The sequence below is a fragment of the Brasilonema sennae CENA114 genome (assembly GCF_006968745.1).
GTDB lineage: Bacteria > Cyanobacteriota > Cyanobacteriia > Cyanobacteriales > Nostocaceae > Brasilonema > Brasilonema sennae.
In genome coordinates this window covers 6,734,997-6,792,667 of sequence record NZ_CP030118.1, presented here as the reverse complement: position 1 = coordinate 6,792,667, position 57,671 = coordinate 6,734,997, and the positions used below count along the sequence as shown (strand labels likewise).

Sequence of the window (57,671 nt, the reverse complement as noted above, 5' to 3'; positions counted from 1 at the left end):
TGATTAGCTGTGCGATACACTCTGCGTCAAGCCTCTGACTTATCGCTTGCTATAGCTCTAGATAATCTTGACTGACGCTAATTCTCTACTCATACTTTAATATCGCTGAAATTAATTTCTAAAACACTATTACCTTACTATTCATTATATATCCCAATTGGCAATGCTATAATTAGCGGTAAATTAATAATCTGGTTTTTTTTAACAGGAATATTAAAATGAGCAATTTATCCGTGAAAATGTTATTAAAAGAGATTGATAATTTAAGCCGAGAAGAAAAGATACAATTAATCTATTATTTGACTAGAGAAATAGAAAATCAATACCTCACAATCGAATCAAAAAATTTAGTTGAATTCTTTCAAAACTCTCCTCTAGTTGGTGTGGATATAGATTTAGAACGTCAAAGAGATATTGACAACCGCCAAGTAGAATTATGAACTATATTTTAGATACAAATATTATTTCTGAATTAATATCTGTCCAGCCAAACCAAAAGGTAATCGGGTGGCTTAAAGGTGTAGATGCAAAACGAACTTTTTTGAGTGTAATCACCATTGGTGAAATTAGAAAGGGAATTGAAAAACTACCTGAATCATTGCGAAAAAAGAATATTCAAGATTGGTTTGAGAATGAATTACTTGTGCAGTTCGAGGAGAGAATTTTACCCTTAGACTTATCCGTAATATTGTTATGGGGTGAGTTGGTAGGAGAGTTAGAGAAAAAGGGGCGAAAGTTACCTCCTTTAGATTCCCTTATTGCTGCTACAACAAAATATTATAACTATACTTTAGTGACTCGTAATGAAAAAGATTTTGATGGGATAGAGATTGTGGTTTTTAATCCTTTTGAAGAAACACGAGATTAAAACATTGTCAATTGCTATAGAAATCCTAATCTAGCTAAATATTCAAAACTCCTAACTCAGCACTGACTACCGTAGCCGCCAAATTTTGATGGTCTTGTCAAAACTACCACTAACAAGGGTTTTGCCATCTGGGCTAAAGACGACGGAATCAACCGAGCCAGAATGCCCTGTGAAAGTACGGATTTGCTCTCCCGTTGCCAGATTCCACAGTTTGATGGTACTGTCAACACTACCACTAACAAGGGTTTTGCCATCTGGGCTAAAGACGACGGAATCAACCGAGCCAGAATGCCCTGTGAAAGTACGGATTTGCTCTCCCGTTGCCAGATTCCACAGTTTGATGGTACTGTCAACACTACCACTAACAAGGGTTTTGCCATCTGGGCTAAAGACGACGGAATCAACCGAGCCAGAATGCCCTGTGAAAGTACGGATTTGCTCTCCCGTTGCCAGATTCCACAGTTTGATGGTACTGTCAACACTACCACTAACAAGGGTTTTGCCATCTGGGCTAAAGACGACGGAATCAACCGAGCCAGAATGCCCTGTGAAAGTACGGATTTGCTCTCCCGTTGCCAGATTCCACAGTTTGATGGTACTGTCAACACTACCACTAACAAGGGTTTTGCCATCTGGGCTAAAGACGACGGAATCAACCGAGCCAGAATGCCCTGTGAAAGTACGGATTTGCTCTCCCGTTGCCAGATTCCACAGTTTGATGGTACTGTCAACACTACCACTAACAAGGGTTTTGCCATCTGGGCTAAAGACGACGGAATCAACCGAGCCAGAATGCCCTGTGAAAGTACGGATTTGCTCTCCCGTTGCCAGATTCCACAGTTTGATGGTACTGTCAGCACTACCACTGGCAAGGGTTTTGCCATCTGGGCTGATGGCGACGGACATAACATCGTTAGAATGCCCAATGAGAGTACGAATTTGCTCTGCTGTTGCCAAATTCCACAGTTTGATGGTTTTGTCATCACTACCACTGACAAGGGTTTTGCCATCTGGGCTGATGGCGAGGGACATAACATAGTTAGAATGCCCAGTGAGAGTGCGGATTTGCTCTGCTGTTGCCAGATTCCAGAGTTTGATGGTCTTGTCATAACTACCACTGGCAAGGGTTTTGCCATCTGGGCTGATGGCGATGGAATTAACTTCATCGGAATGCCTGGTGAGGGTGCGGATTTGCTCTGCTGTTGCGAGATTCCACAGTTTGATGGTTTTGTCTTTACTCCCACTGGCAAGGGTATTACTATCTGGACTAATCGCGACGGAATAAACCCCACCAGAATGCCCTGTGAGGGTTCTTTTTAAGAAAACATCGCTATCTTTGCTAGCAATTACAGATATGGGATTAGTTGGAAATAAGCTATAACGAACATAGCCATAGATTTGAGTTGTAACTTGCGACGAATGATATTCTCTGGCTTGATATCGCGGTGAATGACTTTGTATTGATGAACTGTTTTGAGAATATCTAACAAATCAAGCAATAATTCTCTGACTTTTTGCTCGTTGAAAATTCCCTGCTGTTGTAATTCAACTAATAAATTCTGCCCGTCGATAAACTCCTGCACTAAATACAGGCGATTATCTTGCTCAAAATACGCCAACAGTGCGGGAATTTTGAGATGTTTTCCTAACTGTTGCAGTCGCTTTGCTTGTTGCTCAAATAGTTCTGTGGCTTTGTTTAGTGCGCCTGTTTCCTGGACTTGCGGTGCAAATTGCTTGATAACACAATGCTCATTGAGTTTATCAGTATCTTCTGCCAAATAAGTTTTACCAAATCCCCCACCACCTAATGATTTAATTGGGCGATAGCGGTTTCTTAGCACTACTAGCCCTGTACCGCAGTTAGAGCAAAACATTGTGCCATCAGGATTCGGCGGGTTGTCGCAAGTTGGATTGAGGCAACAGAACATGACCTGCATCCACTGACAGATAAATGTATTATCTACTATTTACCAAGATTTTTAAGTAAATAACTTTTAACATCAAGTGGTTGATGAGTGCTTTTTGAAATGTCATCTGTTTATAATTAAGCTCTGTAAGCATGAAGCGACTTGAAGTTGTTGCTGATAGTTGAACCCATGAACTTCATAAATGTGTTTCGTAATGCCACACCAAAAGGATGATCTAATTCACCCATTTTCCCTGACCGCAAGGATTGTTCAACGATTAACTTCGTGCGAGGAAACCGCAAGGACTCATACTGTTGGAAAGCAGCTGTCGGATTTGCTTGCTCTTTCAGACACTTAGCGACTACAAAAGCATCTTCTAATGCTGTACATGCTCCCTGTCCCATAGTTGGTAGCATTGGATGTGCAGCATCACCTAACAGTGTAATATTCTGCTTGCTCCAAGATTGAGTCGGGGCACGATCATACAAATTTGTTGTCAGAATATTGGCTTCATCCGTCGTTGTAATTAACTCAGGAACCGACGCAAACCAATCTTGAAACATGGTTTCAAGCTCTTTTTTACGACCAATTGGGGCATCCGGCTGTGCTAAGGGTGCAGTTGCTGCTCCATACCAATACATCCGTCCCTTGCCCAGCATCATGAAACCGAAGCCTTTGCCACGCCCCAAGAATTCCTGAATGTAGCCGGGACGATATCCTCTAGGAACGTAATCTGTTAAACCACGCCAAGTCTTAAAGTTGCGATAGATGGGTGGTTGCTCACCGAGGAGGGCGGTTCGTACGCGCGATCGCAAACCATCAGCCCCAATCAAAGCATCCCCTTCGACTGTTAAGCCAGAACTGAAGTAAGCGTGAACTTTCTCTCTTTCTTGCTCAAATCCAAGGAAAGTTTGTCCTAAAACAAATTTTTCATGCGGTACATTACGCCAAAATAGCTGATGTAATTCAGCCCTATGGATGCCAATAACAGGCAACTCAAAGGTATCAATGGGTATATTAACCAACTCCTTGCCGCTTTGGGAATTGAATTGATAGTTTGTTGTCAGATAGCCAAGGCGCAGCGCCTCCTCCAACAAGCCTAAATTTTTCAGGATGTGTGTCGCATTTGCCCAAAGTGCAATACCAGCCCCTACCTCCCGTAACTCCTTTGTTCGCTCATAGATAACTGGTTCAAAACCAACTCTATGTAGAGCAAGTGCAGTCGCAGCACCGCCAATTCCGCCGCCGATAATGATGATTTTCTTTGGTGTTTGCATTTTTCTTGTCTAATCGACCGACTTGTCAGTTGACTAATTTCTATCAGAACAGATTTTTGGCTCTCTTGTCAACTGACTTTTTGGTCGATAAAAGCTTATAATGAACTCGGCAAAAGCAATACAGGCTATACTAACTGACAACTCTGTTGACGAACTAATGACGAACTAAAAACCGTGGCACGTCAAACAAAAGCTGCAAAGTCTTTGAATACTAAACAAGTCCGAGATGCCGAGGCAACTCAAGCTGTGATTTTGGCAGCAGCCCAAGAGGAATTTGCTCAGCATGGTTTCACCGCCGCTAGGACAGAAGCAATTGCCGCTAAAACGGGTGTGGCAAAGTCAATGATTTATTACTATTTTAAGGACAAGGAAGGCTTGTATCAGGCGGTGTTGGAGCGATCGCACTCAGATCTTGTGCAAACAAGTCTTCAATTAGATTTAGATCATCTTTCTCCTGAAGCTGCCTTGGAGACATTTCTCACAGCATTGCTTGATTGTGTATCGCGCAATCCAAAGTTACCGATGATTATGTTTCACGAAGCAGTGCAAAACCAAGGGCAATATTACAAACGCAGTAGTTCTCTTAATATTGACAAAGTATTAGTCGAAATTTTAGAACGAGGAGTCACCACAGGTGCGTTTCGTAAACTCGATCCTTTCCAATCAGCCATTAACATTATGGGAACTTGCTTATTCTACTTTATTGGCATTGGAAATATTCAGCATTATCCTCAAGGCAAGAGGCTTTTGAGTAAAGCAATGTTAGGACAACATTCTCAAGAGGCGATCGCGTTGATTTTGGCTGGCGTGCGAAAAGCCTGAAAAGCAGCAGAACAAATCGTTATTCAGGATAACCTGTCATATCAAGTCCGGATGATCACTTGTCATTGCGAGCGGAGCGGTAGCGTAGCGTGGCAATCTCAAACCCCTGTGATTGCTGAGTCTCAAGGGGACACGCTGCGCGTTCGCTCTTAGCCTGCGCTTTGCGCTTACGCTCCACTTCGTTCCACTCGCAATGACATATCACAAGTATTTTACCGGAGATTATATCAAATCATTATTTTGCTTCGCTTGTAAAGCTCAAGGTATTCTCAAAGCTCATTAGAATTGCCCTTGGGTGTTTTGGCAAAATTGGATGTTCCTAAATAGAGACACAAGAAAACATTCCATTACGAGGATTACCTTGTGAGAAAATCAGTTTTCTTTCCCTCAAATTCATAACAACCGTTGATACAGTTCCATAGGTGAGTCCATCAAAGATATTTCTCTCTGACTGGCGACATATTGGTAAGTTTCCTTCTTGATCAAGAAGAATTTTTAACATATCAGCTTCATATCGTCCCGATTGAGTGGACGTAAGAGACTTTGCTCGGACAATTCGCGCAGCTGAACTTTCAGTTTCTTCTGGGAAGTCAATCTTTTCTCTTTTTGAAGTGAGAAATCCATTCGTGTGAACAACAACATTATTCACTTCAACTTCGTTTTCATTGAGAGTAAATAATTCGTTCCCAGCAAGTTCAAGATTCACATACCTACCTAAATCATCAGCGATCAGAATGTTACTCATCGTTGCTCGCTCAGCAGCAATGATTGCATGATACGCTTGATTGAGTGAGGTAGAATCTAAAACTTTTCGCAAAAGTATATGTACAGGAATTCCTCCTGTACTTGCTCGACATTTAAGAATGTTGAGACAAACTCCAATACCCGCAGTATTGAAGCCGATTTTGACAAAACCTGGCTCTCCTAAAGCAACAAAGCGGAAACCATCCTGTCGTGTTACATCAAAAATGACAGCTAAGTTTTCAAACTCTTCTACCCAATCCCAATTTTGCCCGAGAATACGACTCTGTTTGAAGTAGATAGAGGTACATTCATTAGGTGCACTAGAGCGAAGTATTTCGGTTCGGGACATGAGCATGACGACTTCCCAAAGTTGTCGCCCTGCGTGAGATGCTATCGCCTCTAGTTCAACAGCATACTCCTGTGAAAATTCTTGAATCCGCTCAAAAAATGCTAACGAAGTCGCCTTGAGCGAAGCATCAGTCCATTGGGCAAAAAGTTTTGCTCTGTAAAGTTCAAAAGCTTTTTCAATGCGGTGACTAAGCTTAGTACCATGTTCTGCTCCGATCTCTTCTGGAGAACCTGTTAAACGAACTAAGGGTAATTTTGCTGTTGGATGTTCTTCAATAAGATTTGGGGGAACAATCTTTAAGCCTTGAGCGGTAAGTAATTCAACAATTGAATTTTGACTTATATCAGGGTGAGGTGACACAACAGTCGTCTCCCACTACATTAGTTTGTATAACAGGACAGAGTTATCAGTTACCAGTTACCAGTTATCAGTTATCAGTTACCAGTTACCAGTTACAACAGAAAATACGGAGGGAGCATCCCAAATATGTAAATTCCCCTCAGACTGGAAGTCTGGACGCCAGGTGCTACCCTGCGGGAAGCCGCCTCCGGCGTCTACAAGCCGGGAAACCCGTCCAACGCAGTGGCTCGGCTATACAAACCAAGTCCCTTCGGGTATCTCCTGCGGAGACGCTACGCGTTCGCCCTTGGCGTACGCTTTGCGCTTACGCAGTCGCCTAGGTCGGGAAACCCTCCTGCAGCGCTGTCTCACCGCCTGCGCGGACTAATACATCTAGCCTGCGGAGGCAGGCTTTGTCTGTATAGCCGCGAATTCTATTCGCCAGGTGTTTTTGCTTTTGTTAACTGTTAACTGTTAACTGTTCACTGTTTTAAGCACCATCGAAGCTCGCCATCTTAATATCAGTGTTGTCCCGGCTGTTAATAATATACCAAGCAACAGACCTTTTAGGCTGAGACTTTTACCGCCGTCAGTTACCAAAATACTTTCCAGTATCACAGAGGGTAATAATATCCCACTCGGAAGCAATAACCTATTAAAAGTTAACTTTCTTTTCGCTAAAGTCGTTAAGAGCGCTAAGCAAAGCCCTAAAGGGATAAAAGTTAGTGCATAATAAAATAATTTCTGCTCTTTCGGAAACCATTCCAAGAGATTCAAAGAATAAGAATTTGATTTATCTATATAAACTTGAACAGTCGCTCCAGAATAAGTGATGATTATATGATGAGAATTAGTATCTGCAAAAACATTAGGAATCGTTAATTTTGTATCAGCCCCGTTTGCTCCAGTCATTGGTGTTCGTATTCGCAAGTCTAAGTCAGTTCCCTGCTGTCCTAGTGTAAAATTGCGATGAAGAGAATCACCTGAAAGTGAGATGATGCGTGCAGGTCCAACCTGAGCGGTATCAGCAGTAGCAACGGTAGTAATTATTGTAAATTGAGAAGTTTCACGTATGCTTTTACTCAATAAACTTACAGGTTCTGTTGTTTTCAGCCAATGGTTGGAACTTAAAACAACACCTTTTTCATCTTTGACATCTGGTGACTGACCTTGGGATAATAGTTCGGGGAGTTGACCAGTACGATCCTGATAAGTTTCTGTTCCACTCAATGAATAGGAAGCTAGCAAAGACTTACCAAAAATTTCACTGTAATTCTTTTGACTAAAAAGTTCTGATACTTCATGCTTAGAAATGGCTTTATCAGCAATATAAACATCTGAAACCTGTCCCTGCCAAGGTCTATCACCTGTTCTCTCATTGCCAATCAAGAGTGGATAGTTCAAAGACCAATTACTCAGATTAGTTGTATTCTGCCAGAGAACAGAAAAAAGAAATGATACAAGTATGTATCCAATAAAGAATACAGTAAGTTTTTTAATAGAATTCTTCTTTCTACTATTTTCTAAACGTATTAAGGTGTAGATAAAGCTTTCCAAATTCCACAGACAAAAGCAGATTAGACCCACTAATCCACCTATAGTATTGTTACAAATATCAGCAGGAGTCGGTGTTCTAGAAGGGAGAAACACTTGCAGAGCTTCAACTGTTGATGATAAGCCAGCACTCAGAAGTATCACTATTATAAATTGATTGATTGGCTTCATCTTCCTTCTCTGTAACAGACTAGCCAAACCGAAACCGAAAGGCGCAAATAGTAAAATATTGTTTACCTGGTCTTTAAAAAAACTGGTGTTATCAAAACTGGCAACAAGGGCTGGTAGCGAAAAACTTTTTGGAAAATGAAAATTAAACGGGTAAAGTGTAGCTATTAACACTATGATAACGCTCAAAGTTATCAGAATTACATCTCCTGGAATACCCAATTTATTAGAAAGGAGGCTAACAATTTTGCGTCTGTTCATAATACTCCACGTTCTTTGTTTTTTTAGGAATCGATAATTGAACTGCTGATGACTGGTAGACGCTTAAATAAGAGTCAAAAACATGTTTGTTAATAAACACTTTTATTCATGTTATTTATTTGTAAAAGTAGGTGTGTAAACAAATGTATTTTTTTTATAAATTTTTAGAAAAACGTCATAAAAATAGGTTTTTGTAAAATTCATATATAGGAATCCGGTTTTTTTTGGTGAGACCAGTGCTGCAGGAGGGTTTCCCTCCGTAGGCATCTGGCGTTCGCCGTAAGGCGTGCGCTCTGCGCACACCCGATAGCCGTAAGGCGTGGCGTTAGCCATAGGGTGAATTGACAAAGTAGAAGTAGGGAACAGAGAACAGAGAACAGGGAACAGGGAACAGAGAACAGGGAACAGAAAGTGTACCTAGCTTCGTCAAAAATCAAATACGAGTCCTATATACTAACTACATTAGGAGATCAGGTTTTTCCAGATTTCAAAGCATCTCGTACCAATCATTTATACTGAGTAAGTTTTATACTTTAAAAGCTTAAGGAAAGGCTATTTAACTCACTTACCTAAGATCTGTGAAGGCAACTTGACAAAGAAACTAGTTATACCGTATTGTGGTAAGTATTTCGCAAAATGAGGCGAGAGCGAAAAAATTCCCAGGAGTTTGCTAAATGCTTAGAATCTTGAATATGAAATCAATGCCTATACGCTTGCCGATTGTTATTGGTGCAGGATTAGTGATGTCTCTAAGTTTGCACACACCAGTAATATCGAAATCCCCTATAGTCGTAGCACAATCATCAGCCAGAAGTCAAAATGATTCACAGCAATTAAAAACTAATCAGCGTTTGTGGAATCGGCAAAATATTTCGAACTATCGGTATACATTTAGCCGGAGTTGCTTCTGCACAGCCGAAGCAAGAGGACCAGTGATCATTGAAGTGCGTAACGGCAGAACAACTTCTGTGACTTCTGTTGCCACTGGTCAACCAGTTAATCCAGAATTCTTCCAAAAATATGATACAGTTCCCAGGCTTTTTGATGTCATCAGGGATGCGATCGCCAAGAAAGCAGATAGCTTGGATGTCAAGTATAATTCTACACTCGGCTACCCAACTCAAATTAACATTGATTACAAGAGTCAAATAGCTGATGAAGAAGAATATCTGACAATTGAGAATCTACAACAGACTTACTAATAGTGTTTATTCCGCCTTAGACTCGTTCCCAGGTGAAACCTGGGAATCCAAATCGCGCTGCAAAAATCATCTACTATACAATGCTTATAATCTGTCAACTACTTTCTAGTGATGGCAATTTCTTGAGTCTAAGTTATCACAAAAACTCCTTATTGATGGGAGAAAACTTTAAGTCGCTTACACCTGAGATGGGAGTTGTTATTTCTCAAAAAAAGCAATCTGATAAGAGCAAGGGAACTTTCCAAGATATGTTGGAAGTACTTGGAGTTCGTGAAACAGGTCTATTATAAGGAGATCCAAAGCAGTACAATTTGAAAATCCACTTTCATTCATCGGTAAGTACCAATTTGGAGAAATCCTCCTGATTCGTCTTGGCTACTACAAAGCGAGTATTTATTATGGATATGGTGCTGACAAGAATTACTGGCGAGGTAGATGGACTCAAAAGAAAGGTATTGATAGCAAATTAAAATTTCTAAATTCGCCTAATGTCCAAGAAGAAGCAATTCGGGAGGCTTTTGCGGTGTATTGGAAGGATATCAATTATACCCTTAGTAGGCAAGGTCAATCTATAAACAATTATCTTAATCTGAAAAAGACATTTAATAATATTAATTGTTAATAATTATTTGCTCGATTTTGCTCGAAAAACTTAACCTGTCGGGTTTTTCGAGCACTTTTCATAGGCTATAACCCTTGTGAAAACTCTCAAAATTTTATGGACTACACAAGATCTAATTCCAATGCCAATACTCTCCGCACAATCTCGGTAACTTCCGTTGCCATCCTGGCATCAAGTTCTACCACTTCTCGGTTGGGGTCTCTTGGTTGAAGCGCCTTTCCTCCTCGTAAAGCCATAGTAAATGTGAACAGTTTGGCTGGCTTTCCTAATGCTTTTGGACGACTATCTACAAAATGTACGAGTGCAAGGTAGACAGCTTCAGTTCTCTCCCTAGTAGAAGTATTCCCATTGCCGAGTTTTGAGATAATCGCAACAGATTCAAGGTCATTTTGTAAACCCAATACTTGAATGGCTAAATCAGTTAAACGAGCTGAATCTGCTCCCATCGCGGTAATGACAGTTGTAAGACTTTCCCAATTTGCATGTGGTATGCGCGATTGCCTTGGGATGTAATTATGCCAACCCAACATGGATACTATCCTTGTTAAATCATAGGCAGATACCACGTTACACTGCCATCTAGGAAGCTGTTGATCGGCATTCAAAATCACCTTGTTTGTAGTGGTCTCAACTAACTCTGGTTCTTCGATAAAAGGTTTTTTCCCGTATGTACCGCGAAATATCAAGTCCTGATTACCTGTGATGAGTTTAAGCCACTTCTCTAAATCCAGTGGGAGAGAAAATCTCTTGAACATTGCACCCAAGGAATTTGAGGTCGCGATTTTATGTTCATAGCTGACCATATCCCTAGCTAAATCTTGGAAGCGAAAACTATTTTGATTCCCGGATGTGTCTATACCTCTAACACTATAAGAGTCAAAATCTACTTCCGGATTTTTTCTGTTGATGCGAGAAACAAGATTAAGCAACGCAATTATTTTAGTACTACTCCAAAATTCATCGCACGCAAGTGCATTTCTCCCCAACCATTTAGTCTGGAACTTTCGTTGATTATCGAAATTACCAATGCAAACACAGGCTTCTTTAATATCTTCATGAAGAAAAGTTAGACCTTGCTCATTAATGTTAGGAACTTTTCCTATTGCTGGATAAGGACTAAATGTAGCATTAACTTGAGTTCCGCTAACTAGATTTTTACCATTAGGTCTCTGCATTAAACGAGTGGGGTAATCCTTAATTTGTTCAGAGTATGGTGAGGTATTAATACCTTGATACATAAGCACTGGTTTGTCTTCAACACCACCTGCCGTAGCCTGAAGAAATGCTTGATAAATTTGTTCTGGATTGTTTTTAGAGTTTGTTCCCAAGTTGTCGAGTACAACTTTTTGAGCAGAACTTTTCTGTAGTTGATCTCTACCATTCAAACTGTAATCGATGACTTCGGAATAGGTTGTATTGTCTGGTTCTAAATCCAAAGCGGCAAGTAAATTTTTATTAACACCGACCACTGAGCTAGACTGTGCCTGAGCTCGCTGGATACTATTTTTGAAACCGACTAATGTAAACATACTAGTCAGCAAATAGAGTATTTTCCGTCTTTTCAATTTCATGGAATGTTTGTAACTATATACGACTTGAACATCTTTGAGACGTTAGAGCAGCCTCTTACAAGGAGGACTTGATTGAATTGCGAATTTCTTGAACTAGAAGTTGAAACTCACAGCACTTCAAAGTTCCATCTCTAACCCGATGCCACAATTCAAATAACTTTTCTTGTTGTTTTACTAAAGTGTTTCCGATTTTTTTCGATACTCCAGTCTGCTCTGGGATTTTAATGAATTCCCGTTTCAAGTGTGATTTTCCGGAACAAATTTTTATCCGTTCTAGGTCACTATCAAAAACATCACTACTCCACGTCTGGCTTAAACAATGAGTGGGCAGGTATGCTCAGATCTTGCACCTTTCCGTATAACCCTGGGTTTAGTCAAAAACAGTGCAATAAAGCTTTTTCCGTATAACCCTGGGTTTAGTCAAAAACAGTGCAATAAAGCTACAGTCTTTTTCTTGACTTTTATAGGTAAAATAAGGATTTTAGGGTTTTTACTGTGTGTCAAAACAACATCAATATTTATTGGTGCAAGATGTGAGTATGAAAGATTCGTTCAAATAGCGCCACGCTAAACGGTGTGGGTGATGTGCTATTAGCGCCACGCTAAAGGGTTTAGAAGCCGTCTAAACCTCTTGTTGGTAAGCTCTTGATATGGAGATGTTTGGGAGTTATGATATGACGACAAAAGATTTGTTTAATGTCCAAAGTCAAAAAAATAAGCTGGGTTTTATTTTTCAACCCAGCCTAAAAAATATAAACAATTAAAGACTTAAGCTGATAAGTAAGTCAATCTAATTAAACGTAAAATAATCAAAATGAATAAATCCTTCACCACACCTGCTTTCTGCCTTAATAGCTCTATCTTACGTTGTTTAAAGTTGACCTACTTAGCGAATCACTACCTCACAAACTGAGGCATAATTTCAGCAGCGGTGAATAATCCATAGATACCTCGCTGATGTAATCCAACGCCAGCTTTCAGATAACCAAACGCTGGTCCACAGACGTTGGCTGCCATACTGGTTTCATCCCCTAATGTGAAGGTGTGGGTGGAAATTTTACCCTCAAAAGTGCGACCAGTGATTTTAACGTTTGTGCTAATGGGCTTTTTGGGATTGCGGGTATCAACTATGCCACCAACGGTTACGCGATCGCGCCCCACAATTCCTGCTAACTCTAACATCACATCATCAGCGTGTTCCATGTTTTCTAAAGTCAGCACACCATTGGTTTTATCTAGAAGTACTTCTACTTCCTCATCTGTCATTGCCCTAGCAGTTTCCACACTATAACCCGGCATATGGGCAATATCTTCGCGGATGGTGGCGCGGTAAGCCTCCCAGTTCGCGATTCCTACCCCAAAAGTAATTTCCACTCGATGAATTTCGGCGTAGCTTTGGGCGGCTAAAGCTGCGGCTGCTGTTAACAGTCCTGGTGTCGCACCACATCCTGTCATGTAGGTGATTCCTGCTGCTTGCAGTTCTTCTTTCATTCCCAGCAGTTGTTCCACAGCACTGGTGCGTTTAATCGCATCCACCAGTACCCCGCGCCATCCAGATTTGATAAACTGGCGAGCGACAGAGGCAATGAAATCATTGGGGAGATTGGGTAACGCCAGAAAATACCCGTCTACAGGATAAGATTTTTCTATTAAATCCTCAACACTTTGATTTGTTAAAGTTCCAATGGGTTCTAGATAACCTACCGAACCTTGAGATTGATAAGTTGCAATGCATTCTTGAGCGTTTAAACCATCAGCGGCGTAGGCGTAGCCTTGTTTATCTGCCGCTGCTACTAAAAGCATTTCACGTTTTGGGGCGAGTACTTTGGCAGCTGCTTGTCCCAGTCCGCCAAACCCCAGTACTCCTACGCGCATCGCTTTCGGGAGATGAGTAGAACCTGTCACTTGCTCTGCATTCATGATGAACTTTTTAGAATTAGATAACAGCTTATCCTACCGTTTAACAGTTGGGAGTCCTGGTTTGGCTAGTTTTGTAGCTGAGAATTGGATGATTCGGAGAATAATGAGAAAAGTATTCAACAAATCTCACTGTTTTTACACCTCTTTCTCTGAATAATGCTGGTTTTTAGCCGTTTACCCACTGAAATGAAAAGTTGAATTTTTAGCTTGACTAAATTGATATGGTTAAGGGAAACTTACAAATAACAGGTGTAACAACTAATAAGAGTAATAAGTTTTGTTAAGTTTCTGAGATATATATTTTGAGAGATGGAACATTAGTTAACAAATGGCAAATTTGTAGCTAAGGAAAAATGCTGTTTCAGAGGGCTGCATTTGTAGTCAGTTGCTATAGCAGTACTGTCCAAGCCTAGTATTTTGGTTGGCAAAGAGCATGGAGACATTAGAGTTCGTAATTTATCCAGACGGTAGGGTACAAGAAAAAGTCACTGGCATCATAGGTGCTTCCTGCGCTGAAGTTACCGCAGCTATAGAGGCACAGCTAGGACAGGTACTAACTCACGAGCCAAGCTCAGAATATTTTGCGACCATTGTGCAGCAATCGAATGTGGTAAATACGCAAACCACGTTTAGCGATTGGTAAGTTTTCATTCATTGTTTAGTTCATTCATTGTTTAGTTCATTCATTCACAACCGCCATGTCACACTTTAGCCAGATTAAGACCCAAATCCGTAACGTTGATTCCTTGAAGGATGCACTGAGCGATTTAGGTGTAGATTGGAAGCACGGTCCACGTGAGGTACGTGGTTATCGCGGTCAAACTCATAATGCCGAAGTTACCATTGAGCAGGAAAATGGTTACGATATCGGCTTTAAATGGAATGGCAAAGAATACGAACTGGTTGCTGACTTACAATATTGGCAACAAAATTTATCAGTAGAAGGTTTCTTACGGCAAGTTACACAGCGATACGCGTATCATACAGTCGTCAAAGAAACTGCTCGTGTTGGATTTCAAGTTGCTGAACAACAAAAAACTGAAGATGGTTCCATTCGCTTACTTGTACAGCGCTGGAGTGCGTAATGTCTGATTTTTTGCCGTCGCCGGAACAAAGCGAAGATCACCGTTCAGGTTTTGAACCAGAATTGGGGGGTTTTTTACGAGACGCCCCAGAACGTTCTGGTTTGGAACCTGAATTAGGGGGTGTGTTGCGCCAAAAAGGTGTTTATGTAGACGAAATTACCTGTATTGGCTGCAAACACTGTGCCCATGTCGCCCGTAATACGTTTTATATTGAACCAGATTATGGGCGATCGCGTGTTATACGTCAAGATGGCGATTCACATGAGGTCATTCAAGAGGCAATTGACACCTGTCCTGTAGACTGCATCCACTGGGTGAAGTACACCGAGTTGAAAAACTTAGAAGAAGAGCGCAAATATCAGGTTATACCCTTAATTGGATACCAAGTGGACGGAGCAGTTGTTGCTGCCGAACGGCGACGCAAAAAGCAAAGACTAACCCGTAAAAAACCCCGTTATTAAAATTCATTTCATATGACATAGGAGGGTTGGTCAAACCAGCCCTCCTGTTTTTCACTCATGGGGTATCTGATCCACAAGACGCAACATGTCTTGCGGATCAGATACACCAAACGCCAAGCCAAGTCTGAGTTACTCAGTTTCTGAAAAAGTCTGCACCTTGCCGTCAGGACGAAAAATAGCTCTGATTCTTACTGATTGTCCATTTTTATTAGGAGAAACGAAAGGTTCACCAATTAGAGGCATTCCTGTACGATCTACATAATCTCTTGCAGCTTTTCCCATCGGTAAAATTCGCTCAATTGTGCCATCAACACCCACTGACAAACTGTACTCAATGCTTTGTTTCAACCCAGAAGGCGGTTGCCAGCGTTTTTTTAGTGCGTCTCTAGCTTCAGATACTTGAGGTGTGTCAAACAACGTGGCTCCACGAGTTGTACTATTAGTAGCAACTTCTGTAGGAATATTAGCCCTGTTTGCGCGAGCTTGCCGCAATCTAGAAATTAATGCATCAGTACCACTTGGTGTAGATGTGCCTGGTTGTGAGGAAACTGGCTCACGGCTGGCACTTGTGCTTGACAAAGGTGAAGTTCCAAGTGATGAGGTTTCCCCATCTTGGATTGCCTGTCCGTTGGGGAAATTTTTCCCAGGATCTGCTGCTATTCGCGTAGCGTCTTTGGGGGAAGTACCCCGTAGGAGTGAGGCTCCTGTTGGGGTGCTGGAGGTGTTATTTGTGCTAGGCAAATTGTTAGGTGTCGAATTTTTTTGAGCCAATGTAGAAGGAAGCTCACTCTTCGACGTTAATGCTGTGGTGTTAGGCTGTAATTTGGGTTGAAGAGCTATTTCTTGTTTTGGTGCTGTGTTTTGTGGAAAGGTTGAGATGCTTGGAGTTTTTGTTGTTCCACCAGGTGGATTTGTTGTTCCAGGTATGCTCAACGGATTTCCTAAAGGTGTTAGAGGTGCTTTGGCGACATTCCCAATACTAGGAAATGTTTGAGCAACAGAAGGGAATGTGGACTTTACAGATGTTTGAGGTGTAACAGGTACACTAGGCAATGTTTGAGCGATCGATGGAGAAGCTTTGGAATTGGGGACTCCTAAGGTAGATCCAAAGGGTGGTAGTGGCGGGGAAGATAAACTACTACTTGAGGGAGGGAGTGTAGGAACAGCAGTAGATGCGGACAAGTCCTGTGAAGGCGGGGTTTGTAGAGCAATCTTTTGTTCTGTCGAAGTTGGTTTTTTGGCTGTCTGCTGTTGTCTGACACGGTTAGCATACTGCCAAGTTACTGGTGCTAAACCCACAGCTATGACTAGAACTGCTGCAACAGGTGCCCAAGCGGGTATGCCACTCCTCCTTGTAGAACGAGGTGTGAGATTTGGTAGCGCCACGACATCAGCAGAATATTCATCCAAGGCTGTTGCTAAATCGAATAATTGCAGCAGACTCAGTTGAATCACCGGGCCAGATGCTGGATTTGCTAAAGAACCAAGAAACAAATTGTGAGTTAAGTGATCGCTAGGCTTGATTTTTATATCTGCATCGCTTGGGTGAGTAAAGGAGTTTCTCGTAGGAATTTTTTGTGAAGGGGGGTTGTAAAAATTTGTTTGTTCAGTCTGATCAGATACTACAGTTACGTCTTGTGTTCCTGAAAAGTTTGTATCTGAGAAATTTGTCCAAAACCTTTCAGGAGACATTTCCAGGAATTCTTGGACGTAACCTGTCACTACTGCACACAAAGTCTCGAGCTGGTCGCTGTCGCCTCTAATTGCGATTCTCTTTTCCTCTGGCAATCGCGGATCATCAAAGCGAAGTTCAAACTGTAGCTGCTTGAGGACGGATTTACCCATCCACTGAGACAAAGCTGAACTCTGCGCTAAGACTTCTAGCGTGCAGGTGGGCGGTGTATACCGACGGATCACAGAATTTGATACAGGCATGGCAGGAACTGCGAGCAGGATATTTTTGATTTTTGATTTTTGATTTTTGATTTTTGATTTTTGATCACACAATCTCAAATCTCAAATCTAGAATTTGGTTGAACGGTCGATAAGTGCTAGCCACAGACGGCGATGTCCACCAGGACTACTGTAAAAAAGTAAATCTATAAGCAGTTTTAGTGCAAGGTGGGTTAATTCATTAGTGGAGATTGTTGCATCTTCCTCCATCCGCTCTTGATAAGTGTTGCAGAAAGTATCAATATAATCTCCAAGTAAAGCAGCCTGATGAGGTTCGCGGTTGTCTTCCGCCATTTGTTCTAAAAGACCAACAGCACGGCGAATTAATTCTTGGTGTTGTTTGGTAAGGTAACAAGTAATCAGAACAAGTGCCCTAGCTTCCTCCACATCTAGTTTTTTTCGTCCTCCTTGACCTTTACGTAGCGGATTTGATTGGCGCAGTCGCCATAACGCTACACGGTCTGGCACTCTTGACTCTAAATTCAGACTAATTGCCGCTTGTAGCATTGCTTCGGAGCCAATGCCAGTCAATGTTTCTAAAGCTAACAGCACTAAGTCCAGCTGAGTTTTGATATTGTCCCAATGAACTGAGTTTGGGGCTGGAAGCTTTATTAAATCCTCCCACTGAGAAGTCGGAGCGGGTGAATCGGCGGCAGAGTGCATAACTTTTAGCATAGGTGATCAGGCTAGTGAGGGCTGGTGCTGTTACCCATTTTGAAACCAGATCTTAAGGATTAAGGTTGGTTTCCAATCAGTATCAGCCGAAGCCGGGAGCTACAGCTTCTATTACTTTGGTGAACAGCAGAGGTCTTTGTCTTAACTCTATGATGAAAAACTGTTTTGAAAAAAGTATAATCTTAATCAATTGTGCTTTATCTGTCAAACACAAATAACTTTTTTTATTTTTTAGTAACAATGAACATTGGCATATAGATCATCCCTAGTATCCAATCGCTGTTCAAAATAGCCCAATTGTTCACTGGTGATTCTTTTAGTTATACTGTCTATCACAAGAAAAACCCGGATTTTTTCAAAAACCGGTGAGACCAGCGCTGCGGGAGGGTTTCCCTCCGCAGGCGACTGGCGAACCCGAAGGGGTTTCTCTGTTTTGTGATTTTAGTTTTAACCTATGTAAGCAATTGTCACACCAGTACCGCCATCAGCTTGTTCTGCTGCTTCATAACGGCTGACTCTTGGATGTTGCTTTAAGAAAGCGTGAATTCCTTGCCGTAGCTTACCCGTGCCATGTCCGTGAATAATCCATATTGGCCCTGTAGCTTCTGAAATTGCTTTGTCTAAAATGATTTCCGCATCCGCTACTCTACGTCCGCGTATATCTACCGTATTTTTAGACGTGCGAATTGCAGGAGTTTCTGGCAAGGTTGTGATTTTTGGCTCTGGTTTGCTCCTCGTCGCTTCCTTGACAACTGGTTCAACTTTTTGACCATCTAAAGATTCTACGTCTTCTAGTTTCACCGTCATCTTCATGATTCCGAAGCGGACAGTCAACTCTCTATCCTCATCTGGGGCGGTTAAGACTTCTGCTGTTTGCCCGAGTTTGGGTATACGGATGCGATCGCCCACCTTGGGAACAAATCCCACCTTCGGTTTGGGAGGAGGCTCTGGTATAAATTTACTAGCTATCTCTCCTAAAGCTTTTGTTGCGCTTTGAGCATCTTGTCCTGTTGGTTTACCTTGCTGCAAGCGGCGAATCACTTGAGCTATTTCGCCTTTGGCTTGGGCGATCGCCTGCTGCACTGCTACCTCCTGAGAGACACGCAAAGCACGCTCTCTTTCCTGCAATGCTGTGGCTTTTTCGGATACTTCTTTGTATAAACGTTCCGCTTGCTGCAACAAATCCTGTGCTTGTTCTGCTTTGGTTTCCTGACGGCGGCGTTGCGCTTCCAACCCAGCAATCACCTGATTGACTTCATCGGTTGCTCCTCCCAGTTGCGTTTTCGCACTTTCCACAACTGCTAATTTCAACCCCAGGCGTTGGGCAATTGTTAAGGCGTTGGAACGTCCTGGAATTCCCCAAAGTAGACGGTAAGTTGGTGAAAGAGTACTTTCGTCAAATTCTACAGAAGCATTTTCAAATCGGTCATCTTCGTATTTTAGCGCTTTGAGTTCACCAAAGTGAGTGGTCGCAATTGTCAACAGAGCATGGTCTGCGAGATATTGTAGGAGCGATATTGCCAAAGCACTTCCTTCAACGGGGTCTGTTCCTGCACCCACTTCGTCGAGGAGGATTAGGGAGGACGGGGGGAGAGGAGGAGTAGGGGGAGTGGAGGGAGCAGTGGAAGTAGGGGGAGTAAAATTAATGTACATTAACTCTTTTTCTCCCCCATCTTCCCCTACCTCGCCATCTTCCCCTACCTCCCCATCTTCCCCTACTTCCCCTACTTCCCCTACTTTAGAAGCTTCGTCTAGCGCTGATAAAATCCGACTAATGCGGCGGATGTGACCAGAAAAAGTCGATAAACTTTGCTGGAGGGATTGTTCATCACCTATATCTGCCAGCACCTTATCAAACCACGGCAATTCCACTGGTTCCCGTGCAGGCACATATAAGCCGACTTTCGCCATCAATGCTGCCAAAGCTAGGGTTTTCAACGTCACAGTTTTTCCGCCAGTATTTGGTCCGGTAATTGTGACGACTCGTATTTGCGGCTGAACCAGCAAATCAACGGGAATTACGGAATGTCCTTGCTCGTGGTAATGCTGCCACTCCAAAAGCGGATGACGTAACTTCCGTAAGGTAATGGTTTCGTTTTCGTCTCGGTTAATGAAGCGTGGAGGATTTGCTTTTAACCACAAACTATAACGCGCTTTTGCCAATGCCAAGTCCAAGGTAGTAACAATTGCTAACAACTGTTCCAAATCTGGCTTTACAGCTGCGACTTGCTCTGTTAATGTACGACGAATTGCTTCTTCTTCTATTTGCTCTCTTCTGAGCAACTGCCGCAACTGGTTTCCCATTGGGACGATAGAATTCGGTTCCACATACAATGTTGCACCGCTGGTGGAAGTATCGTGGACAATACCGGGTATGGCGTCTTTTTGAGGCGCTTTTACGGGAATAACAAAGCGATCGCCCCTTTGAGTAATGATCTGTTCTTGGACGGCATTCGCTTTTACCTGTAAGATATTTTGCAGTTTTTGGGTGATTTGACTGCGTGATTGCCGTAAGGAAGTGCGAACTTCACCAAGTTTTTGGCTGGCGCGATCAGTGACTTGACCCCTTTCGTCAATACATCTGTGAATTTCTTGTTCTAATTCTGGATAAGTCCGTAAATCAGTAATTAAATCATTGAGTACTGTTAAATCTGGGTGCTTGTCGATTACACGACGTACATTTCTGGTGCCTGCAAGAGTGGTGGCGATCGCCAGCAATTCATCTCCCTGCAAAATTCCTTGCAGTTCGGCGCGTTCTAGGGAATCACCAATATCTTGGATTCCATCAAACGAAAGCCCCGTACCTAGGCGGTTTTCCAGTTCGTAAATTTCTTTTGTTTGTGCTAACAACTGCTCACTTTGGGATTGCGAGCCAGGAATTTGTAGATGGCGTGCAGCAATAGTCCCCAGCTTTGTTGCCGCGAAGGTAGACAAATGCTGGCACAGGCGTGACCATTCAAGTAATTCTAGAGTTTCAGATTGGATCAAGGACTGCTAATCTGACATGGGTTCTAAAATTATTGTAACAATTCTGTTCTCTAAGCGGCTTAACCTTTGCGGCTGAAATTGAGCAACGAACTGGGCTTTCATGCGTTGAACCACAAAATATGAATATTGTCAATAAATAAGAGTGTAAGGGTGTAATAATGTATACCCACTCCCGTTGATCGGTTTGAAGCCAATAGAGTTCAGATAAAGCTAAAAACTAATACTGGCGTAGGTTGGGGAGCCAGCGCGAATGACGGCTTTCCCGACCTAGGCAAGTCTGGCGTTTGAGGAACGAAACCCAACAATATCAAACGTTTGTTGGGTTTCGCGCTCCGCTCTACCCAACCTACCATTCTCTTAACTTCCCCTACTTCCCCTACACCCCTACACCCCTATTCCCCTACACCCCTAGTTACCGCCACCATCGCGCCACATCCACAATCGCACGGGCAAGTTCTGTCGTTGCTGCTTCACCACCTAATGCAAAGATAACTGGAAACAATGCCTTGATATTTTCCAGTAAATTAGGGCGAGTGCGAAGAGATAACTCATGAAGTGTATCTCGCCAGATGGGAAAAAGTTTAGTAGATGGCATTTGTGACAAACCGGAAGCTAAGGCACTCAAGGCATTGGCACGATTCTGGTCAGACTGAATTTCCCTGGCAGCAGCGAGGGCTTGTGGCAACAACTCGCTTGGCAGTTTGTCAGCTAAGGCACTCAAAATATTGGCGCGATACCTCTGATCCTGAATTTCCCTGGTAGCAGCGAGCGCTTCTGGCAACAACTCGCTTGGCAATTTCTGTGCTAAAGCACTCAAAACATAGCCACGATACCTGTGATCCTGAATCTGCCTGGCAGCAGCGAGCGCTTCTGGCAACAACTCGCTTGGCAGTTTCTGTGCTAAAGCACTCAAAACTTTGGCGCGATACTCCTGAGACTGAATTTCTCTGGCAGCAGCGAGCGCTTCTGGCAACAACTCGCTTGGCAGTTTCTGTGCTAAAGCACTCAAAGCATTGGCACGATCGCTGTGATCCTGAATCTGCCTGGCAGCAGCGAGCGCTTCTGGCAAAACTTGTGGCAGTTTCTGTGCTAAGGCACTCAAAACATAGACACGATCGCTGTGATCCTGAATCTGCCTGGCAGCAGCGAGCGCTTCTGGCAAAACTTCTAGCAGTATCTGTGCTAAAGCACTCAAAGCATTGGCACGATACCTGTGATCCTGAATCTGCCTGGCAGCAGCTAGCGCTTCTGGCAACAACTCGCTTGGCAGTTTGTAAGCTAAAGCACTCAAAGTATAGGCACGATACCTGTGATCCTGAATCTGCCTGGCAGCAGCTAGCGCTTCTGGCAACAACTCGCTTGGTAGTTTGTATACTAAGGCACTCAAGGCTTCGGCGCGATACCTGTGATCCTGAATCTGCCTGGCAGCAGCTAGCGCTTCTGGCAACAACTCGCTTGGTAGTTTGTATACTAAGGCACTCAAGGCTTCGGCGCGATACCTGTGATCCTGAATCTGCCTGGCAGCAGCTAGCGCTTCTGGCAACAACTCGCTTGGTAGTTTGTATACTAAGGCACTCAAGGCTTCGGCGCGATACCTGTGATCCTGAATCTGCCTGGCAGCAGCTAGCGCTTCTGGCAACAACTCGCTTGGTAGTTTGTATACTAAGGCACTCAAGGCTTCGGCGCGATACCTGTGATCCTGAATCTGCCTGGCAGCAGCTAGCGCTTCTGGCAACAACTCGCTTGGTAGTTTGTATACTAAGGCACTCAAGGCTTCGGCGCGATACCTGTGATCCTGAATCTGCCTGGCAGCAGCTAGCGCTTCTGGCAACAACTCGCTTGGTAGTTTGTATACTAAGGCACTCAAGGCTTCGGCGCGATACCTGTGATCCTGAATCTGCCTGGCAGCAGCTAGCGCTTCTGGCAACAACTCGCTTGGTAGTTTGTATACTAAGGCACTCAAGGCTTCGGCGCGATACCTGTGATCCTGAATCTGCCTGGCAGCAGCTAGCGCTTCTGGCAACAACTCGCTTGGTAGTTTGTATACTAAGGCACTCAAAGCTTTGGCGCGATAATCATCATACTGAATCTGCCTGGCAGCAGCTAGCGCTTCTGGCAACAACTCGCTTGGCAGTTTCTGTGCTAAAGCACTCAAAGCTTCGGCACGAGCAGACTCATACTGAATTTTCCTGGCAGCAGCGAGGGCTTCTGGCAAAACTTCTGGCAGATCCTGTGCTAAAGCACTCAAAGCTTCGGCACGAACAGACTCATACTGAATTTTCCTGGCAGCAGCGAGGGCTTCTGGCAAAACTTCTGGCAGTTTCTGTGCTAAAGCACTCAAAGCTTTGGCACGAGCAGACTCATACTGAATTTCCCTAGCAGCAGCGAGGGCTTCTGGCAACAACTCGCTTGGTAGTTTCTGTGCTAAGGCACTCAAGGCATTGGCGCGATTAGACTCATCCTGAATCTCTCTGGCAGCAGCGAGGGCTTCTGGCAAAACTTCTGGCAGTTTCTGTGCTAAAGCACTCAAGGCTTCGGCACGAGCAGACTCATCCTGAATTTTCCTGGCAGGAGCTAGCGCTTCTGGCAAAACTTCTGGCAGTTCTTGTGCTAAGGCACTCAAAACTTTGGCGCGATAATACTTATTCTGAATTTCCCTAGCAGCAGCGAGGGCTTGTGGCAACAACTCGCTTGGCAGTTTCTGTAGTATGGCACTCAAAACTTTGGCGCGATCGCTCTCATCCTGAATCTGCCTGGCAGCACCGAGGGCTTGTGGCAACAACTCGCTTGGCAGTTTGTAAGCTAAAGCACTCAAAGCTTCGGCACGAGCAGACTCATACTGAATCTCCCTGGCAGCAGCGAGGGCTTCTGGCAAAACTTCTGGCAGTTCCTGTGCTAAGGCACTCAAAGCTTTGGCGCGATCGCTCTCATCCTGAATCTCCCTGGCAGCAGCCCTGGCAGCAGCGAGGGCTTCTGGCAAAACTTCTGGCAGTATCTGTGCTAAATGACTCAAAGCATAGGCACGATAGCTGTGAGCCTGAATCTCCCTGGCAGCAGCGAGGGCTTCTGGCAAAACTTCTGGCAGATCCTGTGCTAAGGCACTCAAGGCTTCGGCACGATAATACTTATTCTGAATTTCCCTAGCACCAGCAAGTGCTTGTGGCAACAACTCGCTTGGCAGTTTCTGTGCTAAATGACTCAAAGCATGGAGGCGATAATACTCATTCTGAATTTCCCTGGCAGCAGCGAGTGCTTGTGGCAACAACTCGCTTGGCAGTTTCTGTGCTAAATGACTCAAAGCATGGGCGCGATAATACTTATCCTGAATTTCCCTGGCAGCAGCGAGGACTTGTGACAACAACTCGCTTGGCAGTTTCTGTGCTAAGGCACTCAAAACTTTGGCGCGATGATACTCATCCTGAATTTCCCTGGCAGCAGCAAGTGCTTGTGGCAACAACTCGCTTGGCAGTTTCTGTGCTAAGGCACTCAAAACTTTGGCGCGATACTCCTGAGACTGAATTTCTCTGGCAGCAGCGAGGACTTGTGACAACAACTCGCTTGGCAGTTTCTGTGCTAAAGCACTCAAAACTTTGGCGCGATACTCCTGAGACTGAATTTCTCTGGCAGCAGCGAGGACTTGTGACAACAACTCGCTTGGCAGTTTCTGTGCTAAAGCACTCAAAACTTTGGCGCGATACTCCTGAGACTGAATTTCTCTGGCAGCAGCGAGGACTTGTGACAACAACTCGCTTGGCAGTTTCTGTGCTAAAGCACTCAAAACTTTGGCGCGATACTCCTGAGACTGAATTTCTCTGGCAGCAGCGAGGACTTGTGACAACAACTCGCTTGGCAGTTTCTGTGCTAAAGCACTCAAAACTTTGGCGCGATACTCCTGAGACTGAATTTCTCTGGCAGCAGCGAGGACTTGTGACAACAACTCGCTTGGCAGTTTCTGTGCTAAAGCACTCAAAACTTTGGCGCGATACTCCTGAGACTGAATTTCTCTGGCAGCAGCGAGGACTTGTGACAACAACTCGCTTGGCAGTTTCTGTGCTAAAGCACTCAAAACTTTGGCGCGATACTCCTGAGACTGAATTTCTCTGGCAGCAGCGAGGACTTGTGACAACAACTCGCTTGGCAGTTTCTGTGCTAAAGCACTCAAAGCTTCGGCGTGATCGCTCTCATCCTGAATTTCGCTGGCAGCAGCGAGGGCTTTTTGCAGTGCTAGTTCTTGAAGATTTGGCGGCAAATAGTTAACTAGTCCTATCAACGAGTAGACTTTCTGGTTTGGCTCTGGGTTTTTCAGGGCGTAAGCTAATCCTTGTTCAGGATTCCAAAAATTATTTTTGACTAATGCAACCAGCAGTTCTACTGGTAAATTACCTGCCAAACTATTCAAGGAAGCAGTTATCAAAGCATAGCGACACTGCAAACCTACAACTTGGGGCAGAATTGATTCATTCCAATTCGCTTCTGCTAATTCCCAAGCACGAGAAATATCTGTGATGTAACCCGCAGTTTGTCCTAATTTCTCCCGCGCTTCAAACCAGCCATTGCTTGTTGTCTGTGACTCCTCCCGCAATAAGGAGTGAATTTCTTCTACCCGTTCAGCTTTTTCCAAATGCCAAAGTAAATGCTGATGAATGTAGCCATCATTAGGTAGGGTATGCCAAAGGTTTTTTTGAGTCTTTTGCCGATACCGTTCTAACAGTTGGCTGTGAACATCAAGTAAATTCAAACCCATTCCCGTAGGCGGAGATTTCATTAATCGACTACGAGCTACATCATGCAATAAGTCATGTATCCTGTAGCCTTTCCACTCAACACCCCCGACAAATACAGGTGAATCAGATTGAAGTAAGGCATCATTCCAAAGTAGCTCTAAACGCTCATCAGCTTCATCCTGAGATTCCAGATCCCAGAGTGTCACTGCCATTGGTGCGGCTATTGTTACATCCTCTGGTAAAACCCCCAACCAAATAAAATTTTTCCAAGCTTGTTCGTCATACTCCCGCAAAGCTTTCAGGCTCAAATTAAAAGTTGCTTCTAAAGAGTTTTCTTGACGCGCCCCGTATAAGACTTTTAAGTTTGCAACCTCTTGTTTAAAAGCCGTTTCCAGCTTCACCCATGTCATTCCCCATTTAATTCTTGCTGCTACCAAATTCAGTGCGATGGGTAGGTATCCCACAGTCTGGGCTACTCTCAAAGCCTCTTGTTTCTCTACTTCTTCTATTTCTCGTTCTAAAGACTTAGAAAGTAATTCCAGAGATTCTTGTGGCGTCATCAAATTCAATTGTTGCAAAGAAGCACCTACACCATCAGCCACATCAGCACGCCGAGAAGTGATTAATAGCTGGGATTGGGAACTTGCTACCATAAAGGGTTTAACTTTATCTGGTTCCCAAGCATCATCAACTACCAGTAAAACTGCCTTATCACGTAGTAAGCTTCGCAAATGGGCTGAAGTTGCCTCTACATTAATGGCACGAAATTCATTGTCTCCCAAGGCTTGCACCCAGCTACTCAGCAGCGAGATAATATCTGGTTGTTGTCCCAAAGTTGCCCAAAGCACACCACCAGAAAAACGTTTTTGGATATCTTGATCATGGGCAAGGGCAGTAACTAAAGTTGTCTTGCCAATGCCCCCTAAGCCGTGAATGGCACTGATGAGCAAAGCACCAGCAGAAGATGTATTTGCCAGTAAACGAGTTTTGATTTTTACAGTAACTGGGCGATCAACAAAATTGGCAGGTAAACTCGGTGCTTGAAAAGGTCTGTCAATTGGGCGACGATAATTAATCGTGAGGCTGCCTTCTACCCCACCAACATTAATATTGTTGTTGCCCTTGATGTTTTGGAGAACATTTTCGTTGCCTGAAATTGTTTGTTCAACCTGAGACTGAATATGGGGAGCTAAACTGGTTACAGAAGCTTCAGCCTTTTGTGAGTTACCTAAAACTGGTTGTTCAACCTGAGAATGTCGCTTACGTTTTAATCTCCGACGATTCCCTCTCAAAAAGCCAGCTAACTTGGACAGAAAAAGTATTATCCGCTTCCATAACCTTTTCAAGCGTCTTTTCCGCACTGTTTTAACTTCCTATCTTTTAGCTTTTTGAGTTAGCTTTTTTACTTAATTGATAGTTGCACCATCTCCGACTCTGCCAAAAACTTTATTCCCATCACCCGCAGTATTCTGGACTGTGTTGTCATTCCCAGATATTGTTTGATTAAAGCTATTCACAACTTTAGAAATTGCCTCCGAATCTTCCTGCATCAACCGGGCAATTTCAGCAGCCAAATTTTTATCTTCATCAAGCAATTTCTTGAGTTGCTTCTGGAGTGTTTCTTTTGCATCTGAATCATCAGGAGAACTAGCCAATTCTTGAGCCGCACCTTTTGCCATTGGCTTTGTCTCTATCTTTGGTAGCAGCTTAGTCCACAAAGCCTTAGCTTTTTCCCAAGCATTAGCACCAAACCCTTTACCCAGTTCCTTACCAGTTTCTTCAGCTGCTTTCTCTCCTACTTTCAGTAGGTACGGTAAAAATGGGGTTAAGAAAGTCGTCAAAGTTACTATATCCATTTGCTGACTCTGAGTTTGAATAGGTACAAGACTAGTTAGTTCAAAAATATTATCGTAGCATTACTTAAATTTAATGTCAGGATAAGCACTTGAATTGACTAATTTTTTCTGGCGATCGCTTCTGAGACTAACTTTGTATTTAACGCTACCAGTGGCTACGAATTTAAATGAGTAACCGTGCAGAAAGTTACGCTAAAGCCGAAAGCCTTATGAGATTTACTTGATAAAATATTTGACAGACGATTGCAACTGTGTTTATCTCTTGTCGTCTGCGTTCTCTGTTGCTTAGTGCGGTTTCATCCAAAAAACCCCTGCAAATCCCCCCATAATTTTGATACCCTATCTAAAACAGATTTGGGAGCATCAAGCGTGGATATTCAAATTGGGCGGGGAAAAACAGCTCGCAGGGCCTACGGTATAGATGAAATTGCTCTCGCCCCCGGTAATGGAACACTCGATCCAAGTTTGGCTGACACTCAGTGGTGTATCGGCAATATTGAGCGCAAAATCCCAATTATTGCCAGTGCGATGGATAGCGTAGTAGATGTGCGTATGGCTGTGCTTTTGTCACAGCTAGGAGCATTGGGTGTTTTGAACTTAGAAGGAATTTACACTCGCTATGCAAATCCAGAGCCAATTTTAGACCGTATTGCCTCTGTCGGCAAAGAAGAATTTGTTCCCTTGATGCAAGAACTTTATGCTGAACCGATAAAAGCAGAATTAATTGAACAACGAATCAGAGAAATTAAACAACAAGGTGGTATCGCCGCCGTGAGTGCGACTCCCGTAGGAGCAAGCAAATTTGGTTCTGTAGTGGCAAAAGCTGGTGCTGATTTATTCTTTATACAAGCAACAGTGGTTTCTACTGCACACCTTTCTCCAGAATCTGTTATACCACTCGATTTGGCAAAGTTTTGTCAAGAAATGCCAATACCAGTGATATTGGGAAATTGCGTAACTTATGAGGTAACGCTCAATTTGCTCAAAGCAGGCGCAGCAGCCGTACTGGTAGGAATTGGTCCTGGCGCAGCGTGTACCTCTCGTGGTGTGCTGGGTGTAGGTGTACCACAAGCAACGGCGATCGCCGACTGTGCAGCCGCACGGGATGATTATTACCAAGAAACTGGCAAATACATTCCAGTGATTGCTGATGGGGGTTTAATCACGGGTGGCGACATCTGTAAGTGCATTGCTTGTGGTGCAGATGGAGTGATGATTGGTTCTCCCTTTGCCAGAGCTGCTGAAGCTCCCGGACGGGGATATCATTGGGGGATGGCAACTCCCAGTCCAGTCTTGCCACGTGGTACGCGCATTCGTGTCAGCACCACTGGTACCCTAGAGCAAATCCTCACTGGACCAGCACAGCTTGATGACGGAACTCATAATCTTTTGGGAGCCTTGAAAACGAGTATGGGCACTTTGGGGGCAAAAAATATTAAAGAAATGCAACAAGTGGAAGTTGTGATTGCTCCTTCTTTGTTAACCGAAGGTAAAGTTTATCAAAAAGCACAACAATTAGGTATGGGTAAATGAAGGGTATCTCACCACTGGCTAAACCGCACCGAAACTCTGTTTTATAGTGCCAACCATTAACAACTCACAAATCCCCCGGCTGTAATAGTCAAACGGAGTGATACTATTACAGCTGGGGGATAAGTTAATGAAATTTTTCTCGACTCTTAAACTCTTACTGGAAAAATCGCATATGTCGCCTAGAATAGAGATAGCGGAGACGCATGTTTCCGTTCACTCCTCACACCACACTCCGCCCGGACATGCTTCGGGCGGTTCCTTAATAATTAAATTATTTTTCAATAGTTCAAAATCCATATGCAAAAGTCTGTGTACCACTGCTTAGCAGTGGTTTTTGCTATGGTAGAATTTTCAGCAAAGTCTAACATATTAATAGGCGAAGGTTTATAGGCATGTCAGAAGGCGATCAAGTTACAGACTCTACCTTTAAACAGGAAGTACTCGATAGCGCAATTCCTGTTTTAGTTGACTTTTGGGCACCCTGGTGCGGGCCTTGCCGGATGGTTGGTCCTGTTGTCGATGAAATTGCTATCCAGTACAAAGACCAAGTTAAGGTAGTGAAACTTAACACCGATGAAAATCCGAATGTTGCCAGCCAGTATGGCATTCGCAGCATTCCCACATTAATGATTTTTAAAGGTGGGCAAAAAGTTGATATGGTGGTCGGTGCTGTACCGAAAACTACACTATCTAACACTTTGGAAAAATATCTTTGAACACAACCGCCGGAAAACTGCTACAGAGTTTTTGATTTAAAACAGCCTAAAGTAAAGATTTGTAAACAGTGGAGGGGCGACAATCGCCTCTCCATAAATTTATGAACTTTTAGGTTTAGCCAATGTTTGGCGAGTTTGTTTGTTGTCAGCAGTTATTTATAAAATAAATGTTAAATTATTGTAGGGATGTACTTTGCTGCGTCTGTTGCAAATATAACCACATATCGAACCGTTTGCTCTCATCAAGATAAAACTTCGTGTCAGTTGCAGGGTAAGGAGCAAAGAATATAAAAAACCTTTCCCCTTTCCCCAAGAAGTGCAAAACTAACTTTTGCAATCTTGTCTATAGGTTGGCGACGATAGCTGTCAACAGCGCCTTGGATTATCTTTAACAAAAGGTGCTTATTGTAGTCGAAAAATACCGAAAAGTCAATAGTCAAAAAACTTTAGACTTTGGACTCCGGGTAACAATTTATCATTCCAGATCAAATTTAGATAAAATGTAATGCCATTTTGGCAGCAGTTCTCATGACCTCATCTGCGTCGTTTGACACATTAGAGTCTCTTCAAGCGGATATCGCTAAATTATTTGAAGACTTACCGATGTCAAAGCATCGGCAGTATATTATCCAGGCACTAGCTACTATAGTGCGTTTGGCTCACAAGAGTGAAGAAATTGAGCGCCTCGATTGGAAAATATTGTCATCTTCATTAACAGATATGGAGCGCGGTTTCCAGCTGTTTTATGCTTACCGACATGTTCGCAAAGTCGCTATTTTTGGTTCGGCTCGCTTATCGCCAGAAACACCAGAATATCGCATGGCGTATGAATTTGCTCGCGATGTCTGTCGATTAGGATTTATGGTGATGACAGGTGGCGGTGGCGGAATTATGCAAGCAGGTAACGAAGGTGCTGGACGGGAAAATTCTTTTGGCTTAAACATTCAGCTGCCCTTTGAGCAACAGGCAAACCCGATTATTGAGGGAGATCCTAAGCTGATTCACTTTAAATATTTCTTCACGCGGAAGCTGTTTCTCCTCAAGGAGAGTGATGCCATAGCTTTGTTTCCAGGTGGTTTTGGCACTCAAGACGAAGCTTTTGAGTGCATGACTTTGAGCCAGACAGGTAAGTTTGGTCCAGTACCTTTAGTATTAATTGACCACCCTGGTGGCGATTATTGGCGATCCTGGAGCGAATATATTGACAAACAACTAGTGCAAAAAGGTCTGGTTAGTCCTGATGACCCAAGTCTTTACACGGTGACAGACAACTTGGATGTCGCTTGCAATGCTATTACCAGTTTTTACCAAGTTTATCACTCTAGCCGCTACGTGGGCGATCGCCTCTTGGTGATCCGTCTCAAAGCAGAGTTATCCGATGCTGAGGTAGAACAACTCAATGCTGATTTCAGCGACATTCTTGTGACAGGACGCATTGAAAAAAGTCAGGCTTTACCGCAAGAAGCTCAAGATGAGACGTTTGAGCTACCGCGTCTGGTTTTGTACTTCAATCAAAGAGATTTAGGGCGGTTGTACCAACTGATCGCAGTGATTAACCGCATGGGGACTCCTTCAGCAGAAGAAAAGGCGCATCCAGAAAGGAAGTAGGGGGTTTGGATAATATCAAGTTTCGTACATAGCGGGTGCTCATTAAGCATTGAAGAAAGCACTTCTGTTGCTTCCCCTGTTCACGCGCTTGTGCTACAACGGGACGGACAGTTTGCCCTGGAGGGAAAACGCCAGGTGCTACAACGGGACGCCACATGCTTCAAGTCGGCACAGCCGCCCAACGCAGTGGCTCGGGAACCCCAACGCCCTTCGGGTTCGCCAGTCGCCTACGGAGGGAGACCCTCCTGCAGCGCTGGTCTCACCAGATGCCTGCGACGGGAAACCCGTCTATGTCCTGCGGACACGCTAGCCCCGAAGGGGGCGCTACGCAAACGCTATCAGCACTGGCTCCGCAACGCACTGGCTCCCCTCCTCGCAACTGTCCTCGGGAACCCCAACGCCAGAACAAGCGTGAGGGAAACTCTCCTGCAGCACTGGCTCCCTCCGGGTTCACCAGTCGCCTCTGTCGGGAAACCCTCACAACGACCACGCTCAGTGCACAGCCTGCAGCACTGGCTCCCCTTGCTAAGCGCCCCCTGCTTTCTTAGGAGCAGGCGCACTCTTTGGCTCATCACCCGCTACGAATGAAAAAAACACTCTTTTCACGCCAGATACCTACGGAGGGAGATCCTCCTGCAGTACTGGCTCCCCTACACCCCTACACCCTTACACCCTTACACCCTTACACCCCTGTGTTTCTTAAAAGTGGGTGATAACTTTTGACACTCTCCTAGCTTTTTATCAGAATTTTGCTGTCGCTTATTCCCACAAAAAGCCACGACATTCTGTAATCTACGTCATACCCAGTTGCGTTCTGCTGTAGTATTTTGTGGTTAGGAGAAATTACTGAGTCGTTATCTTCTGCAAAGACACTACGCATATGCTTGCGGGTAGTTGGAGTGTATGTGCGATTGATAAGCGATTAAGCAAACTTGATATTAATCTAAATAAAGTTTTACTTTTTATTTTGATTTTATCCTGATTCTAAAACATTTATAGAAGCAGCATAAAAATGTACTTATACTCTAAATTGAGATTTATTCCATCTCAAGTAGTAACTGTAACAGTAGTGCTGACATTGTTATTATTTTTGCCTCATACTTGGATCAGTTGGGAAGCATACTACAACTTCAACAGTATTATCAAAACTGAATTCAGACTAAAAATTATCAATGAGGAAATTACCTATTTTGATGAAGTTTTAACCATGTCAGCAAGTATGAATGCTGCTACAGGTGATCGGATTTGGGAACAACGGTATCATCAATTTGAACCAAAACTAAATGTTGCGATTCAGGAATCAATTCAACTAGTTCAAAAAGTATATGAAAATGATGATTTCAAAAAAATTTATGATGTAAATCAGCGTTTAGTTGCAATGGAATATCAATCTTTTTATTTAGTAAAGAAAGGTCAAAGCCAAGCAGCACAAGCAATATTATCAAGTCAAGAATATAAACAAAAAAAACGCTCATATGCTGAAATTGTTGGTAAAAGAGACCTTACTATTTCGCATCAGTTGGAGGAAAACATTGCTGAATATCGCAATAAACTATTTTGGTCAAATTTTGCATCATTTTTTAGTTTAGTAATGCTCATTCCAGCATGGCTTATGGTATTACGATTCTTAAAAGAATACTTAAAAGATCGAAATTTTTCTCAAGCAGCATTAGAAAAAACTAATCAAGAATTGGAAATTAGAGTAGCTAGAAGGACAAAGGAATTAAAACGAAAAAATATCCAACTACAACAAACGCTACAAAAACTGCAACAAACTCAAGTACAACTGATTCAAACTGAAAAAATGTCTAGTTTGGGTCAGATGATGGCTGGTATTGCCCATGAAATTAACAATCCCATCACTTTTGTTTCTGGCAATCTTATCTACGCTGAGGAATACACCCAAAACTTACTAAAAGTCGTGGAACTATATCAGCAAGAGTATCCCAATCTTTCACAAGTAGTTCAAACTGAAATCGATGCGATGGATTTGGATTACTTGAAACAAGATTTTAATCAATTGGTCAAATCTATGAAGATGGGAACAGAACGGATTCAGGAAATAGTTAAATCTCTTCAGACATTTTCTCGCTTAGATGAGGCTGCTCTAAAGACAGTTGATATTCATGAAGGTATTGATAGTACATTAATGATTTTGCACCACCGCCTTAAGGTAACCGAAACACATTTTGAAATTTCTATTATTAAAGAGTATGGTTTTTTGCCGCTGATCGAGTGCAACCCTGGTTTACTGAATCAGGTATTTATGAACATCGTTGCCAATGCAATTGAAGCTCTAGATGAGTACAACTTACAGCGCACATCTGATGAAATCAAAGCTAACCCCAATTATATTCGTATTCGCACTGAGGTGATTTCAAAAAACTGGATTGGAATCCAAATTATTGACAATGGTCCTGGTATTCCAGAAAAAATTCGTTCCAAGCTATTTGACCCTTTCTTTACTACTAAACCTGTGGGTAAAGGTATAGGACTTGGGCTATCTATCAGTTACCAGATTATAGTAGACAAGCATGGTGGGAAGCTATATTGTCAGTCAGTACCTGGACAAGGTGCAGAATTTTTTATTGAAATTCCAATTAGTCGTTCATAAATTTTTAAGAGGGAACGCTTAACAGGGAATGCTTAACAGGGAACAGAGAACAGGAAAGAGGGAACAAAGCCCTCACTCCTTCATGTCCCTATTACTGGATTAGCTATCGCTTAGCACCCAACTGACTAAAGTACGAACGCCAAAGCCAGTCGCACCGGGACCGTTGTAACCATTTTCTTTGTCTGCCCAAACTGGACCAGCAACATCTAGGTGCGCCCAAGGAGTTTGTTTGACAAACTCCTTGAGGAACAATGCAGCGGTTATTGAACCACCAGGACGTGGTCCTGTATTCTTCATGTCCGCGATGCCAGACTTCAGCCCTTCAAAGTATTTTTCTTCCATTGGAAGTCGCCAAAACTTTTCTCCAGAAGTTTGGGAAGCTTTTTCTATCTGTGCTGCTAAAGCATCATCGGTAGAGAACAAACCAGCAATGTCATCTCCCAAAGCAATCACACAAGCACCAGTGAGAGTCGCTAAGTCAACAATTGCATCCACTTCTAGCTTTTCAGCAAATACTAAGGCATCTGCCAAGGTCAAACGTCCTTCTGCATCGGTATTATTTACTTCAATGGTTTTGCCATTGGATGCAGTGAGAATGTCACCTGGGCGCATAGCACGACCGCTGATCATATTTTCTGTGACAGCGGAAATAAAGTGAACTTCAACATCTGGTTTAAGTTGAGCGATCGCTTTGGCGGCACCTAAAGTAGCCGCAGCACCACCCATGTCAATTTTCATGGTTTCAATACCACTGCCAGCTCCTTTGATGTTGAGTCCACCAGAGTCGAAGGTTAAACCTTTACCAATAATCGCTAGCTTACGTTTGGGTGTTCCTTCTGGTTTGTAAGTGAGGTGAATAAACTTAGGTGGCAAATCCGAAGCTTTTGCAACTCCTAAAAAAGCTCCCATGCCCAACTTTTCACAGTCTTCCTGTTCCAGGATTTCTATTTGTAAACCGTGTTCTGAGGCAATATCAGCGGCGGTGTCTGCCATAGTAATTGGTGTCACAGAGTTGGCAGGAGCTGCGACCAACTGCCGTGCTAAAAATACACCAGAGGCAATTTGATTGGCGTGGCTAATTGCTGCTTCTTGTCCACCCAGTCCTAATAAATCGACTTTCTCAACTTGTGGTCCTTTATCCTCTGGTTCAGATTTAAAGCGATTATCCTGATATAGTCCTAATTGAACGCCTTCAGCTAGTGCTTGTGCTGTTTGTGTTGGGTCGTTGTTCCAAATAGGCAGGCTGATTCCCAGAGTTTTGCACTTCTGCTTTTTCGCTAAGCGAGCAACGTTGGCTACAGATCGCCGCAAGGTTTCTAGTTTGAAAGCCTCGGGTTTGCCTAAACCTACGAGTATAATTTTACGAACTGGGCTACCACCACCCACTCGCGTTACAGCAGTGCTGCCTTGCTTACCTTTAAATTCCTCTTCAGCAATCAGCTCTTTTATACTACCAGCCAACTTTTCATCTAAAGTTACCTGTTCGCCAGTTAACTCTACAGCATCTTCAAATAATCCAATTGCTAAACCGTCCCCCGTCCACTCTAGAAGGGGGGTAGCAGTGGCAAGAATTTCCATACTCTTGTCTTCTATGTAAAACTTCTTGTACCAGTATTGCGCAAAATATGCACTTTATGCTTTAGAGAGCATTCCAGAGTTTGTGATTAAATCAGGGAACAGGGAACAGGGAACAGGGAATAGAAAACAGGGAACAGGGAACACCCGAACGCTTAACAGTTATCAAATAATTTTTAACTGATAACTGATAACTGATAACTGAGTTAATGTCTCACGAGTTCGGCAACGACATTCGCTATTTGATCTGGCATAACAGGCTTAGAAAGATGTTTTTGAAAACCTGCTGAAATCGCCAGTTGACGATCCCTTTCTCCAGCATACGCCGTCAGGGCGATCGCCGGGATGTCTCCTCCTTCTTCAGGTGATAATCCTCTGATTTGACGGATCAGGCTATAGCCGTCTTGCTCTGGCATACCGATATCACTAATGAGAACATTTGGTTTGAATGTTGTCAAAACCTCTAGTGCTGAAGAAGCAGAACTGACAGCAGTGGCGATCGCTCCAAATTCCTCTAAAGCAAATACCAAAAAATCTCGTGAATCAGTGTCATCATCTACCACTAACACGCGCACACCTTCTAATGGGGATGAGGCAGATGAAATAGATGAGGAAGTGGAAATCAATTTCTTTGCTCTTATATCTTCAATAATAGGCAATTGTACTACAAATGTTGCACCTTTTCCTTCTCCCGGACTTTCTGCGGTGACAGTTCCACCATGCAATTCTACCAAGTGGCGTACAATTGCTAAACCCAATCCCAAGCCTCCGTGTTTGCGAGTGGTAGAACCATCTCCTTGACGAAAAGAATCAAACACGTAAGGAATAAAATCAGGTTTGATACCCATTCCTGTATCCTTCACAGTAATTTTCGCCGAATTTGAGGAGTGGCGAATCGGGAGTAGGGGTAATAAGGCAGATGTTGATCCCTCATCTTTTTCATCTGTCCCAACTCTTTCAAGCAGCACTTCCACTCGTCCTCCCTGTGGGGTAAACTTGATAGCGTTAGAAACTAGATTCCAGATAATTTGCTGTAATCGGCTAGGATCGCCTAAAACGTGGAATTTTTGTCCGGAAATGTGAGATAGAGAACCACGGCTTTCCATAGAATAGCTCTGCGCCTGCAGAGGTTCCTTTTGTTGTGGACGCGCTGCTACTTCCCATAAGGGTGACGACTGGAGTGCAATTGGAGGAGATTCAGAATTTGGAATTTGCACAGAAGTTGTATCGCAGGAGACCTCTTCTCTAATCTTCAGTGATTTGGAATTTTGAATTGATTTGTCCTGTGTTTCCAATCCAGAGTCTATAATGAGAAATTGCAAATCAATTGATTTGGCTTGAGCTGCCAGACGCATTGTGTCTATTGCAGCTTCGATTGCTGGAATTAAGTTTGTTGGGTAGGGACGCAGAGTCAACTTACCACGAATAATTCGGGATACATCCAGCAAATCTTCAATTAGTTGTGTTTGTAACTTGGCGTTGCGCTCAATTGTTTCCAACGCACGATTCAAGTTTTTTGGTTCTAAGTTACGAGTACGTAATATTTTGGACCAGCCGAGGATAGCGTTGAGTGGCGATCGCAATTCATGGGAAAGCACCGCCAAAAACTCATCCTTAATTTTATTTGCCCGTTCCAGTTCTTCCTTTTGTTGGCGTAACTGAGCCTCGCCTTCCCGTAATGCCTGTTCTGCCAGTTTATACTGTGTTACATCACGAGCAATGCTCAGCAATGATTGTACGGAACCATCGGCGGCATATTCTGGCACAATCCGTGCCTGATAGTAAATGCGTCCCTTATGTGAGGGAACATCAAACTCCATCCAGCACCCAATTCCTGTGCTAAGCACTTGGCGTAATCTTGCTTGCCAAGTGGAAACTTCCTCAGCAGAACCCATTTCGGCAACTGTTTTGCCAATCCATATTTCTAATGGTATTCCTGTTGCCATTTCTGTTGCGGGATTTACGTAGCTATAGCGGAGTTCTTTATCAATGCGGGTGATTGCGTCTGGTGAGTTTTCCGCTAAAGCTCTAAACTCCTCCTCACGTCGATACAGTTGAGCCTCAGCTATTTTGCAGGCGCGTCGATACTGGGCTTCCCGTAGTGCCCGATTTACCGAAGGCACAAGACGCTCTAATCTTTGCTTGAGAACATAATCAATGGCACCACTTTTGAGGGTTTCAATTGCGACTTCCTCCCCCATTGTTGCAGTCACAAAAATAAAGGGTATGTCTGGGCAGTGATGTTGCGCCATCTTTAGAGCCGTAATACCATCAAACCCAGGCAAGGCGTAATCTGAAAGAATCAGGTCAAAGTTATCTTGCTCTAGCGCCGTCTGAAATTCGGCTTGCGTTTTCACGTGCATTAGTTCGCAGCCAATACCGCTTTCGGTGAACACGGCATTGATCAGTTCTGCATCCAGCAAATTATCTTCCAGCAAGACAAATTTTAGACCTGACATGGCTATATCCCTGCTACTCCTTGATTACTGCGTGCCGGAGGTATGGAACCGGGAGGGGGTTCATTAATTATTGCCCAAAATAATCCCAAACCTTTGATGACTTGAACAAATTCAAGAAAATCGATTGGCTTGACCACGTAACCATTGCTGCCAAGTTCGTAACAGCGACCGAGATCTTGTTCTTCTCGTGAAGAAGTCAACACCACGACTGGTACGACTCGCAATTGTGGGTCAGCTTTGAGTTGCGTCAAGACTTCTATACCATCAATTTTTGGTAACTTTAGATCGAGTAGCACCACGACAGGATGACCTTCGCGACGCAAACGATACAAACCTCGACGATGTAGGTAATCCAATGCTTCCTCGCCGTCACGAACGACGACGACTTCATTGCCCAAATGATTTTCTGCCAGTGAACTCAGGATTAACTCAACATCGTTAATGCTGTCTTCAACTAGGAGAATGCGCTTTAGTTCCATCGTATACTCTCTACTCTCCACTTCCCACTCCAAACCTTTTTGGTAGCGAAAAATAAAAAGTCGCGACCTTATCTATTTCACTTTCTGCCCAAACGCGTCCCCCATGACGATGAATAATGCGTTGGACATTTGCCAATCCCACACCTGTACCTTCAAATTGTGGATCACTGTGCAGGCGTTGAAAAACGCCAAACAACTTGTGAACATATTTCATATCAAAACCAATGCCGTTATCTCGCACGAAGAATACCACTTCTTGCTCACTGGTGCTACTACCTACAGTAATTTGTGTCAGAGGGCGAGTTTTGCTATACTTTAAGGCATTTTCCAAGAGGTTGCGGAGAACGAGCCGCAACAAGTCGGGGTCTCCTTGTACCTGAGGTAATGGTTCTATTTGCCAAGAAACCTGACGGTTTTTGGTTTCTGGTTCTAAATCACGTTGCACCTCCCGCAGCAGTAGTTTCATGTCAATGGTGGTATGACGCATTTGAGAACGCCCCACACGAGAAAAACTTAACAAATCATCAATTAATTTACCCGCTTGTTTAGTTGCTTCGGTGATAATGTTGAGGTATCGTCTACTGGTGTCATCCACCGCTGTTGACACAAGACGTTTTTGCAGCAAGTCAACGAATCCGGTGATGTGGCGCAATGGTGCTCGCAGGTCATGAGAGACGGAGTAACAAAAGGATTCTAGTTCTTTGTTGGCTGCCTCTAATTGAACTGTGCGCTGTTTTACCCGTTCTTCTAAAGTTTCGTTGAGTTGTTGAATTTGAACCTCAGATAGCTTGCGGTCTGCTATATCTACACAAGAGCCGATGTAACCCAAAAATTCTCCATCCGTTGTGAACCGAGGCACACCAATATCTAAAATCCAACGATATTCTCCATCAAACCGTCGCAGACGGTACTCCATTTGAAAATCTTGACGAGCATCAAATGAATTCGTGTATATTTCCAGACAACGCTGAAAATCATCGGGATGCACACTTTCTGTCCAACCGTTGCCCAGTTCCTGCTCCATTGTCCGTCCGGTAAAATCTAGCCAAGGTTTATTAAAGTAGTAACAGAGTTTATCTGTACCCGACATCCAAACCATCATTGGAGCAGTATCTGTGACATGGCGAAAGCGCTGCTCGCTTTCAACAAGGGCGGCTTGTGCTCGTTTGCGATCAGTAATGTCAATAGTAATGCCATCAAAGCGCTTTGGTGTGCCAGCCGCATCACAGAAGGTGCGTCCAATCGCCCTGATCCAGCGTATGCGTCCATCTGGGGCTACTGTGCGGTAGTCTACATCATAACCAGTCGCCTGCTCAATCGCGTGCTGAATTGCTTGGCGTGTGGGTTCGCGGTCATAATCATGTAGGACTTGATAAAATAAATCAATCGTGACATCGGCATCAGGTGGTAGACCAAAATGCGTTTTGCACTGGTCGTTCCAAATCAGCTTGTCCAGCGGTAAGTCACAGTACCACAAACCGACTTCTACTCCCTGAATGACCAAATCCAGACGTTCTCTACTAATTCGCAAAGCTTCTGCCTGCTCTTGCAGCGTCAGTTCTATCTGTTTGCGCTCAGTAATATCATGGGCAACTCCATACAGCAACTTTAACTCAACATCGGGAACCCCATTCCAAACCAGCCATTTGTAGGAACCATCTTTACAGTGGTAGCGGTTCTCGAAATTGAGTGTTAAGGCTCCTGTTGCAAGTTTCTCCACTTCTGCCAAAGTTTTTGCTCGGTCTTCTGGATGTACAAACTCAATAAAAGGTCTGGTGAGTAGTTCTGTTTGAGTGTAGCCGAGAATTCTCTCAAAAGCCGGATTGACACGCTTGAAGTAACCATCAAATCCGGTCATGCACAGCATATCAACTGATAGCGTAAAGAAGCGATCGCGTTCTGCTTCTGCTCCCTTGCGTTGCAAGAGCGCGGCTTGCCGTTCGCTAATATCCAAAATGAAGGCGATCGCCTCTTCGCGTTGCTCATCAATCAAGGCGAAACCAATGATCACTGGAACACGAGAACCATCCTTTCTAATATATTCTTTCTCGTAAGGAGTACAAAATCCCTTGATCTTCGCCTCGGCCATCGCCGCTTCATCTAACGGTAGATACTCGCTTGGAGTTATCTCACTCCACCGCACTTTATCTTGTAGAAAATCTTTACGGGTATAACCAAGAATGTGGAGATAGGCGTCGTTAACCTCACCTACTCCTCCATACACATCACCAAATTGAATGCCAATAATATCTGAGTTGACAAATAGCCGCAGCCGTGATTCGCTCTGACGCAACGCTTCTTCTGTCCGTTTTTGGTCATCGATATCAGTGCAGCTGCCAAACCACTTAACAATTGTGCCGTCCTCGTCACGTAATGGTAAAGCCTGTGCGACATGCCAACGATAAACCCCATCAAATCGTTTCAGGCGGTACTGTACCTCATAGCGATTTCCTGTTTTGAGTCCAGTTGTCCATTTTTCCAAAGCTTGTGATAAATCGTCAGGATGAACAACTTGCTGCCAATTCGACTCCAAAGTGTGTTGGGGCAATGATTCTTGAGGTTTGAGTCCTGTGTACTCTAGCCAGCGCTGATTGTAGTATTCTACAAAGCCATCTGGGTTGCTGATCCAAATCATCTGGGGAATGTTTTCGCTAAGCAGCCGATAGCGTTCTTCACTTTCCCTTAGTGCGGCTGATTCTTGTTTGCGCTTGTCATCTACGTGATTAATGAATCTGGCGTTCCACCAAATCAGTGCCAAAAACATGACCTCTAACAACACCACGAGCAGGGCTATGCTAAAGGCAGCGTCGTATTGTGAAATATTTTTCGTAACAGTGAAGTTAGGCATAAGCCTTGACTCCAACTTTAGGATCTTGTTTTATAATACTTTTCATATAATAATTTTTGCAATAATTATTATCCAACTTTTTTTGCAAGTTCAAAAAATGCTGGAACTCTTACTACAATATACTTAAGACTGATAATAACATTTGTGGAATAACCTTGAGATAGTTTTTTTACTTTGGTATATTTATATAAATAAGAAACCCGGCTTCTTAGAGAAACCGGCTTGTTTTGTTTATTGTCTGGCATCAGACAAATCAATTCAATTATTTTGTATTTGCTAAATTTTCCGATGCATCAACAGTAGACTGAACAACATTGAGATCAATATCAAATTTAGCAGCAATAGTATTAATAATATGCTGTGCCACTGGAGTCATCTCACCTTTTACTCTGGCAATTTTATAACATTGAGCCAATAATGGTACAGCAAAATCTCGGTTGAGTTGATTGAGAGGTGTATCCAAAGGCTGAGGTGATTTAAGATTTTCAGATATTACTTTCAAGGAAGTTGAACTGAGGTTCAAAGCTTGCAACTCTGTCGAAATTTCTTCCCATGTTTTTTCTGGATAGTTAGCAAGGATAAAATGAATTAGAAGTTGATCCATTGCGGCTTCTTGAGCCATTGCTTTTTCCAGATAATTTTCGCTTTGTTGTTTTAAAGTATTCAGTGTCTCCTCAGAATCGAGCGACTTTGATTCATCTAGCTTCGCTTCATAAAATCGACAAGCCGCGTACCCCAAGGAATAAATCATTGTAGCATTAGAGCTAGCACCAATCACTGCGCCAGCAAAAGGTATATTTCTTAGTAAACCTAAACCTGCTGCTTTTAAAAGACGACCGCCACCCAACGCCAAACCAAAAATCGCCAATACTTCTCCCTTACGGGCAGGATCTTTTAAATTCAATCCGTAGACAGATGCAATTTGACAAACCATTTCTGACTGTAACTCTGTTGTCGCTGCTAAATCAATTGCCAACAAAGCCGCCGCCACTCCTGGCAAAACACTAGTTGCTAATCCAATACCCCCGGCTTTTGTTGCTTTTTCAAGCATGATCCGGTGGGCAAGTTGCCTAGATGATTCATTCGGGTATTTTTGCTTGAGCTTTTTGACTTCTGCTTCTGCCTTATCTAAATTAACAGTATCAACAGCACCAAAAACCCAATTCAGATTTAAAAACCCAGCCAGCTTTCGGACTAGCCAAATATCGCCAATACGTTCTGCAACTTCTCCTGCTGTGTGAGTTGCTTGTGAAATCAGGTTATGAGTTTGTTTTGCTGCAGCTTCTCCCACATCAACTGCTGTTTCTGCAACGACTTTACCAGCTTCTATAGCAGTGTTACCAGCAGCTGTTCCTACGCCCACAGCCGTTCCAAAAACACAGCCCACTGTTTCAGCAACGGTTTCTAACAAGGATGACTTTTTTTGTTTTGTTTCGGACGCAAGTATATTATTATTTAGTTTTGTATCTTCTGTGTCTTTACTAAGTTTGTCTGTCATTGCTTACCACCTTCTCTAGAAATCTCCCTATTTTATTTTGAAGGAAGGTGTGAGCAGTTAGCATCTTTCTATCAGGATAAGTCGTTAGAGGAAGTTTCAACAGGACTTCTACTCAAACTATAGCTAGCTGTTAGCTTGAACGCCAGTATAAATTTTATGACATTAAATTGAATGATTGAATTATAAGTGCATTCAATGTCTGTATTTGATTGACTCCTAACTTGCCTAAGCGTCGAATAATCAGTTGACGTTGCAAGGTCACAATTCGAGTTACTCTCACAATAGATGCAACTCGTAATCCAGTCCCAGAAAATTCTGCTTCTGAACTATCTAGGGCAAATTCATCTGAACTCAGATTATCAACGTTTGGTGAAGAAATGAAATAGAGCGTAACTTCATTCAAACTAGTGTTTTCCAGAAGAACTACAGCAGGACGTAACTTTGTCTGACTTAAGTGAGTAAATGGGAATAAAACTAGAACAATATCTCCTTTGTCAAGTGCCACTAGACAGGTTCTGCGTCCTCAAGATTGTAGAGTTCTGGTTCATTATGCAAAAAATCAAATGCTTTTCCGTTGTGAGCAAGATGCATCAGTTCATTAGTAGAAGGATAAGAAATCTTTTCAAAAAACTTTTCTTATAACCACAAACGTTCTTCATTTGGTAAAGCGAGAATAACTTGTAGTAAGGATTAAACCAGTTGTATATTCATCGTTACCTCGGGTTATTTTTTATTTTAATTGGTGAGCTAATGATATTCTTTTATGAAATGGATATAGCTAAATTGTCAGAATAAAATCTCAATAATTAAGTAAAATTTATGAAAATGACTACGCGCCCACTTATCCTTTTGGTATACCTGCGGGGCGACGTCTACACGAATAAGTCGCCAAACTCGCAAGGGCGCACTGCCTCACTGCTCATCCTTATCCCCTAGCCTCTTGCTCCTGAGCTGCTTCAACACTACTGTCTAAAAAATCATTTGCCTTCATAATTTCGTAGAGGTTAGTATCTGTTTCTAACAAGCAAGCATGCCCACAATGTGGTAGTACCACCATCTTAGAATTGGGTAAGATACTAACCAAACGTTTTGCTTCAGCTAAGGAAGGTAAAAGTCGATCGCTAGCACCCGCAATCACCAAAACAGGTTGAGTCAGGCGACGTAACTGTTCCTCTTCAACGCAAAAATCTCTCAGTAACGATATTCGCCACAGAACAGTTTCTGGTGGTACGGAACGCATGCTTTTTAGGAGTTCTTGTCTATCACTCCTAGAAATGCGTGCCAAAGCTGCCAAAAAAGGTAATAAACCTAGTGCGCCGATGTTATAAAGGTTGGATGGAACCAAGGAACTCAATTGAGATGCCCAAGTTAACAAAGGCTGAAGCTGGAAGGCGCTTCCCGAGTTGATGAGAATAATGCGCTTAAACAGCTGTGGTGCAATGACCGCTACTTTCTGCGCCAAACAACCACCAAAGGATTCTCCACACAGGTAAACAGGACGCTGGGGGCTTTTTTCTAATTCTGCATGGATCAAGTCCAAGACATTCTTAGCTAACTCATCCCAACTGGTCAGATCTTCCCTTGGTATCGCTAAACAACGGACATCAAAGCCAACTTCTAATCCAGCAGTTTGCGATCGCAAGAGTTGACCTGTTCCATCCATTCCTGGTAAATACACAAACAATGGCAACTCTGGCTGGAGTCGTTTAGGACTGAGGAAACATGGCTTTAGATCAACTTTTGGAATAGTCATTGCTCAACACTTAACATTTCAACACTTCACTAGTCATAAGCTAACTAAACGACTAATAGACCTCTCCAAAAATGATTTTTAGTGCAAGCGCGGGGTATTGGTTTCATAGCCATTTTTGGAGAGGTCTAATGACTAATTTTTTTAATAGCAACCTTCACGCAGTAAGTTTGCAATTTCTGAGTGACAATGATTTGTCAATTCTGTCACCATAGTTCTTGCTTTTTTTCCTTGATATTTTTCTTTTTGTAGAGGCTTAATCCAATATGGATGACCGATGAGCACGGCGACACGTTGATATGTGACTAGTGGATGCCAACCTGACTGATTGAATAAAGGTTCTGAAGGGTCAAACAAACTTAATACCCTCAAAGGTACAGCAGATGTGTTAACTTCTTCAAGGGATGCTATTGCTATTGGCAAAATTGCTAAATCTCGTACCCGTGCTCGCAATGCCAAATGGGCAAAACCTCGTTCAAATTCACCCACCCGATTCGGTTGGGTAAATTCTACCATTGGTTTTGTTCCTTCAGGAAAAACTCCTACTATTTGCTTTGACTGCAATAGCAGTTGTGACTGTTGGAAAAAGCTTTGCTGGCGGTGTTGATTTGCCTCCTCTAGAGGAAAGCAACCTAATTGTCCTGTAACAATCTCCCGCATTATAGGCACTTGCCCCATATAGTGATGGCAAGCAAAGCGAATAGAACTTGATAAAGCCGCCATTAAAATGGGTGCATCCATAAAGCTGCGGTGATTGCTCACTACTAACACACTGGCATCTTGGGGAATGCGATCCTCGTAGTAGCGAAACATTTTGGTTGATAGCGCCGCCAGTAACCAGCGAGAAACCTCAAGGGGGCTATTTACAGTCATCTTGATATAGGATCAGGAAATTTCGCAGCTTATCTTTATTAAGAATTTACATTTTTTAACCGATAACGGCGACTGCCTTAAGGTAGAAATGTTCAGATCAACAAAATCGGTAAAGTTTTTTGTGTAAAAGAGGTTTGTCTTCTAATGTTCTTAATGTAATGACAAGTTTCGTGTGGAATCTTAGTAAGTAACTTCCCAATTATTGGGACAAATAAGCTGAGATTATGACATTCATTAAACAAACTCAAACGACATAAATTTGTTAAAATTAAGAAAAAATTGAAACAAGGAGAGATATGATATAATTGCGTGGTTTTATCCAAAAAAGGTAAGAGAGAAAACGTTTTTAACAACTAGTTTTTTTTTGCATAAATCAAGTGAATAGAACACAAAAGACATTTGCACTCACAACACCACTATATTATGTAAACGACTTACCCCATATTGGCAGTGCTTATACAACAATGGCAGCAGATGTGGAGGCAAGGTTTCAGAGACTTTTGGGACGTAGAGTCCTCCTGATTACAGGTACAGATGAGCACGGGCAAAAAATTCAGCGGACAGCAGAAAGCAAAGGGCGATCGCCTCAAAGCTTTAGTGATGAAATGTCAGCGGGTTTTGTCTCCCTATGGCAGTTACTAAACATTCAATACGATAGATTTATTCGTACGACTGCTCCTCGTCATGAAGTTCTGGTCAAAGAATTTTTTCAGCGAGTGTGGGAAGCTGGAGACATTTACCAGGGACAACAAAAAGGCTGGTACTGCGTTTCGTGTGAAGAATTCAAAGAAGAAAGAGAACTGTTAGAAGGACACCGCTGTCCTCTCCACCCAAATAAAGAAGTTGAGTGGCGAGACGAACAGAACTATTTCTTCCGCTTATCTAAATATCAAGAGAAACTGCAAAAACTTTACCACTCTCAACCGGATTTTATCCAACCAGACAGCCGCCGAAATGAAGTCCTCAACTTTGTGAATCAAGGGTTGCAGGACTTCTCCATTTCACGGGTGAATGTAGATTGGGGTTTTCCTGTACCAGTTGATCCTAACCATACTCTTTATGTTTGGTTCGATGCGCTTTTAGGTTACATTACCGCATTGCTAGAACCGGATGAAGAACCAACTTTAGAAAATGCCTTAGCAAAATGGTGGCCGATCAATTTGCATCTGATTGGTAAGGATATCCTGCGCTTTCATGCAGTGTACTGGCCAGCAATGCTCATGTCCGCTGGCTTATCATTGCCAGAGCGAGTTTTTGGACATGGTTTTTTGACCAAAGATGGTCAGAAAATGGGCAAAAGTCTGGGTAATACCCTCGATCCCATAGGTTTGGTGAAGCGCTATGGTAGTGATGCTGTTCGTTATTACTTCCTTAAGGAAATCGAATTTGGCAAGGATGGCGACTTTAATGAAAGTAGATTCATTAATGTGGTAAATGCAGATTTGGCAAATGATTTAGGTAATTTGCTAAACCGCACTTTAAACATGGTGAAGAAATACTGCGCTAACAATGTGCCGACAACTACAAATGAAAATATACCTATTGAGCATCCTTTGAAAGCGATTGGTTTACGTCTTGGGGAACAAGTGAAACATGCATATGAAGCGTTAGCCTTCAATCATGCTTGCGAAGCTATCCTTTTACTGGTGCAAGCCAGTAATAAGTTTATTGATGAACAAGCTCCTTGGTCATTGTATAAACAAGGACAAATCCAAGCAGTTGAACAAGTTCTGTATGCAGTGCTGGAATCAGTGAGACTAGCAGCTTATCTCCTATCTCCGATCATTCCTGATACAAGTAGTGATATTTACCAGCAACTAGGTTACGGAATTAATTTTAATCAACAAATAGAAACCGCCACCGCTGCTCCTTTTGCGATTCATAGCACATGGGGAGTACTAACAAATCAACAAAAGCTAGGTGAAGCTAGACCAGTCTTTAAACGAATAGAACCTGCTAAAAACAATTAGTTGTTCCAATTTTCATTACTGAATTTTGTCTGATTTTATCAGGACTAAATTTATCACTCCTGAAAGATTATCATAAGCCGTTCTTTGCTGATCTGTAAAAAAAAAGTATCACTTATTACATTTTCATAAAAATGAGGTATGACAACAATGTTGAATAATCTGGAAAATGATTCGATATTTACGCCAGAACAAGTTTTAGAAAATCGGGGTCGTGTCGCCATCTTTATTGACGGGTCAAACTTATTTTATGCAGCACTACAACTAGGAATTGAAATTGATTACACCAAGCTACTATGTCGATTAACAGGAGGCTCTAGATTGTTGCGAGCCTTCTTTTATACTGGAGTAGATCGCACAAATGAAAAACAGCAGGGTTTTCTGTTGTGGATGCGACGCAACGGATACCGGGTTATTGCCAAGGATTTGGTACAGTTGCCAGATGGGTCCAAAAAAGCCAACTTGGATGTAGAAATTGCGGTAGATATGATGGCTTTAGTAGACTCATATGATACAGCAGTGTTAGTCAGTGGTGACGGAGATCTGGCGTATGCAGTGAATTCAGTCAGCTATCGCGGTGTGCGGGTTGAGGTGGTCAGTTTACGCTCCATGACGAGCGACAGTTTGATTAATGTGAGCGATCGCTATATTGATTTAGAAGCAATTAAAGAAGATATTCAGAAAACTCCTCGCCAAAGCTACCCTTATCGAGTACTAGATCGATCACTAGCCCCTATAGGATTTATGGAAGATCCCAGGGAAAGCGACGGGCAGCAGATTGAAATTCAAGAGTCATGAAGCACTAAGCAAGAGGAGAAAGGGAGATAAGGAGGATGAGGCGGACAAATCAATTCAAAATTCCTCTTGGAAAGTTTGCTCCAACACTGTCCTCCGCATCGCGCTGGCTCCTTTTCTCCCTAATCTCCGTAGGGTTAGTTGCTTGTGCTGGGAGCCAAACTCACGTCACGACCAAACCACCTGTTGAGAGTCCATCGCCTGGAGAGAAAGATAGTAACCTAACTTTTTTTGGTGTCACCTTAGAGCAAGCAGATGAAGTTGGCAGACCAATTTGGAGAGTCAGAGCAAAACAGGCAAAATACACCAAAGAAAAACAAATTGGTGCAGCCCAAAGTCCATATGGTGAACTTTACCAAGATGGCAAAGTTGTTTATCAAGTACAAGCTCAAATGGCAGACATTGCGCAAGATGGTAAGCAATTGTTTCTAAAAGGGAAAATTGTCGCGATAGATCCTCGCAATGGTGTTGTTTTAAACGGTAATGAGTTGGAGTGGCGACCAAAAGAAGATTTGCTCATTGTCCGTAACCAGCTTCATGGAACTCATAAACAACTACAAGCCGTAGCGCAGGAGGCGCGAGTGAAAACTCGCGAACAACGCATGGAGTTTTCTGGAGGAGTGGTTGCAAACTGCTTGGAACCGCAATTACAAATGCGAACTGAGCATTTGACTTGGCGAATAAAAGAAGAAACATTAATAGGCGATCGCCCTGTCCAAATGGATCATTATAAAAACAACCAAATTACTGACCGAGGTCAAGGAGACTCTGCTGAAGTTAACTTGAAGACAAAAATTGCTACCGTTAAGAAAAATGCACAGCTAGAGTTACTAGACCCACCAGTGCAAGTCGCTAGTAACTCTATGACTTGGAACCTAAACTCAGAAACAGTAAAAACTAATTCTCCTGTGCGGGTCTTCCATCAAACTGAAAAAGTAACAGTTAGTGCAAATCAAGGCGAAATGAAGATACCGGAAAAAACTGTTTATTTAACAGGAAACGTTTCTGGCGTTGGAGAGCGTGGCCAGTCTCTTAAATCAAAGACCTTAACATGGTATTTTGACAAGAAATTAGTTGAGGCTCAAGGGGATGTCGTTTATCGCCAAGCAGATCCTCCATTAGCTTTTACAGGTCAAAAAGCCTCCGGTGATTTGCAAGCAGAAACGATTGTCATCAACAGCGATGGTTCTGGAAAAAAGGTCGTGACAGAGATCATTCCTCAAGACAGAAAAGTGAAAAATCAATAGTATCGCTCTAATCGCATTCTAAGAACGTGCTTTGTAAGTTCCAAAGGGACACATATAGTTAATAAGCAGGATATTTACCAGGAGGCTCATTTCTTATTTTTGAATTTTGAATTTTGAATTTTGAATTTCTTATTAGCCTCCGTATAACATTTCATTACGACTAGCTGCACCTAATTGAGGTATTGCATTGGTAGCTATGTGAGGAGTGACAGTAGCAGGAACAGCTGGAGCAACTTGTAATTGCTGTACCAAACGTTGTAACAATTGGTCTTGTCCAGTGCGGAAACCTGAGACATTCGTACCACGGTTAAGAATGGCAAACCATACCAAACCGCGATCGCGCGTAGGCACTACTCCGGCTAAAGCACTAACATCCCGTAGAGTGCCAGTTTTCATGAGCGTCGCAGCAGGTAAATGTCTAGAGTGCATCGTTCCCCGATGGTCAAATCCGGAGACTGGAAATAAGTCAGCCAAAGTCAACTGATAAGCGAATGCTTGCTGTTGAATTGCCATAAACATAGCACAAACTGCTCTGGGAGAAATGCGATTTTCAGGTCCTAACCCTGAACCGTTAATTAACTGAATTTCTGACTGCGGTACCCTTGCCAGAGTAGCAGCTGTTGATTGCACAACCTCCGCTCCCCCCACAGCATCTGCCAGCATTTGAGCTATTTCATTATTGCTGAAAACGTTCATTTCCCTAATGATTTGCTTTAAAGGTAGTGAGTGGTGACGCAAGAGCAAAGTCGGTTGAGGATTTGCGATTGGTTCTACTTTCACACCTCCAGCAATCACAATTTGAGGCTTAGGAGTTCCTTTTGGCATCAGCGAGTGTAGAAAAGTAGCCCCACGGGGCCAAGTAGCATAATTCAAAGCTTGCTTAAGCATCTGACCTGCTAGCACTGGATTACGCTGGAAATTCATCGCAAAATTCCCGGTAATCACCAAATTTCCTGTAACACGTTTAATGCCCATCTGGTTGAGACTATTACCAAGCGCTATGGCTTCCTCCCAAACAAACATCGGATCGCCACTACCTGTAATCACCAAGTTGCCCTGTAATACACCATTCTGCAAAGATCCTGTAGTACTAACCAAAGTTTGAAATTGGTGATCTGGACCAAAATTTTTGAAAGCAACGAGTGAGGTAGCAACTTTGGTTAAGGAAGCAGCTGGAAGAGGAGTCGTGCCTTGGTGATTAGCCATAAGCATCGGTCCAGACTGTATCCAAATTCCCTGACTTTCGATTTGATTTGCTGCTATTAATTTCGATGTTTGTAATCCTTTGAGATATTCCAGCACCGTAGCAGCCCCAACTGGATTTGGATCGGCGGCAACAACTAAGCCGGGGCTACCTTGCCAAGTTAAGATATCCAAAGCATTTATGGGCTTGACATTGACTCCAGCCATTTCCAGCCAAACAGAAATTAAACCTGAACCGAACAATTCCAGCATGCTTCATTGCCTCTGTAGAATATGCTATTTTGTTTAGTGTATGATTACGTAAGTGTTCCCACGAGACCCGGCATTGAGTCATGATAACCGCAGTTTTTGCCACGCGGAAGTAGGGCATGCAAACAAGCTTTGCTAGAAAGTATAACCTTGAGTCCAAAACATTTGAAAATAGAAAGTTTTCATTTGCGCTTTTGGTGAATCTAGTTGTTCATACAGGGTACTCTTTTTTGTCTATCCCACATATTTCTGAGGTTTACCCCTAAATCAGGCTAATTTTCTGATTTTAGGTAGCTTTGGTGCTTTTTGTGTTGCCAAAAAGCCAGCTTTTGTGAAAAGGATTAACTAACAGATTAAACTTTATCCTCAATAGTGTGGTTTTGCTTCTCAGTTACAGAGGTAATTCATGTTATGTTGAGCTTGTTAGCACCTCTTGAGAAAGGATCAAGGCTCAAGTATGAAGCTTGAAAGTTTTATAACTTATACTTCATCAGTTTTGCCTTGATCAGAATATCTACTACTTTCACTCTTTGGCATCTGGTAAAATTTGTAAGGTTTCTAGAAGCTCTGAGCAATGGGATCGACTGGCGCACGGATCGCAATTGACGCAATGGGAGGGGATTACGCACCTGATGAAATCGTTGCTGGCGCACTGCGAGCACGAGAAGAATTGGGCGTAGAAGTCTTATTAGTAGGCGATCCCCAAGAAATAGAAAGCAAACTGCCGCCAAAAACTAATCTGCGGCAGGTAGAGATCGTTCCTGCTGAGGAAATGATCACAATGGATGAGGAGCCTTTAAGCGGTATTAGACGCAAACCTAAGGCTTCGATTAACGTAGCTATGGATTTGGTAAAAAATCAGCAGGCTGATGCTGTGGTTTCTGCCGGTCACTCTGGGGCAGCAATGGCAGCAGCTTTGCTCCGCTTGGGACGACTGCGAGGAATTGACCGTCCAGCAATTGGTGCAATGTTTCCAACTATGGTAGCAGGAAAACCAGTGCTCATACTTGATGTCGGCGCAAATGTAGACTGCCGTCCCAAGTTTTTAGAGCAGTTTGCTGTTATGGGGTCGATTTACAGTCAGTATGTCTTAGGTATTCCAGAACCCAAAGTCGGTTTGTTGAATATCGGCGAAGAAGACACCAAAGGCAATGACGCCGCTGTTCGTGCGAACCAACTCCTGCGTGAAAATCCCCAAATCTCATTTATTGGCAATGCGGAAGGACGTGATGTTCTTTCCGGTCACTTTGATGTGATTGTGTGTGATGGATTTGTGGGCAATGTGTTGTTAAAATTTGCCGAAGCAGTTGGGGAAGTCATGCTCCAGATTATCCGAGAAGAATTACCCCAAGGATTACACGGTCAAATTGGGACAGCAATTTTAAAACCTAACCTCAAGCGAATAAAGCAGCGAATGGATCATGCAGAACATGGAGGTGCTTTGCTTTTAGGCGTTGATGGAATTTGCATTATCAGTCACGGTAGCTCCCAAGCACCTTCGATTTTTAATGCAATTCGCATGGCAAAAGAAGCTGTAGATAACCGAGTATTGCACAGAATTCAGTCTCAATATCAAAGCATTCAGCAAGAAAGTGGTTAACACTTCCCTTGTTTTCAGTCAAAGTCAAACTCAAAAGTCCTTTACTAACGACTCAAGACTGTTGACTAAAGACAAATGACTAATCACTAATCACTAAAAGCTGATAGCTTTGGAGATGCCAGAGTGCAAAACTTAGGAATAGCAATCACGGGAAGTGGATCAGCAGTACCAGCAACTTTCCTGGATAACCACGCACTAACAGAAGTGGTTGAAACATCAGACGAATGGATCACCACAAGAACAGGAATTCGTCAACGGCGATTGGCAAAAGCAAGTGAAACGATAACTGAACTTGCGACTGCTGCTAGTGAGCAGGCGATCGCAATGGCTGGAATTTCGCCACAAGACTTGGATTTAATTGTGCTAGCAACCTCTAGTCCTGATGACTTGTTTGGCAGTGCTTGTCACATTCAAGGTCAATTGGGAGCTACCAAAGCGGTAGCTTTTGATATCACCGCAGCTTGCTCTGGTTTTGTGTTTGGGCTAGTGACTGCTGCCCAATACATCAGGACTGGAGTTTATCAAAACGTACTGCTTGTTGGAGCGGATTTTCTCTCTCGTTGGGTAGATTGGCAGGACCGGGGAACTTGTGTATTGTTCGGTGATGGTGCTGGCGCTGTCGTTATACAGGCAAACCAGAAAGATTACTTGCTGGGATTTGAACTCAGAAGCGACGGAACTCAGAATAACTGCCTTAATCTTGCTTATGCAGCAGAGCCAACACAATTGACTCAACAAGTCAATGTTGGAAAAGGCAACTTCCAACCCATCACCATGAATGGCAAAGAAGTATACCGCTTTGCCGTACAAAAAGTGCCAGAAGTTATTGACAAAGCTTTGTTTCGTGCCAACCTTAGTGTTGACCAAATAGATTGGCTATTATTGCACCAAGCAAATCAGCGCATTCTCGACGCTGTTGCTCAACGCCTAAATATTCCAGAACACAAAGTTATTAGTAATCTCGCCAATTATGGCAACACTTCTGCCGCCTCTATCCCCCTTGCTTTAGATGAAGCAGTGCGGCAAGGCAAAATCAAGACGGGTGATATTATTGTCACTTCTGGCTTTGGTGCTGGACTCACCTGGGGTGCAGCCATCTTCCAATGGGGAAGATAGTTTTTTATCCTTTGTCATTGGTTATTTGTTATTTGTTAATAACCAATGACCAATGACCAATGACCAATGAGTAATGACTAATGACTAATGACTAATGACTAAAACTGCATGGGTTTTTCCTGGACAAGGTTCACAGTCCCAGGGAATGGGAATAGACTTATTAGATGTGCCATCCGCACAAGAAAAATTTGCTCAAGCTGAGAACATATTGGGCTGGTCTGTCATCGAAATCTGTCAGAACAATCCCGAAAAGTTGGCGTACACTCTCTACACACAGCCTTGTTTATACGTTGTAGAAAGTATTCTCGCTGATATTATGCGTCAGAAAGAAAAACCGAATTTAGTTGCAGGTCACAGCTTAGGAGAATACGTGGCCCTTTACGTGGCTGGAGTATTCGAGTGGTCTGATGGGTTGCGTTTAGTAAAGCGTCGTGCCGAACTTATGGAGACCACTGCAGGTGGGATGATGGCAGCTTTAATGAACTTTGATCGTGAACAGTTGGACAAAGTCATTGCTTCTACTCCTGAGGTAGTGATAGCAAATGATAATAGTCCTGGTCAAGTGGTCATATCAGGCACACCCGCAGGAGTAGAAGCGGTAATGTCTCAAGTTAAGGCAAAGCGTGCTAAGCCTTTGAATGTTTCTGGGGCATTTCATTCGCCTTTAATGGCACCAGCAGCCGCTGAATTTCAAGATATTTTAGAATCAGTCGAATTTAATCAAGCTTTTGTACCAGTTTTATCAAACGTAGAACCAGTTCCTACTGTTGATGCAAGTGTTTTGAAAAAACGTTTAATACAACAAATGACTGGAGGAGTGCGATGGCGAGAAATTTCATTAGCACTACCAGAAAATGGCATTGAGCGAGTGGTAGAAATTGGTCCTGGTAATGTGCTAACTGGTTTAATTAAACGCACTTGCTCTGACTTAATCTTAGAAAACGTCAGCAACCTAGGTCATTTAGCTCTTTAGTGAGTTATGAGTAGTGAGTCGTTAATTGTGTCACTAACGACTCACTACTCACTTGTCCCACATTCAGATTAGTGATTTCCATAATTTGAAATTTTGAATTTTGAGAGAAGTTTGAGCGGAGGTTTCCTCCGTTCGCGCAGCGTCTCCGGAGGAGACTCAAATCTTTGGTGATTTTGAATTTTGAATTGTTTATCCTCTCCCTTTCGACTATGTCTCGAAACCGTGAACCATATGTAAGTTTGTTACTTTACCACGCATTTAAGTGGTCAGTGGTCAGTCCCATGCTTCAGGTTTATTTCAAGGGACGAATCTATGGTGCTGAAAATGTCCCTAAAACAGGACCACTACTAGTAGTTAGCAATCATGCAAGTAACTACGATCCACCCATTGTTTCTAATTGCGTACGCCGTCCAGTTGCGTTTATGGCAAAGGAAGAACTCTTTAAAATCCCAATTCTCGGTAAAGCAATTGAGTTGTACGGTGCTTATCCTGTGAGTCGAGGTAGTGCCGATCGCACTGCTATCCGTGCAGCTATGAAGTATCTTGATGACGGGTGGGCTGTAGGTCTTTTTCTACAAGGAACACGTACTCCAGACGGACGCATTACAGATCCCAAAAGAGGTGCAGCCCTGATTGCTGCTAAAGCCAAAGTCCCACTTTTGCCCGTATCTTTGTGGGGAACTCAGGCAATTGAGCAAAAAGGTTCAAAAACTCCTGTTTCAGTTCCAGTCACAGTGCGAATTGGCGAACTGATAAATGCTCCCAGTTCTAATGATAAAGAGGAATTGGAAGCGTTAACGCAAAAGTGTGCAGCAGCAATTAACACGCTCCACGAGTTGGGACGATAATTTGGAAGAGTCTGAAAATATGCTTAAAGGAGGTGGCAAAAGCCACTGAATTTATGTCAATTTAAAACCATACAATTTTAATTTGAGATTTTGGATAGTTAATTGACGTTACAAATTATCAATAATAATCTGAAAATTAGTGGATTTTTTGCATCTATCTTTAGGGAAAGAGAGTAAAAAACCTTAATTTAAAAATCTTGAGTTCGACTTGATATTAGTTCCACGCTGCTGAACTTTATTCACCCTCATCAAGCTCTTCCGAAATAATATATGAGCAGTTCTGATGCCAACAATTTTTGGTATCGCCTGAATAATCTGGCGTTAGTCCGTTTTTTGCTTTTAGTTGCTTCTGGATGGGCAATAACACTGCTTCTAGATTATTTTCAATCAGTCATTGTTATTTTTACATTTGCTGCAATCTTAGCTTTTTTACTAAGTTATCCTGTGCAATGGCTGCGACGCTTTTTACCTCACAGTATAGCAGTTGTTGTCATTTTCTTATTGAGTATTATCCTAATTGGTGGTTTGACAATTACTGTAGGCTTAACAATTTTATCTCAAGGACAACAATTAATTGATACAGTCTCTGCATTTTTAAACTCTTTAATACCGTTAGTAGAACGAATAGAAGCTTTTCTTCGTAATCGTAACTTGCCAATAGACTTGAGTGTCATTGAAGAACAATTGCGAAATCAAGCTATATCTCTGCTTGTTAACAGTTTAAATATTTTCCAAAGCATGATTACTAACTTTGTGACTTTTGTCTTTATTGCTGTTATCGCTTTTTTTATGTTACTAGATGGCGAAAAGCTTTGGTCTTTTATTATTAAAACAGTACCCCAAAAACGACGAGATAAATTTACAAATATAATCAGACGTAACTTTTTGGGATTTTTTAGAGGTCAGTTGATATTAACTTTATTTTTGACATCTTCGACTTTTCTTGTTTTCTTAATACTAAAAGTACCTTTTGCATTAATATTATCAGTGATAATTGGAATATTGGACATCATTCCTGGCATAGGAGCTACATTAGGAGTGAGTATCATTACTTTGATTGTTTTATCACAAAGTGTTTGGATGGCACTCAAAGTCTTAGTAGCTTGCATCATACTTCAACAAATACAAGACAATTTAATTACGCCTAGAATTATGCAAGGTGCTCTCAATCTTAATCCTGTTGTTGTCTTTTTTGCTTTACTTGTTGGGGCGAAAGTTGCAGGATTGTTGGGACTTTTTATTTCTATTCCGATTGCTGGAGTTTTAGTTTCTTTATTTGAAATTGATGAGATGAAAGCGGAAGTTGAATCCTTATAAAATATTGTTAAGTAGGTCAACTTAATTAAACGTAAAATGCCATTACGTATGCGCAAGCGCACGCCCACAGGGCTTTAGACGTAAGGCTTGCCCGTTCGGCGTAGCCGTGGCGTTAGCCATAGGGCATACGTAACGGATTGAAGCGTTAGCGCAGCGTGTCCCCTTGGGACTCAGTAATCGCCAAAACTTTATCTTACGTTTTCAATGTTGACCTACTTGTAATAAATCCTAAAGAATGTATTTTTTATTGAAAGTTATAGTTGTTTAAAACAAAATTGAAACAGAGCGAAAAAAAAGATGTGTTATTTACATTGGAATTATTTATTATAGTAGATGAGAACTTATAATTCCTGACGAATGGCTGATACAGATTTAAGAGCAGAATTAACAGAAAATTTGGATGAGGCGGAGTGGGAATGGCTGATTCCTCATGCGCAACGGGATGCTCTAATTCTCGTGGCGGTAGGGCTAGATATACTAGATGTGGGAGTGGCGATCGCTGGCGATAATGTATCGCAAGTCGAAACTTGGGTAGATGAGGCATTGATTACCAAACCCTCGGTTACACAAATAGGAGAATGGAACACTCAGGGTGCAAAGCAGTTTAAGACTTTGATTGTCCAACCTTACGTGCTTATACAAGAAAAAGCTGCTGCCTAAAAAAGATAAAGCGATCGCTAAAGTTCTTCAGTTTCGTCAAGTCGAAATATTTTTTAACTTATAAATGTTTTTTAACTATTGTTTTAATAACTGATTTGATGACTGCTTATTTTGAATTTCATCAGTAGCTGTGTAACCAGTTGTTACCCAAACTATAGCTCGAATTCCATCACGGATAGATTTTCCAATTGGTTCGGCAGAAGTCTCTGAAGGGACTGTGACAGGTTTTAAATCAATTCCTCGACTACCCAAAACAATTTCACCAACGATTTTAGCACGGTGCATATGGTAGTCAGAAGTAACTAAATAAACACTTTTTATGCCTGTTTTTTTCAAATCATCCACCAATGTTGTAAAGTTTTCTACAGTGTTGTTTGCTCTGTAGTCTAGACGCAAC

General features: G+C 42.7%; 42 protein-coding genes and 1 pseudogene (1 of these 43 only partly in view). 21 read left to right on the top strand and 22 right to left on the bottom strand.

Annotated elements, in window-relative coordinates; all coding sequences use genetic code 11:
* Window positions 1-218: 218 nt before the first annotated feature.
* Both DP114_RS28265 and DP114_RS28260 read left to right on the top strand, forming a co-directional pair.
* Complete coding sequence (locus DP114_RS28265; protein ID WP_169263344.1) at window positions 219-440, top strand: hypothetical protein; 222 nt, start codon at window positions 219-221, stop codon at window positions 438-440.
* Window positions 437-868 carry a type II toxin-antitoxin system VapC family toxin gene (locus DP114_RS28260; RefSeq protein ID WP_169263345.1) on the top strand — a complete coding sequence of 144 codons (432 nt, stop codon included), beginning with the start codon at window positions 437-439 and terminating at the stop codon, window positions 866-868. The genes DP114_RS28265 and DP114_RS28260 overlap by 4 nt, the downstream gene beginning before the upstream one ends.
* A gap of 66 nt (window positions 869-934) precedes the next feature.
* Here DP114_RS28260 and DP114_RS36445 read toward each other — a convergent pair.
* Together DP114_RS36445 and DP114_RS28245 are read right to left on the bottom strand one after the other, a co-directional pair.
* Window positions 935-2,796, bottom strand: a pseudogene (locus tag DP114_RS36445) (protein kinase domain-containing protein).
* A gap of 116 nt (window positions 2,797-2,912) precedes the next feature.
* Window positions 2,913-4,052 (bottom strand): FAD-dependent oxidoreductase, encoded by a 1,140-nt coding sequence (locus tag DP114_RS28245; RefSeq protein ID WP_169263346.1) that lies wholly within the window; start codon window positions 4,050-4,052, stop codon window positions 2,913-2,915.
* A gap of 174 nt (window positions 4,053-4,226) precedes the next feature.
* On the opposite strand from DP114_RS28245, the gene DP114_RS28240 reads away from it, so the two are divergent.
* Entirely contained in the window at window positions 4,227-4,874 is a 648-nt protein-coding gene (locus DP114_RS28240) for a TetR/AcrR family transcriptional regulator (RefSeq protein ID WP_171977704.1), read from the top strand.
* A gap of 319 nt (window positions 4,875-5,193) precedes the next feature.
* On the opposite strand, the gene DP114_RS28235 is transcribed toward DP114_RS28240, so the two are convergent.
* From DP114_RS28235 to DP114_RS28225, 3 genes are all read right to left on the bottom strand, one after another.
* Entirely contained in the window at window positions 5,194-6,327 is a 1,134-nt protein-coding gene (locus DP114_RS28235) for a C45 family autoproteolytic acyltransferase/hydolase (RefSeq protein ID WP_171977703.1), read from the bottom strand.
* A 453-nt stretch (window positions 6,328-6,780) separates the two neighbouring features.
* Entirely contained in the window at window positions 6,781-8,289 is a 1,509-nt protein-coding gene (locus tag DP114_RS28230) for a VanZ family protein (protein ID WP_171977702.1), read from the bottom strand.
* A 111-nt stretch (window positions 8,290-8,400) separates the two neighbouring features.
* Window positions 8,401-8,622, bottom strand: coding sequence for a hypothetical protein (locus tag DP114_RS28225; protein ID WP_169263350.1), 222 nt, complete (start codon window positions 8,620-8,622; stop codon window positions 8,401-8,403).
* A 341-nt stretch (window positions 8,623-8,963) separates the two neighbouring features.
* Here DP114_RS28225 and DP114_RS28220 point away from each other — a divergent pair, with 341 nt between their 5' ends.
* Entirely contained in the window at window positions 8,964-9,491 is a 528-nt protein-coding gene (locus DP114_RS28220; protein ID WP_246162852.1) for a DUF6174 domain-containing protein, read from the top strand.
* Between the two features lie 723 nt (window positions 9,492-10,214).
* On the opposite strand, the gene DP114_RS28215 is transcribed toward DP114_RS28220, so the two are convergent.
* Window positions 10,215-11,642 carry a hypothetical protein gene (locus DP114_RS28215; RefSeq protein ID WP_216669944.1) on the bottom strand — a complete coding sequence of 476 codons (1,428 nt, stop codon included), beginning with the start codon at window positions 11,640-11,642 and terminating at the stop codon, window positions 10,215-10,217.
* 939 nt (window positions 11,643-12,581) lie between these two features.
* Entirely contained in the window at window positions 12,582-13,604 is a 1,023-nt protein-coding gene (bioU, locus tag DP114_RS28210) for a (S)-8-amino-7-oxononanoate synthase BioU (protein ID WP_171977700.1), read from the bottom strand.
* 433 nt (window positions 13,605-14,037) lie between these two features.
* On the opposite strand from bioU, the gene DP114_RS28205 reads away from it, so the two are divergent.
* The 3 genes from DP114_RS28205 to DP114_RS28195 are packed head-to-tail and all read left to right on the top strand — an operon-like array spanning window position 14,038 to window position 15,150.
* Window positions 14,038-14,247 (top strand): DUF2997 domain-containing protein, encoded by a 210-nt coding sequence (locus DP114_RS28205; protein WP_171977699.1) that lies wholly within the window; start codon window positions 14,038-14,040, stop codon window positions 14,245-14,247.
* A 55-nt stretch (window positions 14,248-14,302) separates the two neighbouring features.
* The gene (locus DP114_RS28200) at window positions 14,303-14,689 is read left to right on the top strand and encodes a DUF1257 domain-containing protein (protein WP_171977698.1); all 387 of its coding nucleotides are present in this window, start codon (window positions 14,303-14,305) and stop codon (window positions 14,687-14,689) included.
* Window positions 14,689-15,150: a ferredoxin gene (locus DP114_RS28195; protein WP_171977697.1), complete on the top strand. Its 462-nt coding sequence runs from the start codon at window positions 14,689-14,691 to the stop codon at window positions 15,148-15,150. The genes DP114_RS28200 and DP114_RS28195 overlap by 1 nt, the downstream gene beginning before the upstream one ends.
* Window positions 15,151-15,279: 129 nt before the next feature.
* Here DP114_RS28195 and DP114_RS28190 read toward each other — a convergent pair whose 3' ends face one another.
* The 5 genes from DP114_RS28190 to DP114_RS28170 all read right to left on the bottom strand — a co-directional run bounded on the left by DP114_RS28190 (window position 15,280) and on the right by DP114_RS28170 (window position 27,346).
* Window positions 15,280-17,085, bottom strand: a complete 1,806-nt coding sequence (locus tag DP114_RS28190; protein WP_171977696.1) for a DUF4335 domain-containing protein — start codon at window positions 17,083-17,085, stop codon at window positions 15,280-15,282.
* An 87-nt stretch (window positions 17,086-17,172) separates the two neighbouring features.
* Window positions 17,173-17,778, bottom strand: coding sequence for a DUF3038 domain-containing protein (locus DP114_RS28185; protein ID WP_169263356.1), 606 nt, complete (start codon window positions 17,776-17,778; stop codon window positions 17,173-17,175).
* Between the two features lie 447 nt (window positions 17,779-18,225).
* Window positions 18,226-20,766, bottom strand: a complete 2,541-nt coding sequence (locus DP114_RS28180; RefSeq protein WP_171977695.1) for an endonuclease MutS2 — start codon at window positions 20,764-20,766, stop codon at window positions 18,226-18,228.
* Between the two features lie 412 nt (window positions 20,767-21,178).
* A complete protein-coding gene (locus tag DP114_RS28175) occupies window positions 21,179-26,851 on the bottom strand; it encodes an NB-ARC domain-containing protein (protein WP_172195321.1) in 5,673 nt (1,890 codons plus the stop codon).
* Between the two features lie 45 nt (window positions 26,852-26,896).
* Window positions 26,897-27,346 carry a hypothetical protein gene (locus DP114_RS28170; RefSeq protein ID WP_169263359.1) on the bottom strand — a complete coding sequence of 150 codons (450 nt, stop codon included), beginning with the start codon at window positions 27,344-27,346 and terminating at the stop codon, window positions 26,897-26,899.
* Window positions 27,347-27,715: 369 nt separating this feature from the next.
* Here DP114_RS28170 and DP114_RS28165 point away from each other — a divergent pair, with 369 nt between their 5' ends.
* The 5 genes from DP114_RS28165 to DP114_RS28145 all read left to right on the top strand — a co-directional run bounded on the left by DP114_RS28165 (window position 27,716) and on the right by DP114_RS28145 (window position 33,817).
* Entirely contained in the window at window positions 27,716-28,879 is a 1,164-nt protein-coding gene (locus tag DP114_RS28165) for a GuaB3 family IMP dehydrogenase-related protein (RefSeq protein WP_171977693.1), read from the top strand.
* 392 nt (window positions 28,880-29,271) lie between these two features.
* A complete protein-coding gene (gene trxA, locus DP114_RS28160; protein WP_169263361.1) occupies window positions 29,272-29,595 on the top strand; it encodes a thioredoxin in 324 nt (107 codons plus the stop codon).
* A gap of 528 nt (window positions 29,596-30,123) precedes the next feature.
* Window positions 30,124-31,203: an LOG family protein gene (locus tag DP114_RS28155; protein ID WP_171977692.1), complete on the top strand. Its 1,080-nt coding sequence runs from the start codon at window positions 30,124-30,126 to the stop codon at window positions 31,201-31,203.
* A gap of 155 nt (window positions 31,204-31,358) precedes the next feature.
* Window positions 31,359-31,751 (top strand): hypothetical protein, encoded by a 393-nt coding sequence (locus DP114_RS28150; RefSeq protein WP_171975132.1) that lies wholly within the window; start codon window positions 31,359-31,361, stop codon window positions 31,749-31,751.
* 464 nt (window positions 31,752-32,215) lie between these two features.
* Window positions 32,216-33,817 carry a sensor histidine kinase gene (locus tag DP114_RS28145; RefSeq protein ID WP_171977691.1) on the top strand — a complete coding sequence of 534 codons (1,602 nt, stop codon included), beginning with the start codon at window positions 32,216-32,218 and terminating at the stop codon, window positions 33,815-33,817.
* A 99-nt stretch (window positions 33,818-33,916) separates the two neighbouring features.
* Here DP114_RS28145 and DP114_RS28140 read toward each other — a convergent pair whose 3' ends face one another.
* The 8 genes from DP114_RS28140 to DP114_RS28105 all read right to left on the bottom strand — a co-directional run bounded on the left by DP114_RS28140 (window position 33,917) and on the right by DP114_RS28105 (window position 45,299).
* Window positions 33,917-35,395: a leucyl aminopeptidase gene (locus DP114_RS28140; protein WP_171977690.1), complete on the bottom strand. Its 1,479-nt coding sequence runs from the start codon at window positions 35,393-35,395 to the stop codon at window positions 33,917-33,919.
* A 203-nt stretch (window positions 35,396-35,598) separates the two neighbouring features.
* Window positions 35,599-37,851 (bottom strand): hybrid sensor histidine kinase/response regulator, encoded by a 2,253-nt coding sequence (locus DP114_RS28135; RefSeq protein WP_171977689.1) that lies wholly within the window; start codon window positions 37,849-37,851, stop codon window positions 35,599-35,601.
* Window positions 37,852-37,853: 2 nt separating this feature from the next.
* Window positions 37,854-38,330, bottom strand: coding sequence for a response regulator (locus DP114_RS28130; RefSeq protein WP_169266087.1), 477 nt, complete (start codon window positions 38,328-38,330; stop codon window positions 37,854-37,856).
* A 10-nt stretch (window positions 38,331-38,340) separates the two neighbouring features.
* Entirely contained in the window at window positions 38,341-41,178 is a 2,838-nt protein-coding gene (locus DP114_RS28125) for a PAS domain S-box protein (RefSeq protein WP_171977688.1), read from the bottom strand.
* A gap of 262 nt (window positions 41,179-41,440) precedes the next feature.
* A complete protein-coding gene (locus tag DP114_RS28120; RefSeq protein WP_171977687.1) occupies window positions 41,441-42,676 on the bottom strand; it encodes a hypothetical protein in 1,236 nt (411 codons plus the stop codon).
* 154 nt (window positions 42,677-42,830) lie between these two features.
* Complete coding sequence (locus DP114_RS28115; protein ID WP_169266084.1) at window positions 42,831-43,181, bottom strand: type II toxin-antitoxin system PemK/MazF family toxin; 351 nt, start codon at window positions 43,179-43,181, stop codon at window positions 42,831-42,833.
* Window positions 43,182-43,601: 420 nt separating this feature from the next.
* A complete protein-coding gene (locus DP114_RS28110) occupies window positions 43,602-44,429 on the bottom strand; it encodes an alpha/beta fold hydrolase (protein WP_171977686.1) in 828 nt (275 codons plus the stop codon).
* Between the two features lie 141 nt (window positions 44,430-44,570).
* Entirely contained in the window at window positions 44,571-45,299 is a 729-nt protein-coding gene (locus DP114_RS28105; protein WP_169266082.1) for a lysophospholipid acyltransferase family protein, read from the bottom strand.
* Between the two features lie 368 nt (window positions 45,300-45,667).
* Between DP114_RS28105 and metG the strand changes: the two genes are divergently transcribed.
* From metG to lptC, 3 genes are all read left to right on the top strand, one after another.
* Complete coding sequence (gene metG / locus DP114_RS28100) at window positions 45,668-47,269, top strand: methionine--tRNA ligase (protein WP_171978323.1); 1,602 nt, start codon at window positions 45,668-45,670, stop codon at window positions 47,267-47,269.
* A gap of 147 nt (window positions 47,270-47,416) precedes the next feature.
* Window positions 47,417-48,064 carry a LabA-like NYN domain-containing protein gene (locus tag DP114_RS28095; RefSeq protein WP_169266094.1) on the top strand — a complete coding sequence of 216 codons (648 nt, stop codon included), beginning with the start codon at window positions 47,417-47,419 and terminating at the stop codon, window positions 48,062-48,064.
* A 35-nt stretch (window positions 48,065-48,099) separates the two neighbouring features.
* A complete protein-coding gene (gene lptC, locus DP114_RS28090; RefSeq protein WP_169266081.1) occupies window positions 48,100-49,308 on the top strand; it encodes an LPS export ABC transporter periplasmic protein LptC in 1,209 nt (402 codons plus the stop codon).
* 132 nt (window positions 49,309-49,440) lie between these two features.
* On the opposite strand, the gene DP114_RS28085 is transcribed toward lptC, so the two are convergent.
* Window positions 49,441-50,763 carry a D-alanyl-D-alanine carboxypeptidase gene (locus DP114_RS28085; RefSeq protein ID WP_169266080.1) on the bottom strand — a complete coding sequence of 441 codons (1,323 nt, stop codon included), beginning with the start codon at window positions 50,761-50,763 and terminating at the stop codon, window positions 49,441-49,443.
* A gap of 571 nt (window positions 50,764-51,334) precedes the next feature.
* On the opposite strand from DP114_RS28085, the gene plsX reads away from it, so the two are divergent.
* From plsX to DP114_RS28055, 6 genes are all read left to right on the top strand, one after another.
* On the top strand, window positions 51,335-52,360 hold the full coding sequence (plsX, locus tag DP114_RS28080) for a phosphate acyltransferase PlsX (RefSeq protein WP_169266079.1): 1,026 nt from the start codon (window positions 51,335-51,337) through the stop codon (window positions 52,358-52,360).
* Window positions 52,361-52,483: 123 nt separating this feature from the next.
* The gene (locus tag DP114_RS28075) at window positions 52,484-53,476 is read left to right on the top strand and encodes a beta-ketoacyl-ACP synthase III (RefSeq protein WP_169266078.1); all 993 of its coding nucleotides are present in this window, start codon (window positions 52,484-52,486) and stop codon (window positions 53,474-53,476) included.
* A 94-nt stretch (window positions 53,477-53,570) separates the two neighbouring features.
* Window positions 53,571-54,449, top strand: a complete 879-nt coding sequence (fabD, locus tag DP114_RS28070; protein WP_169266077.1) for an ACP S-malonyltransferase — start codon at window positions 53,571-53,573, stop codon at window positions 54,447-54,449.
* 209 nt (window positions 54,450-54,658) lie between these two features.
* Window positions 54,659-55,297 (top strand): lysophospholipid acyltransferase family protein, encoded by a 639-nt coding sequence (locus DP114_RS28065; RefSeq protein ID WP_169266076.1) that lies wholly within the window; start codon window positions 54,659-54,661, stop codon window positions 55,295-55,297.
* Between the two features lie 270 nt (window positions 55,298-55,567).
* The gene (locus tag DP114_RS28060) at window positions 55,568-56,614 is read left to right on the top strand and encodes an AI-2E family transporter (protein WP_169266075.1); all 1,047 of its coding nucleotides are present in this window, start codon (window positions 55,568-55,570) and stop codon (window positions 56,612-56,614) included.
* 357 nt (window positions 56,615-56,971) lie between these two features.
* A complete protein-coding gene (locus DP114_RS28055; protein WP_169266074.1) occupies window positions 56,972-57,274 on the top strand; it encodes a DUF2288 domain-containing protein in 303 nt (100 codons plus the stop codon).
* A gap of 75 nt (window positions 57,275-57,349) precedes the next feature.
* On the opposite strand, the gene DP114_RS28050 is transcribed toward DP114_RS28055, so the two are convergent.
* Window positions 57,350-57,671 carry the 3' portion of a YdcF family protein gene (locus DP114_RS28050; RefSeq protein ID WP_169266093.1) on the bottom strand. 233 nt of this gene lie beyond the right edge of the window, so the window shows 322 of its 555 coding nt (coding positions 234-555); its start codon lies beyond the right edge, outside the window; the stop codon is at window positions 57,350-57,352.

What these genes read in the sequence shown, in the direction of transcription:
- DP114_RS28110 (WP_171977686.1), bottom strand. Translation starts at nt 44,429, where the DNA reads ATGACTATTCCAAAAGTTGATCTAAAGCCATGTTTCCTCAGTCCTAAA.
- trxA (WP_169263361.1), top strand. Translation starts at nt 29,272, where the DNA reads ATGTCAGAAGGCGATCAAGTTACAGACTCTACCTTTAAACAGGAAGTA.
- DP114_RS28125 (WP_171977688.1), bottom strand. Translation starts at nt 41,178, where the DNA reads ATGCCTAACTTCACTGTTACGAAAAATATTTCACAATACGACGCTGCC.
- DP114_RS28215 (WP_216669944.1), bottom strand. Translation starts at nt 11,642, where the DNA reads ATGTTTACATTAGTCGGTTTCAAAAATAGTATCCAGCGAGCTCAGGCA.
- plsX (WP_169266079.1), top strand. Translation starts at nt 51,335, where the DNA reads ATGGGATCGACTGGCGCACGGATCGCAATTGACGCAATGGGAGGGGAT.
- DP114_RS28145 (WP_171977691.1), top strand. Translation starts at nt 32,216, where the DNA reads ATGTACTTATACTCTAAATTGAGATTTATTCCATCTCAAGTAGTAACT.
- DP114_RS28205 (WP_171977699.1), top strand. Translation starts at nt 14,038, where the DNA reads ATGGAGACATTAGAGTTCGTAATTTATCCAGACGGTAGGGTACAAGAA.
- DP114_RS28190 (WP_171977696.1), bottom strand. Translation starts at nt 17,085, where the DNA reads ATGCCTGTATCAAATTCTGTGATCCGTCGGTATACACCGCCCACCTGC.
- DP114_RS28170 (WP_169263359.1), bottom strand. Translation starts at nt 27,346, where the DNA reads ATGGATATAGTAACTTTGACGACTTTCTTAACCCCATTTTTACCGTAC.
- DP114_RS28230 (WP_171977702.1), bottom strand. Translation starts at nt 8,289, where the DNA reads ATGAACAGACGCAAAATTGTTAGCCTCCTTTCTAATAAATTGGGTATT.
- DP114_RS28265 (WP_169263344.1), top strand. Translation starts at nt 219, where the DNA reads ATGAGCAATTTATCCGTGAAAATGTTATTAAAAGAGATTGATAATTTA.
- DP114_RS28135 (WP_171977689.1), bottom strand. Translation starts at nt 37,851, where the DNA reads ATGTCAGGTCTAAAATTTGTCTTGCTGGAAGATAATTTGCTGGATGCA.
- DP114_RS28225 (WP_169263350.1), bottom strand. Translation starts at nt 8,622, where the DNA reads ATGGCTAACGCCACGCCTTACGGCTATCGGGTGTGCGCAGAGCGCACG.
- DP114_RS28095 (WP_169266094.1), top strand. Translation starts at nt 47,417, where the DNA reads ATGTTGAATAATCTGGAAAATGATTCGATATTTACGCCAGAACAAGTT.
- lptC (WP_169266081.1), top strand. Translation starts at nt 48,100, where the DNA reads ATGAGGCGGACAAATCAATTCAAAATTCCTCTTGGAAAGTTTGCTCCA.
- DP114_RS28130 (WP_169266087.1), bottom strand. Translation starts at nt 38,330, where the DNA reads ATGGAACTAAAGCGCATTCTCCTAGTTGAAGACAGCATTAACGATGTT.
- bioU (WP_171977700.1), bottom strand. Translation starts at nt 13,604, where the DNA reads ATGAATGCAGAGCAAGTGACAGGTTCTACTCATCTCCCGAAAGCGATG.
- DP114_RS28220 (WP_246162852.1), top strand. Translation starts at nt 8,964, where the DNA reads ATGCTTAGAATCTTGAATATGAAATCAATGCCTATACGCTTGCCGATT.
- DP114_RS28105 (WP_169266082.1), bottom strand. Translation starts at nt 45,299, where the DNA reads ATGACTGTAAATAGCCCCCTTGAGGTTTCTCGCTGGTTACTGGCGGCG.
- DP114_RS28055 (WP_169266074.1), top strand. Translation starts at nt 56,972, where the DNA reads ATGGCTGATACAGATTTAAGAGCAGAATTAACAGAAAATTTGGATGAG.
- DP114_RS28085 (WP_169266080.1), bottom strand. Translation starts at nt 50,763, where the DNA reads ATGCTGGAATTGTTCGGTTCAGGTTTAATTTCTGTTTGGCTGGAAATG.
- DP114_RS28060 (WP_169266075.1), top strand. Translation starts at nt 55,568, where the DNA reads ATGAGCAGTTCTGATGCCAACAATTTTTGGTATCGCCTGAATAATCTG.
- DP114_RS28260 (WP_169263345.1), top strand. Translation starts at nt 437, where the DNA reads ATGAACTATATTTTAGATACAAATATTATTTCTGAATTAATATCTGTC.
- DP114_RS28155 (WP_171977692.1), top strand. Translation starts at nt 30,124, where the DNA reads ATGACCTCATCTGCGTCGTTTGACACATTAGAGTCTCTTCAAGCGGAT.
- DP114_RS28245 (WP_169263346.1), bottom strand. Translation starts at nt 4,052, where the DNA reads ATGCAAACACCAAAGAAAATCATCATTATCGGCGGCGGAATTGGCGGT.
- DP114_RS28185 (WP_169263356.1), bottom strand. Translation starts at nt 17,778, where the DNA reads ATGCTAAAAGTTATGCACTCTGCCGCCGATTCACCCGCTCCGACTTCT.
- DP114_RS28065 (WP_169266076.1), top strand. Translation starts at nt 54,659, where the DNA reads ATGTCTCGAAACCGTGAACCATATGTAAGTTTGTTACTTTACCACGCA.
- DP114_RS28150 (WP_171975132.1), top strand. Translation starts at nt 31,359, where the DNA reads ATGCTTCAAGTCGGCACAGCCGCCCAACGCAGTGGCTCGGGAACCCCA.
- fabD (WP_169266077.1), top strand. Translation starts at nt 53,571, where the DNA reads ATGACTAAAACTGCATGGGTTTTTCCTGGACAAGGTTCACAGTCCCAG.
- DP114_RS28200 (WP_171977698.1), top strand. Translation starts at nt 14,303, where the DNA reads ATGTCACACTTTAGCCAGATTAAGACCCAAATCCGTAACGTTGATTCC.
- DP114_RS28195 (WP_171977697.1), top strand. Translation starts at nt 14,689, where the DNA reads ATGTCTGATTTTTTGCCGTCGCCGGAACAAAGCGAAGATCACCGTTCA.
- DP114_RS28120 (WP_171977687.1), bottom strand. Translation starts at nt 42,676, where the DNA reads ATGACAGACAAACTTAGTAAAGACACAGAAGATACAAAACTAAATAAT.
- DP114_RS28140 (WP_171977690.1), bottom strand. Translation starts at nt 35,395, where the DNA reads ATGGAAATTCTTGCCACTGCTACCCCCCTTCTAGAGTGGACGGGGGAC.